This window comes from Mycobacterium sp. (assembly GCF_035499775.1).
Classification (GTDB): Bacteria; Actinomycetota; Actinomycetes; order Mycobacteriales; family Mycobacteriaceae; genus Mycobacterium.
On record NZ_DATJYB010000410.1, the window covers coordinates 1 to 43,088 of the forward strand.

The 43,088-nt window shown below is 66.2% G+C and carries 45 protein-coding genes, 4 tRNA genes and 2 pseudogenes; 21 read left to right on the top strand and 30 right to left on the bottom strand.

The window, feature by feature from the left end; genetic code table 11:
* Positions 1-326, top strand: a pseudogene (locus VML93_RS25305) (NAD(P)-binding protein); the annotation flags it as partial.
* 259 nt (positions 327-585) lie between these two features.
* On the opposite strand, the gene VML93_RS25310 reads toward VML93_RS25305, so the two are convergent.
* Positions 586-2,070, bottom strand: a complete 1,485-nt coding sequence (locus VML93_RS25310; protein ID WP_325615018.1) for a class I adenylate-forming enzyme family protein — start codon at positions 2,068-2,070, stop codon at positions 586-588.
* Positions 2,071-2,162: 92 nt separating this feature from the next.
* Between VML93_RS25310 and VML93_RS25315 the strand changes: the two genes are divergently transcribed.
* The gene (locus VML93_RS25315; protein ID WP_325615019.1) at positions 2,163-3,563 is read left to right on the top strand and encodes a helix-turn-helix domain-containing protein; all 1,401 of its coding nucleotides are present in this window, start codon (positions 2,163-2,165) and stop codon (positions 3,561-3,563) included.
* An 86-nt stretch (positions 3,564-3,649) separates the two neighbouring features.
* Here VML93_RS25315 and VML93_RS25320 read toward each other — a convergent pair.
* The 3 genes from VML93_RS25320 to VML93_RS25330 all read right to left on the bottom strand — a co-directional run bounded on the left by VML93_RS25320 (position 3,650) and on the right by VML93_RS25330 (position 4,834).
* Positions 3,650-3,739 (bottom strand) — tRNA-Ser (locus VML93_RS25320).
* Positions 3,740-3,768: 29 nt separating this feature from the next.
* The gene (locus VML93_RS25325; protein WP_325615020.1) at positions 3,769-4,227 is read right to left on the bottom strand and encodes a nucleoside deaminase; all 459 of its coding nucleotides are present in this window, start codon (positions 4,225-4,227) and stop codon (positions 3,769-3,771) included.
* Positions 4,228-4,312: 85 nt separating this feature from the next.
* The gene (locus VML93_RS25330) at positions 4,313-4,834 is read right to left on the bottom strand and encodes a tRNA adenosine deaminase-associated protein (protein ID WP_325615021.1); all 522 of its coding nucleotides are present in this window, start codon (positions 4,832-4,834) and stop codon (positions 4,313-4,315) included.
* A gap of 129 nt (positions 4,835-4,963) precedes the next feature.
* On the opposite strand from VML93_RS25330, the gene VML93_RS25335 reads away from it, so the two are divergent.
* Entirely contained in the window at positions 4,964-5,908 is a 945-nt protein-coding gene (locus tag VML93_RS25335) for a prephenate dehydrogenase (protein WP_325615059.1), read from the top strand.
* On the opposite strand, the gene VML93_RS25340 is transcribed toward VML93_RS25335, so the two are convergent.
* The 5 genes from VML93_RS25340 to VML93_RS25360 are packed head-to-tail and all read right to left on the bottom strand — an operon-like array spanning position 5,871 to position 9,954.
* Complete coding sequence (locus tag VML93_RS25340) at positions 5,871-6,470, bottom strand: putative glycolipid-binding domain-containing protein (protein ID WP_325615022.1); 600 nt, start codon at positions 6,468-6,470, stop codon at positions 5,871-5,873. The two genes, VML93_RS25335 and VML93_RS25340, sit on opposite strands and share 38 nt — an antisense overlap.
* Before the next feature lie 4 nt (positions 6,471-6,474).
* Entirely contained in the window at positions 6,475-7,212 is a 738-nt protein-coding gene (locus VML93_RS25345) for an ABC transporter permease (RefSeq protein ID WP_325615023.1), read from the bottom strand.
* Positions 7,209-7,886, bottom strand: a complete 678-nt coding sequence (locus VML93_RS25350) for an ABC transporter permease (RefSeq protein WP_325615024.1) — start codon at positions 7,884-7,886, stop codon at positions 7,209-7,211. The genes VML93_RS25345 and VML93_RS25350 overlap by 4 nt, the downstream gene beginning before the upstream one ends.
* 2 nt (positions 7,887-7,888) lie before the next feature.
* Positions 7,889-8,998, bottom strand: coding sequence for an ABC transporter ATP-binding protein (locus VML93_RS25355; RefSeq protein ID WP_325615025.1), 1,110 nt, complete (start codon positions 8,996-8,998; stop codon positions 7,889-7,891).
* Positions 8,999-9,006: 8 nt separating this feature from the next.
* A complete protein-coding gene (locus tag VML93_RS25360; protein WP_325615026.1) occupies positions 9,007-9,954 on the bottom strand; it encodes an ABC transporter substrate-binding protein in 948 nt (315 codons plus the stop codon).
* 114 nt (positions 9,955-10,068) lie between these two features.
* Between VML93_RS25360 and VML93_RS25365 the strand changes: the two genes are divergently transcribed.
* A complete protein-coding gene (locus VML93_RS25365; RefSeq protein WP_325615027.1) occupies positions 10,069-10,473 on the top strand; it encodes a DUF1049 domain-containing protein in 405 nt (134 codons plus the stop codon).
* On the opposite strand, the gene VML93_RS25370 is transcribed toward VML93_RS25365, so the two are convergent.
* Positions 10,429-11,475, bottom strand: a complete 1,047-nt coding sequence (locus VML93_RS25370) for a phosphotransferase family protein (protein ID WP_325615028.1) — start codon at positions 11,473-11,475, stop codon at positions 10,429-10,431. The genes VML93_RS25365 and VML93_RS25370 overlap by 45 nt on opposite strands.
* A 68-nt stretch (positions 11,476-11,543) precedes the next feature.
* Positions 11,544-12,152, bottom strand: coding sequence for a histidine phosphatase family protein (locus VML93_RS25375; protein WP_325615029.1), 609 nt, complete (start codon positions 12,150-12,152; stop codon positions 11,544-11,546).
* Positions 12,153-12,238: 86 nt separating this feature from the next.
* Here VML93_RS25375 and VML93_RS25380 point away from each other — a divergent pair, with 86 nt between their 5' ends.
* From VML93_RS25380 to VML93_RS25400, 5 genes are read left to right on the top strand one after another with little or no spacing between them, the layout of a single operon-like run.
* Positions 12,239-13,285, top strand: coding sequence for a phosphotransferase family protein (locus VML93_RS25380; protein WP_325615030.1), 1,047 nt, complete (start codon positions 12,239-12,241; stop codon positions 13,283-13,285).
* A 1-nt stretch (position 13,286) separates the two neighbouring features.
* A complete protein-coding gene (locus VML93_RS25385; RefSeq protein ID WP_325615031.1) occupies positions 13,287-14,051 on the top strand; it encodes an SDR family oxidoreductase in 765 nt (254 codons plus the stop codon).
* A gap of 17 nt (positions 14,052-14,068) precedes the next feature.
* Positions 14,069-15,361 carry an acyl-CoA dehydrogenase family protein gene (locus VML93_RS25390; protein WP_325615032.1) on the top strand — a complete coding sequence of 431 codons (1,293 nt, stop codon included), beginning with the start codon at positions 14,069-14,071 and terminating at the stop codon, positions 15,359-15,361.
* Positions 15,362-15,363: 2 nt separating this feature from the next.
* On the top strand, positions 15,364-15,975 hold the full coding sequence (locus VML93_RS25395) for a helix-turn-helix domain-containing protein (protein WP_325615033.1): 612 nt from the start codon (positions 15,364-15,366) through the stop codon (positions 15,973-15,975).
* Positions 15,975-16,946 (top strand): NADPH:quinone oxidoreductase family protein, encoded by a 972-nt coding sequence (locus VML93_RS25400; protein WP_325615034.1) that lies wholly within the window; start codon positions 15,975-15,977, stop codon positions 16,944-16,946. The genes VML93_RS25395 and VML93_RS25400 overlap by 1 nt, the downstream gene beginning before the upstream one ends.
* A 14-nt stretch (positions 16,947-16,960) precedes the next feature.
* Here VML93_RS25400 and VML93_RS25405 read toward each other — a convergent pair whose 3' ends face one another.
* Positions 16,961-18,835: an alkyl/aryl-sulfatase gene (locus tag VML93_RS25405; protein WP_414686442.1), complete on the bottom strand. Its 1,875-nt coding sequence runs from the start codon at positions 18,833-18,835 to the stop codon at positions 16,961-16,963.
* Positions 18,836-18,952: 117 nt separating this feature from the next.
* Between VML93_RS25405 and VML93_RS25410 the strand changes: the two genes are divergently transcribed.
* Positions 18,953-20,539, top strand: a complete 1,587-nt coding sequence (locus tag VML93_RS25410; protein ID WP_325615036.1) for a protein kinase domain-containing protein — start codon at positions 18,953-18,955, stop codon at positions 20,537-20,539.
* On the opposite strand, the gene VML93_RS25415 is transcribed toward VML93_RS25410, so the two are convergent.
* The 5 genes from VML93_RS25415 to VML93_RS25435 form a co-directional block, all read right to left on the bottom strand.
* Positions 20,536-22,029 (bottom strand): HAMP domain-containing sensor histidine kinase, encoded by a 1,494-nt coding sequence (locus VML93_RS25415; protein ID WP_325615037.1) that lies wholly within the window; start codon positions 22,027-22,029, stop codon positions 20,536-20,538. The two genes, VML93_RS25410 and VML93_RS25415, sit on opposite strands and share 4 nt — an antisense overlap.
* Positions 22,007-22,711, bottom strand: coding sequence for a response regulator transcription factor (locus VML93_RS25420; RefSeq protein ID WP_325615060.1), 705 nt, complete (start codon positions 22,709-22,711; stop codon positions 22,007-22,009). The genes VML93_RS25415 and VML93_RS25420 overlap by 23 nt, the downstream gene beginning before the upstream one ends.
* A gap of 171 nt (positions 22,712-22,882) precedes the next feature.
* On the bottom strand, positions 22,883-23,038 hold the full coding sequence (locus tag VML93_RS25425; RefSeq protein WP_325615038.1) for a DUF6131 family protein: 156 nt from the start codon (positions 23,036-23,038) through the stop codon (positions 22,883-22,885).
* 29 nt (positions 23,039-23,067) lie between these two features.
* Positions 23,068-23,277, bottom strand: a complete 210-nt coding sequence (locus VML93_RS25430) for a hypothetical protein (RefSeq protein WP_325615039.1) — start codon at positions 23,275-23,277, stop codon at positions 23,068-23,070.
* A 101-nt stretch (positions 23,278-23,378) separates the two neighbouring features.
* A complete protein-coding gene (locus VML93_RS25435; RefSeq protein ID WP_325615061.1) occupies positions 23,379-23,789 on the bottom strand; it encodes an MmcQ/YjbR family DNA-binding protein in 411 nt (136 codons plus the stop codon).
* A gap of 182 nt (positions 23,790-23,971) precedes the next feature.
* Here VML93_RS25435 and VML93_RS25440 point away from each other — a divergent pair, with 182 nt between their 5' ends.
* Positions 23,972-24,799 (top strand): hypothetical protein, encoded by an 828-nt coding sequence (locus VML93_RS25440; protein WP_325615040.1) that lies wholly within the window; start codon positions 23,972-23,974, stop codon positions 24,797-24,799.
* A 4-nt stretch (positions 24,800-24,803) separates the two neighbouring features.
* Here VML93_RS25440 and VML93_RS25445 read toward each other — a convergent pair whose 3' ends face one another.
* Both VML93_RS25445 and VML93_RS25450 read right to left on the bottom strand, forming a co-directional pair.
* Positions 24,804-25,382 carry a TetR/AcrR family transcriptional regulator gene (locus VML93_RS25445; protein ID WP_325615041.1) on the bottom strand — a complete coding sequence of 193 codons (579 nt, stop codon included), beginning with the start codon at positions 25,380-25,382 and terminating at the stop codon, positions 24,804-24,806.
* Positions 25,383-25,557: 175 nt separating this feature from the next.
* Positions 25,558-25,959 (bottom strand): MarR family transcriptional regulator, encoded by a 402-nt coding sequence (locus tag VML93_RS25450; RefSeq protein ID WP_325615042.1) that lies wholly within the window; start codon positions 25,957-25,959, stop codon positions 25,558-25,560.
* Between the two features lie 91 nt (positions 25,960-26,050).
* On the opposite strand from VML93_RS25450, the gene VML93_RS25455 reads away from it, so the two are divergent.
* Positions 26,051-26,989 (top strand): zinc-binding alcohol dehydrogenase family protein, encoded by a 939-nt coding sequence (locus tag VML93_RS25455; protein ID WP_325615043.1) that lies wholly within the window; start codon positions 26,051-26,053, stop codon positions 26,987-26,989.
* A gap of 10 nt (positions 26,990-26,999) precedes the next feature.
* Here the strand turns inward: VML93_RS25455 and VML93_RS25460 are convergent.
* Together VML93_RS25460 and VML93_RS25465 are read right to left on the bottom strand one after the other, a co-directional pair.
* Positions 27,000-28,681, bottom strand: a pseudogene (locus VML93_RS25460) (PE family protein).
* Between the two features lie 97 nt (positions 28,682-28,778).
* Positions 28,779-29,723 carry a class I SAM-dependent methyltransferase gene (locus tag VML93_RS25465; protein ID WP_325615044.1) on the bottom strand — a complete coding sequence of 315 codons (945 nt, stop codon included), beginning with the start codon at positions 29,721-29,723 and terminating at the stop codon, positions 28,779-28,781.
* A 133-nt stretch (positions 29,724-29,856) separates the two neighbouring features.
* Here VML93_RS25465 and VML93_RS25470 point away from each other — a divergent pair, with 133 nt between their 5' ends.
* The 3 genes from VML93_RS25470 to VML93_RS25480 all read left to right on the top strand — a co-directional run bounded on the left by VML93_RS25470 (position 29,857) and on the right by VML93_RS25480 (position 32,049).
* On the top strand, positions 29,857-30,204 hold the full coding sequence (locus VML93_RS25470) for a nuclear transport factor 2 family protein (RefSeq protein ID WP_325615045.1): 348 nt from the start codon (positions 29,857-29,859) through the stop codon (positions 30,202-30,204).
* Entirely contained in the window at positions 30,204-31,244 is a 1,041-nt protein-coding gene (locus VML93_RS25475; protein WP_325615046.1) for a phosphotransferase family protein, read from the top strand. Before VML93_RS25470 ends, VML93_RS25475 begins: the two co-directional genes overlap by 1 nt.
* A gap of 103 nt (positions 31,245-31,347) precedes the next feature.
* Positions 31,348-32,049 carry a hypothetical protein gene (locus VML93_RS25480; RefSeq protein WP_325615047.1) on the top strand — a complete coding sequence of 234 codons (702 nt, stop codon included), beginning with the start codon at positions 31,348-31,350 and terminating at the stop codon, positions 32,047-32,049.
* A 74-nt stretch (positions 32,050-32,123) separates the two neighbouring features.
* On the opposite strand, the gene VML93_RS25485 is transcribed toward VML93_RS25480, so the two are convergent.
* The 4 genes from VML93_RS25485 to VML93_RS25500 form a co-directional block, all read right to left on the bottom strand.
* Positions 32,124-32,330, bottom strand: coding sequence for a hypothetical protein (locus VML93_RS25485; RefSeq protein WP_325615048.1), 207 nt, complete (start codon positions 32,328-32,330; stop codon positions 32,124-32,126).
* A gap of 378 nt (positions 32,331-32,708) precedes the next feature.
* Entirely contained in the window at positions 32,709-33,371 is a 663-nt protein-coding gene (locus VML93_RS25490; protein ID WP_325615049.1) for a hypothetical protein, read from the bottom strand.
* Between the two features lie 198 nt (positions 33,372-33,569).
* Positions 33,570-33,642 (bottom strand) — tRNA-Arg (locus VML93_RS25495).
* An 18-nt stretch (positions 33,643-33,660) separates the two neighbouring features.
* Positions 33,661-33,752 (bottom strand) — tRNA-Ser (locus VML93_RS25500).
* A 90-nt stretch (positions 33,753-33,842) separates the two neighbouring features.
* Between VML93_RS25500 and hisC the strand changes: the two genes are divergently transcribed.
* Positions 33,843-34,910 (top strand): histidinol-phosphate transaminase, encoded by a 1,068-nt coding sequence (gene hisC, locus VML93_RS25505; protein ID WP_325615050.1) that lies wholly within the window; start codon positions 33,843-33,845, stop codon positions 34,908-34,910.
* A complete protein-coding gene (locus tag VML93_RS25510) occupies positions 34,907-35,362 on the top strand; it encodes a DUF4334 domain-containing protein (RefSeq protein ID WP_325615051.1) in 456 nt (151 codons plus the stop codon). Before hisC ends, VML93_RS25510 begins: the two co-directional genes overlap by 4 nt.
* On the opposite strand, the gene VML93_RS25515 is transcribed toward VML93_RS25510, so the two are convergent.
* Positions 35,359-35,964 carry a TIGR03086 family metal-binding protein gene (locus tag VML93_RS25515; protein ID WP_325615052.1) on the bottom strand — a complete coding sequence of 202 codons (606 nt, stop codon included), beginning with the start codon at positions 35,962-35,964 and terminating at the stop codon, positions 35,359-35,361. The two genes, VML93_RS25510 and VML93_RS25515, sit on opposite strands and share 4 nt — an antisense overlap.
* A 23-nt stretch (positions 35,965-35,987) precedes the next feature.
* Here VML93_RS25515 and VML93_RS25520 point away from each other — a divergent pair, with 23 nt between their 5' ends.
* Entirely contained in the window at positions 35,988-36,812 is an 825-nt protein-coding gene (locus tag VML93_RS25520; protein ID WP_325615053.1) for a crotonase/enoyl-CoA hydratase family protein, read from the top strand.
* Here VML93_RS25520 and VML93_RS25525 read toward each other — a convergent pair.
* A complete protein-coding gene (locus tag VML93_RS25525; protein ID WP_325615054.1) occupies positions 36,799-37,185 on the bottom strand; it encodes a hypothetical protein in 387 nt (128 codons plus the stop codon). The two genes, VML93_RS25520 and VML93_RS25525, sit on opposite strands and share 14 nt — an antisense overlap.
* 82 nt (positions 37,186-37,267) lie before the next feature.
* Here VML93_RS25525 and lipE point away from each other — a divergent pair, with 82 nt between their 5' ends.
* Complete coding sequence (lipE, locus tag VML93_RS25530; protein WP_325615062.1) at positions 37,268-38,479, top strand: lipase LipE; 1,212 nt, start codon at positions 37,268-37,270, stop codon at positions 38,477-38,479.
* A gap of 46 nt (positions 38,480-38,525) precedes the next feature.
* Positions 38,526-39,629 carry a hypothetical protein gene (locus VML93_RS25535; RefSeq protein ID WP_325615055.1) on the top strand — a complete coding sequence of 368 codons (1,104 nt, stop codon included), beginning with the start codon at positions 38,526-38,528 and terminating at the stop codon, positions 39,627-39,629.
* A gap of 8 nt (positions 39,630-39,637) precedes the next feature.
* Here VML93_RS25535 and VML93_RS25540 read toward each other — a convergent pair whose 3' ends face one another.
* Positions 39,638-40,612 (bottom strand): hypothetical protein, encoded by a 975-nt coding sequence (locus VML93_RS25540; protein ID WP_325615056.1) that lies wholly within the window; start codon positions 40,610-40,612, stop codon positions 39,638-39,640.
* Positions 40,602-41,789 carry a glycosyltransferase gene (locus tag VML93_RS25545; protein ID WP_325615057.1) on the bottom strand — a complete coding sequence of 396 codons (1,188 nt, stop codon included), beginning with the start codon at positions 41,787-41,789 and terminating at the stop codon, positions 40,602-40,604. Before VML93_RS25545 ends, VML93_RS25540 begins: the two co-directional genes overlap by 11 nt.
* Before the next feature lie 282 nt (positions 41,790-42,071).
* Here VML93_RS25545 and VML93_RS25550 point away from each other — a divergent pair, with 282 nt between their 5' ends.
* A complete protein-coding gene (locus tag VML93_RS25550; RefSeq protein WP_325615058.1) occupies positions 42,072-42,848 on the top strand; it encodes a class I SAM-dependent methyltransferase in 777 nt (258 codons plus the stop codon).
* Here the strand turns inward: VML93_RS25550 and VML93_RS25555 are convergent.
* Positions 42,830-42,916, bottom strand: a tRNA-Ser gene (locus VML93_RS25555). The two genes, VML93_RS25550 and VML93_RS25555, sit on opposite strands and share 19 nt — an antisense overlap.
* Positions 42,917-43,088: the final 172 nt, after the last annotated feature.

The window sequence follows — 43,088 nt, forward strand, 5'->3', positions numbered from 1 at the left end:
GGCCGAATGGCCTGGCAGCCGCCGTCGCGCTCGCCAAAGAGGGCGTGGACGTGACCGTGCTGGAAGCCGCGGACAAGGTCGGCGGCGGCGTCCGCTCGACCGACCTGACTCTGCCGGGGCTGATCCACGATGTGTGCTCGGCGATCCATCCCATGGCCGTCGGGTCGCCGTTCCTCAATGGGCTCGATCTCGAGCGCTACGGCCTGCGGTGGCTCTGGCCGCAGCTGGTCTTCGGTCCCCGCCCGACCGTCCACCCGTATCGACTCGGCGTTCCGGGCATGTACATCTGCTCGGCGGCCACCCCGCCAGGCCCGGGCGCGCACGGTATGTGCGGCGCCAACGCCGCCGCCGAGGCACTCACGTTTTTACGGCCCGAAATAGGCCTACCTCCGGCCGAGCGCGGTGTGCCGGACGTGGTACTCGATGTCGACCTGCTCGACGACGTCCCAAGCGGGAGCCACGGAGCCCGCGTCCTCCGGCAGCGAAAAGACCTGTAGGGCAGCTACGTGCATCGGGGTGTCCGACGTCTCGATGCGCAGAAAAGTCGAGTCGAGCAAGGGCACCCGGGATCGGGTGTCACTCATCTCAGGCCCTCTGCTTCGCCGGAGCGGAGATGCGGGGTGTGTTCCTGCGCAACGTCGGCTTGTCGACCTTGCCGACCGCGTTCGTGGGAAGCGCCTCAAGGATCGTGATGGCAACGGGCACCTTGATCTTGGTGAGGTGCTGCGCGCAGTGCTCGCGCAATGCCGCCTCGTCGGTTTTGGCGCCTGCATTGAGTTCGGCATAGGCGACGGGCACCTCGCCATACACGTCGTGCTGCGCGCCGACGACCGCAGCTGCCATCACATCCGGATGGGCCTGGAGGACAGTCTCGATCTCCTTGGGATAGATGTTCTCGCCGCCGCGGATGATCATGTCCTTGATCCGGTCGACGATCCGCAGATAGCCGTCCTCGTCGAGGATGCCGACATCGCCGGTGTGTAGCCAACCGTCACCGATCGTCGCCGCCGTAGCTTCGTCGTTGTTGAGGTAACCCACCATCACGTTGGGACCCTGGATGACGACCTCACCGCGCTCGCCGGCCGGCACGAGGCTGCCGTCGGGAGCCATGATCGCCACCGTCTGGCCGGGTAGCGCGATGCCGACCGTGCCGGGCTTGCGCAGCCCGATCGCCGGGTTGCACGTCGCAGCGCAGGTGCACTCCGACAACCCGTAACCCTCGACCATTGGGAATCCGAGAGTGCGCTCGACCGCGTCGAGCAGGTCCGCGGGGGCGGGCGCGGCGCCGCAGATGCCCAGTCGGATCGATGAGGTGTCCTTCGAGACTCCGGCCTGCACCGCCGCCAACAAGTGCGAGTAGATGGTCGGCACCGCCGAAAAATACGTCGCTCGGAGTTCTTCGATCGCCGCGAGGAAATTGACGGGGTGGAACCGGGCCTGGATGCTCACCTGGGCACCGACCGACATGGGTGTCAACACGCTGACGACAATCGCGTTCACGTGGAACAGCGGCAGCACGAGCAAGCAGTGGTCCACGGCGTCGATGGCGACCTGCTGCCCCATCATCGTGATCATCGCGTCCAGGTTGGCGTGGCTGAGCATCACCCCCTTGGGTTTGCCGGTCGATCCACTGGTGTAAATCAGCAACGCCAGGTCTCCCGGAGCGGTCTCGACGGGCGCCAGCTCGCCGGTAGGCGTCATGCGCATGTCCGAGACCGGAAGCGTCGCGGTGTCGTCGGGCACTTGGCTCGACTCGTCAACGATGACAAGCGCCGCGCCTGAGTCGCTGATCTGATGGGCCGCCTCGGTAGCGGTGAACACCGGGTTCATCGGAGTGGCGGCAGCGCCCAGCCGCCAGGCGGCGAACATCGCGACGAGCAGCTCGATCCGGTTAGAGAGCATGGTCGCCACCACCGATCCGCGGCGCACCCCCAGTTTGGCGAATTGTTCGGCTGCTGCATCCACCCGCTCGGCGAACTGCGCGTAACTCAGCGCTTGACGCTCGTCGCGCACGCACGGACGCTCGTCGTATATTGCCGGCCGCACCCAGGGCAGATAGTCCAGTGTCATCGCTTTGTCCTTCCTCGGACTGGTATGACACGACGCTAGGCTGACCGTGATGGGTGACACCATGTCCTGACGGGCCAAACCCAATAACGGGGATGGTTTCACTGGGCCAAACCATTGGTTGCCCTGGGTGGAACGAACGGGAGGCGGCCAAGCCGTTGGTCCGCAGTGGACAAGACTCCACTAGTCGAATCGATGTCGATGTCGACGCGGCGGTCCGTGTCCGCGTGGTTGAGGTCGCCGCGCTGATGGCCGATTCCATTGCCGAGCTGACCCAGAGCATGCAAGCCCATCAGGCCGCGGAGATCCCTGAGCTGCATGGCGACCCGTTGATCATCGACCTGCTCACCGCCAGCAACGAGAACAATCTGCAGACGATCATGCGCATCCTCCGGTACGACATGTCGCTTAGCGAAGCCACCGCCCCACCCGCCGCGGTCGAATACGCTCGCCGCCTCGCCCAGCGCGGGATCTCCGTCAACGCGCTCAACCGGGCCTACCGGCTGGGGCAGAAGATCGCCCTTGCCTGGACCGTCGAGCGGGTCTATGAAGCGGAACCGGATCCGCTGATCGCTTACCGCACCTCTCGGGTGTTTCTCGATGTCTCGTTCGAGTACGTCGACATCGTCTCCGAACAGGTCACCCACGAATACGAGGCCGAGCGGGCACGCTGGCATGCCAACCAAAACTCGGTGCGGTTCGCCACAATCGCCGAAATCCTGGCCGGCGAACCGCTGGACGTGCCGACGGCCGAAGCGATCCTTGGCTACCGGCTGCGCCAGCATCACCTTGGCGTGGTTTTATGGCGCTCCCGAGATCGCTCAGCTGCCGAGCTTCGAGACCTCGAGCGGTTCCTGGCTAAGTTGGCGAGTGCGCTTGGCTCCGCGTCGCAGCCACTCTTCGTGCCCCAAGACAAGTTGTCAGCCTGGGGCTGGATCTCCCTAGGCCGCAAGGCGGCCCCGCTCGCCGCCGGTGAACTCCAGAAGGTGCCTGACCTCGACGCTGCCGGCGTGTATATGGCATTGGGCGACTGTGGCGCAGGTGTTACGGGGTTCCGGACCACGCACATCGAGGCCCGCAGCGCATATGAACTGGCCCTTCTCGCGCAGGATGCGGCACCGCCGATCACCTCGTTCGCCGAGCCCGGTGTGCGTGCGGCCAGCCTCCTCGCTGGCGACTTGGACGCGACGCGGCGACTGGTCCGTACTGCTCTTGGGGCGCTGGCCGTCGATACCGAGCCGACCGCCCGTCTGCGTGAGACCTTGGCGACATTCCTTGGCGTGCAGGGCAGCTACGCGGCGACCGCAGAGCTGATGCACCTGCACAAGAACACGGTGAAATACCGCATTGCAAAGGCGGTCGAAGCACGCGGGCGACCCTTAGACGACGATCGCCTCAACCTCGAGCTCGCGCTGACCGCCTGTAAGTGGCTGCGCGACAGCGTGCTTCCCCAACCCAGTCCTGAACGAGCGGGGACGGTCAACACCACGAACTGATTGCTTTTTCGCTTTGAGGGCGGGCACGACCCATGACCAGGCGACATGAAAATGCCCTCTGAGCTGCATTAGCATTCAGAAGGATTTGGCGGTGGCGGAGGGATTTGAACCCTCGGACGGTGTTAGCCGTCACACGCTTTCGAGGCGTGCTCCTTAGGCCGCTCGGACACGCCACCGCTGAGCAGCTTACCGAACCGGCCCCCGGTCACCCCAATCGCTGGCGGGCGAAGAAGGCCTCCAGCGGCGCGGCACACTCCTGCGCCAGCACCCCGCCCCGCACGGCCGGGCGGTGGTTGAGCCGCCGGTCGCGGACCACGTCCCACAGCGATCCGACCGCTCCGGTCTTCGGCTCCCAGGCGCCGAACACCAGCCGCTCGACGCGGGCCAGCACCAGTGCGCCCGCGCACATCGTGCAGGGTTCGACGGTGACCGCCAGCGTGGTCCCCTGCAGCCGCCACCCCTCACCCAGCACTCCGGCCGCGGCCCGCATCGCCAGGATCTCCGCATGCGCGGTCGGATCCCCAAGGGCCTCACGGGCATTCACCGCGCGGGCGAGTTCGGTTCCGTCGGCGCCGAAAACCACCGCACCGATGGGCACGTCGCGGGGGCCTGCCGTCGCGGCAACCGCCAGCGCGGCACGGATCAGGTCTTCGTCAGCGATCACCGACCGGGTCTGATGGCGGCGACCCGCTGCGCCCGGCTCCGTCACTTGTGGCGACCCGCTGCGCCCAGCTCCGCCGCGCTTGCGATCACCGACCGAGACGGTCGATCACCGCCGACAGCTGGTCGGCGAAGCCCATCTCCCGGGCGATGCGGCCCAGTTGCTCGTCGGCGTACAGGTCGGTCTCGTCGAGAATGACGCCGAGCACCGACTCGGACAGCCCGATGTCGGACAGCAACCCCAGGTCGCCTTCCTCGAACGGATCGGCGTCTTCGAGATCCTCGGGATCGATGTCGGCGTCCAGGTTGTCCAGCACTTCGGCGGCGATGTCGTAATCCAGCGCGGCAGTGGCGTCCGAGAGCAGCAGCCGGGTACCCGACGGTGCCGGGCGCAGGATGACGAAGAACTCGTCGTCGACATCGAGGAGCCCAAAGACGGCGCCCGCACTGCGCAATTCGCGCAACTCGGTCTCGGCGGCCGACAGACTCGTCAACGACTTGGCCGCCATCGCAGAACAGCGCCATTGGCCCTCTTCACGCACGACAGCAACGCCGAAACCGTCCGGCGTGTCTGCCGACGGGCCCTGCGCCGAGGCCCGTTGTGCTCCCATGGGCGCCTACGCTAGTCGCTGACCAGGCCTGTGACCAGACGAGTGCAGGCGAGCACCCCGAGCAACCCACACCTGCAACCACCACCGGCACCGAACTGTGCCAACCTTGTGACTGTGGTGAAGCCACCGGTGTGCGTGCTCGGGCTTGGGTTGATCGGCGGTTCGATACTGCGGGCGACGGCAGCAGCCGGCCGTGAAGTCTTCGGCTACAACCGATCAGTGGAGGGCACCCACGGTGCGCGCTCCGACGGCTACGACGCCACGACCGAACTCGGCGAAGCGCTTGGCCGCGCGGCCGACACCGAGGCGTTGATCGTGCTGGCCGTCCCGATGCCGGCGGTGTCGAGCATGCTCGCCCACATCCGCGAGGCGGCCCCCAACTGTCCGCTGACCGATGTCACCAGCGTCAAGAGCGCGGTGCTCGACGAGGTCGCCGCGGCGGGGCTGCAGGAACGCTTCGTCGGTGGGCATCCGATGACGGGCACCGCGCACTCGGGGTGGGTGTCCGGTCACGGCGGGCTGTTCACCAGGGCTCCGTGGGTGGTCAGCGTGGACGATCATGTCGACCCCACAGTGTGGTCGATGGTCATGACGCTGGCGCTGGACTGCGGGGCTGTGGTGGTACCGGCCAGATCCGACGAGCACGACGCGGCAGCGGCCGCCATCTCGCATCTACCGCACCTGCTCGCCGAGGCGCTGGCCGTCACCGCCGCCGAGGTTCCGCTGGCCTTCGCGCTGGCCGCGGGATCTTTCCGCGACGCGACCCGGGTGGCAGGCACCGCCCCGGACCTGGTGCGCGCGATGTGCGAAGGCAACTCCGCCCAACTGTTGGTGTCTGCCGACCGGTGCATCGACCTGCTGGGCCGCGCCCGCGACTCACTGGCCGCCCAAAGCTCGGTCCAGGAACTCGTCGAAGCCGGCCACGCCGCGCGAACGCGCTACGACAGCTTCCCGCGCTTCGACATCATCGCCATCATCATCGGCGCGGAGAAGTGGCGCGAGGAACTCGCCGCCGCCGGCCGAGCGGGCGGGGTGATCAGATCCGCTCTGCCAAGCCTGGATAGTCCACAATGAACCCGTCGGCATCGACGCGCACCGTGGTGTCGGCGACCGGCGAACGCAACTTGATCCCGTCCAGGCGACCCTCGCTGGTGTAGCTCACGGTCGCCGCGCTGACAGACATCTCGGGCACGTTCACATAGACCATCGGCAAGACGATCGAGCCCGCCTCTTCGTGTAGGCCCAGTCGCCGGATCGGCAGCGCATTGAAGAACGGACTGAACACCACGTCGACGTCGAGGGCGCCGTTATATCCCGCCCGTCTCTGCCCCTGGTGGTCGGTGATCAACCACATGTTCTCCTCGTCGCGGGCAATGGCAAGCTGACGTTCCCGCTCGGCGAGGGTGACGGTAAGCCCGAATCGCTTGGTGGCGCCGCGATCGTCGGTCTGCACTTCGTAGAAGGCGCCGAACGCGGGGTTGGTTTCGGTGGCCGCGGCGACGATGCGGCCGTTGGCCCTGATTCGCTTGCCCGACAACTGCACTCGTACCGATTCCATGCGCGAAACGTCTTGTGCACGCCAGGTCAACATCGCCGGCCATACGCGCGGAGTCGAATCAGAAGAGGGTGCGTTCACTCGTCTACCGTAGAGCGTGTCCACCGACGGCGGCAGGTTTGTGTCCAACTCGCAGGCCCTCCCGGCGACCGAACATTTTGCCTAGCCGGCCGGTGCCCGGCACCGACAGCCACACCGCCAACGCCAGCAGGCCGTCGAGGATCAGCGCCAACGCGGCCACCATCAGCGCACCGACCAGCGCCAGGTGGAACTGGCGCACCTTGATCCCGTCGATCAAGTAGCCGCCCAGCCCACCGAGACTGGCATAGGCGGCCACCGTCGCCGTCGCGACCACCTGCAGGGTCGCGCTACGCAGCCCGCCCAAAATGAGCGGCATCGCGATAGGCAGCTCGACCCGCAGCAGCACCCGGGTCTCCGTCATGCCCATGGCGCGGGCGGCGTCGACCACCGTGCGGTCGACATTGGCGATGCCCGCGTAGGTGCCGGCCAGCAAGGACGGAACACCCAGCAGCATCAGGGCAACCAGCGGCGGCCCCAGGCCCAGCCCGAACAGCAGCACCCCCAGCAACAACACGCCCAGCGTCGGCAGTGCACGCAACCCGTTCACGGCGCCGACCACCAGCAGCTTCCCGCGACCGGTGTGCCCGATGAGCAGCCCGATCGGAACGGCGATCAGCGCCGACGCCCCTACCGCGATCGCGGTGTATTCCAGGTGCTCGGCGATCCGCGCCGCCAGCCCGACCGGACCGGTCCAGTTGTCGGCGGTCAACAGGTAGGACACCGCTTTCCCGACGAAGTTCATCGCGCGCCACCCACAATCGATCCCACCGCCGAGCGCCGCCGCGAGTGCCGTTCCCACGGCGTGGCCACTCGGCCCGCCACGTCGATCAGCATGTCGATCGCGATCGCGAGCACGAACAGCGCGATGATGCCGGCGACGATCTGATCGCTCTTGTTGGTCTGGTAGCCCTCGGTGAACCAGGTGCCCAGGCCGCCGATGCCGATCACCGAACCCACCGAGACCATCGCGATATTGGTCACCACAACCACCCGCAACCCGGCGACCAGTACCGGGATCGACAGCGGCAGCTCGACTTTCAGCATCCGCGCGATTGGCCCGTAGCCGACGGCGGTGGCCGCGTCACGCACCTGTGCCGGCACCGCGTCCAGCGCCTCGAGCACCGCCCGCACCAGCAGCGCGGTGGTGTACGCGGTCAGCGCGACCATGACGTTGGCCTCGTCGAGGATGCGGGTTCCGATGATCATCGGCAGGACCACGAACAATGCCAGTGACGGGATGGTGAACACCACGCTCGCGGTTGCCGTCGTGAGCCGTCGGGGAATCGGCGCCCGCTGCACCAGCAGACCCAGCGGCACCGCGATGGCCAGCCCGATCAGCACCGGCACCAACGCGAGCCGCAGGTGGATCACGGTCAGCGTCCAGGCGTCGTCGAGGTGGTTGAGCAGATAGTGCATGTTCAGGGCCCTTCGGGCCGGCGTCGGGCTTCGGCCTCGGCCAGCACATCGGCGGCCCAGACACCGCCGACCGCCTTGCCCGCGTTGTCGACGACGACACCGACCGACGACGGCGAAGACAGCGCCGCATCCAGCGCCTGGCTGAGATTTCCGCCCAGCCGGAACACCGAACCGACGCCGCTCATGCTGTCGACCAGCGACACGCCAGCGCGATGCCGGCGCACGCCGTCGGCGTCGATCCAGCCCAACGGCGCGCCTTCGGCGTCGACCACGACCGCCCAGCCGTCGGTCGGCTGCGCGGCGCCGTCGGCGAGTCGGTCCGCAGAGATCCGCTCGATGTCGTGCAGCGGCAACCCGGCCGCGTCGATGAGCTGCAGCCACCGGTAGCCGCGGCCCAGGCCGATGAACCTCGCCACGAAGTCGTTGGCCGGCCGGGACAGCAGCCGCGCGGGTTCGTCGTACTGCTGCAGCACTCCGCCTCGCCCGAACACCGCGACTCGGTCGGCGAGTATCAGCGCCTCGTCGATGTCGTGCGTGACGAAAACGATGGTCTTGTGCAATTCGCTTTGTAAGCGCAGTATTTCGCGCTGCAGCTCGTGACGGACCACCGGGTCGACGGCGGAAAACGGCTCGTCCATCAACAAGATCGGCGGATCGGCGGCCAGAGCGCGCGCCACCCCGATGCGTTGTTGCTCGCCGCCGGAAAGCTGTGCGGGATAGCGGGTGGCCAGATTGCCGTCCAGCCCTACCCGTTCGAGCACCTCGTAGGCCGCCTTGCGGGCGGCTTTGCGGGACTGGCCCTTCAGCACCGGCACCGTCGCGACGTTGTCGATCACCCGTTGGTGCGGCATCAGCCCCGCGTGCTGAATGACGTACCCCATTCCGAGGCGCAGCTTCACCGGGTCGACGGCGGATACGTCTTTGCCGTCGACGGTGATCGTGCCGCTGGTCGGCTCGATCATCCGGTTGATCATCCGCAGCGCCGTGGTCTTTCCGCTGCCGGAGGAGCCGACGAAAACCGTCAGCTTGCCGTTAGGAACTTCCAGGTTCAGATCGTCGACGGCGGTGGTCCCGTCGGCGAATACCTTGCTGACTTTCTCGAAAATGATCAACTGTCAGCCTATTTCCCGAGCGAATGATCGAAGCCGTTGTCGTGTACCCATTTTCGTGCAGCTTGGTCGGGATCCACGCCGGAGTTGCCCGCCACCGCGGCGTTGAGCCCAGCCAGGCCGGCGGTGGTCAGCTTGGCCGACACCGCGTCCAGCACATCCTTGAGACGGTCCGACTTCTTCTGCGAATTCACCAGCGGCACAATGTTGCCGGCCAGGAAGTTGTGCTCCGGATCCTCGAGCGCCACCAGGTGGTTCTGCGGGATAGCCGCTGACGTGCTGAAGATATTAGCGGCGGTCACCCTGCCCTCCACCAGCGCGCGCACGGTCACCGCGCCGCCGCCGTCGTTGATGGCGACGAAGTTGCCCGGGGCGATGTCGAGTCCGTACTTCTGCCGCAGCCCGGGTAGCCCGGCCGGCCGGGTCTGGAAAGCCGACGGCGCCCCGAATTTCACGTCCGCCGAGTGCGCCGCCAAGTCGGCGATCGTTTTCAGGTTCCACGCGGCGGCCGTCCCACTGGTGACGGTGACCGTGTCGGTGTCAGAGGCCGGCGACGGCGTCAGGATCGACAAGTCGCCGGGCAGCCGCTTGTAGAGCTCTAATTCGACCGCGTCGAGCATGGTCGCGGTGGAGTCGGGGGCAAAGTACAGCAGCAGGTTCCCGATGTATTCCGGCACCAGATCGATGGAATGATCTTTGAGCGCCGGGATATACGTCTCGCGACTGCCGATCCCCATCCGCCGCCCGACCTCGAAGCCGTTGGCCTGCAAGGCCTGTGCATAGATTTCGGCGACGACCTCGGATTCCGGGAAGTCGCCGGACCCGACCACGATGGATTTCATGCTGCGGGTCTCCGGCCCGAGCGGATCGGCGTTGCTGCATGCCGAAACCAGGCACAGGGTCGCCAGCCAGACTGCGAGGGGGAAAGCCGCGCCCAGCGCGCGCCGCGGCATTTTCATACGGTTGACAGTAATGTCAAATACGACGAGCCGCCGCCATGCGCGGTTCATGCGTTGCCATGTTTCCCGCGTGGTTTGGTTTCTTTCTGTGCCAGATGGGACAAAGATGAACTCATGAGCAGTGATACACCTGCCGCGTCAGAGCAGCCCCATGCGAAGGCCCCACACACGCCGGCCGCAACCCCGGCCCACGGCGCGGATCCGGGAGCCAAGCTGACCCGTGCCGGTGCCCTGTGGACATCGTTGATCCTCGGTTTCCTGGTCCTGATCCTGTTGCTGGTCTTCGTCACCCAGAACATCGAATCCGCCGATTTCCAGTTCTTGGGCTGGAAGTGGAGCCTGCCGAAAGGGGTGGCCATGCTGCTGGCGGCCATTGGTGGCGGGCTGATCACGGTGACCGTGGGCACCGCACGGATCCTGCAGTTGCGTCGAGTCGCCAAGAAGAGCCACGCGGTGGCCATCCAGGCCCGATCGCTAGCCGAGCAGCTTGGCGAGCTCGGCCAGACCTCGGGAGATTAACGGAGCCACGACTTCGGGCACCGAGTCGGACGTTTCACCGCGCGCCTGCTCCGACATGCGCCGGCGGAAATCTATGCCGGCGGCGATGATGGCCAGCTTGAAGTAGGCCAACGCCATATAAAACTCCCAATGCGCCAGCGACAGCCCGGAGACCAGCGAGTAACGATCCGCCAGCTCGTCGGCCGAGGGCAGCAGCGGCGACGTCCAGGCCGCTTGCGCACTGAGGATCAGGTCCAGCGCGGGATCGCGGTAGACACACATCAGGGCCGCGTCGCTGATCGGATCCCCCAGCGTCGAGAGCTCCCAGTCCACGACGGCGAGCACCCGGGTCGGGTCGTCGGCGTCCAGGATGGTGTTGTCGATCCGGTAGTCACCGTGCACGATCGAGGTGCGGCTCTGCTGCGGAATTGATTGCTGCAGACCGGAATGCAGCCGCTCGACGTCGGCGTCACGGTAGTCGTCAGGCAACCGCACCAGCTCCCACTGCGAACCCCATCGGCGCACCTGGCGCTCAAGATAGCCGCTGGGTTTGCCGAAATCGCTCAGCCCGACGGCATTCGGGTCGACGTTGTGCAGGTCGACGAGGACCCGGATCAGCGCGTCGACGCAGCCGTCGATGGCGCGCCGGCCGAGCGCCTCTAGCTGACTACGTCGGCGCACCACTTGTCCGGCAACGAATTCGACGATCTGGAACGGCGCGCCCAGCACCGAGTCGTCCTCGCACAACGCGATCGTGCGTGCCACCGGCACGGGTGTGTCCTGCAACGCGGCAACGACCTTGTACTCACGGGCCATGTCATGCGCCGACGGCGTCAGCCCGTGCAACGGCGGACGCCGCACCAGCCAGCTGGTCTTGTCGTCGTAGACCCGAAACGTCAGGTTGGAGCGGCCACCGGAGATGAACTTGCCCTGCAATTCGCCGTCGCGCTCGACGCCGAGCGAACGCAGATACCGGTCCAGCGCCGCCAGGTCGAGCCCGTCGAGTCGGTCAGCCGAAGTCACCTGACTTGTTTACCACCGCTGGATTGTTCGGCTCCTCCTCAGGCCGCTGCACGGCCCGCATCGTCGCCTCACCACCGCTGGTTTCTCGGCAGCAGATCCCACACGTGCTCGGTGCCGTTGACGCTGGCCACCGTCGCCTGACCGGTCCGGGAGTACAACAGCCGGGTGACCGACGCGTAGTCGATGGGAAACGACAGCACGCGGGCCGTCCCCAGAATTTCGTGCAGCAACACATTGATCACCCCGCCGTGGCTGAACGCCGCAACCGTGTCATCGGGCCCGGCTTTGGTGACGACGTCGTCGAGCGCCGCGCGCACCCGGGTCCGGAACGCGTCCTCGTCGACCGCACTGGGCAGCTGCCCCTGGGCCATGCGCGCCCACTCCTGCGGGTTTTCCTGGCGGATCTGCTCGATGGGGATGTACATCGGCAGGTCGCGGTCGTACTCGGCGAACCGGTCGTCGATCTCGACCGGTAGCTCACGCGCTGCGGCCACCGGTTGCGCCGTCTGGATGGCGCGGCGCTGCGGGCTGCTCACCACCCGCGAGATGGGGAACCTGGCAAGCGCCTCGGGCAGGCGCGCGACCTGCGCGAACCCGTCCTCCGACAGGTCCGGATCGGAGCCCTCACCGTGTTCGCTGCGCAGCGGCAGCGCGTGCCGGACCAGAAGCAGTTGCATGGGCCCAGCCTCGCACGGGAGATTTCGGGGGTTCCCAAGCCCGCGGAGAATGCTATTCTCTGCACAGAGAGCGGGGTGTGCAGGCAATGGTGACTGCGAGCGGAACTCAACTGAATGCCGGCGTCCTCGGTCGTTGGCTGGACGCGAACAACGCACCGGGCGGCGGTGAGCACCCGGTGCTGGGCCAGTTGAGCGGCGGCTCGCAGAACACCCTGTATCTGATCGAGCGCGGGCCCGAACGCATGGTGTTGCGGATGCCCGGCCCACGGGCCGATGCCGCCCGCATCGACGGTCTGCTGCGGGAGATCCGGCTGGTGCGCGCGCTGTCGGGAACCGATGTGCCGCATGCGGAGCTGATCGCGGCCGACGAAACCGGCACGGTGCTCGGCATGCCGTTCTACGTGATGCGCGCGATCGACGGATGGAGCCCGATGGACGGCGGCTGGCAACCGCCATTCGACACCGACCTACAGGCCCGGCGCGGCCTGGCCTTTCAACTGGTCGACGGGGCCGCCAAGCTGGGCCGGGTGGACTGGCGCGGTCAAGGACTCGACGGCTTCGGCCGTCCGGACGGATTCCACGAACGACAGGTCGATCGCTGGCTCAAGTTTCTCGACGCTTATAAGGTGCGCGAGCTACCCGGTTTGGACGAGGCCGCCGACTGGCTGCGCCGCAACCGGCCCGCGCATTACACCCCGGGCATCATGCACGGCGACTATCAGTTCGCCAACGTGATGTTCGCCCACGGCGAGCCGGCCCGTCTGGCCGCGATCGTGGACTGGGAAATGACCACAGTCGGTGATCCGCTGCTCGACGTCGCCTGGGCGCTGCTGGGCTACGACGATGAAAACCCCCGCGAAGACGGCTTTTATCTGGACATGCGCGGCATGCCGACGCGCAGCGAACTGCTGGCCCACTACGAGACCGTCAGCGGGCTCTCCACCGAGAACATCGACTACTACCTGGTGCTGGCCAACTGGAAACTCGGCATCGTGCTGGAGAAGACGTATGCGGCCGGTGTTCGGACAGGGAAGGTCGACGAGAAGATCAAGGATGCTTTCGGGGCGATGATCCCGCAGCTCATCGCGACCGCGGCCGGCCTGGCCCGGTCTTTGCCCGGTAAGGAGGACTGAAATGGGTTTTGCCGACCGGATTTTCGACCTCACCGGCCACGTGGTGCTGATCACCGGCGGCAGTCGTGGGTTGGGACGTGCAATGGCCTTCGGTGCCGCCCGCTGCGGCGCCGACGTGGTGATCGCCAGCCGCAACATGGACAACTGCGTGTCCGCCGCCAGGGACATCGAGGCCGAGACCGGCCGCTCCGCGATGCCTTACCAAGTCCACGTGGGACGCTGGGATCAGCTCGACGGCTTGGTTGACGCGGCCTATGACCGGTTCGGCAAGATCGACACGTTGATCAACAACGCGGGCATGTCGCCGGTGTACGACAAACTGACCGACGTCACCGAGAAGATGTTCGACGCGGTGATCAACCTGAATCTCAAGGGCCCCTTCCGGTTAGCGGCCCTAGTCGGCGAGCGGATGGTGGCGGCCGGGCGCGGGTCGATCATCAATGTGAGCTCCACCGGCTCGCTGCGTCCGGACGGCAGCATCATTCCGTATGCGGCCGCCAAGGCCGGACTCAACGCCATGACCGAAGGGCTGGCGCGGGCGCTGGGCCCCACCGTGCGGGTGAACACATTGATGGCCGGGCCGTTCTTGACCGACATCAGCAAGGCGTGGGGCCTGGAGCAAGACCAAATCAACAGGTTCGGCCATCTTTCGCTGCAGCGTGCCGGCCAGCCACCCGAAATCATCGGCGGCGCATTGTTTCTGGCTTCCGACGCAGCTAGCTTCACCACTGGTTCGATCTTGCGCGTCGACGGCGGCATCCCCTAGAAGTCAGGAGTAATCGAATGTCTTGGGATTTCTCTACCGAACCCGAGTTCGAGAAGAAACTGGACTGGATTCGCGAGTTTGTCCGTGAAGAGGTGGAACCGCTCGAGGTGCTGTTCCCGGGCTGCGAGTTCCTCCCGCTGACCGACGAGCGACGCCGCATTGTCGACCCACTCAAGCAGCAGGTTCGCGACCAAGGCTTGTGGGCACCACATTTGGGCCCCGAGCTGGGCGGGCAGGGCTTCGGCGCGGTCAAGCTGACGTTGATCAACGAGATTCTGGGTCGCAGCCCCTGGGCACCGATCGTATTCGGAACGCAGGCGCCTGACACCGGCAACGCGGAGATCATCGCGCGCTTCGGAACCCAGGACCAGAAGGACCGGTACCTGGACGGACTGCTGTCCGGGGAGATCTTCTCGTGTTTCTCGATGACCGAGCCGCAGGGTGGGGCCGACCCGCGAGTCTTCACCACACGTGCCGTGCGGGACGGCGACGACTGGGTGATCACCGGACGAAAGTTCTTCTCCTCCAACGCCGCTGTCGCGTCGTTCTTCATCGTCGTCGCCATCACCGACCCGGATGTGCCCGTCCACCGCGGCGCGTCGACCTTCCTGATCCCGGCGGGCACCGAAGGCCTCACCATCGAAGCCAACTACCACTTGGTCGGCGCCTCACCGAATGAGCCGGGGCACTCCCTGGTCCGCTACGACGGGGTTCGGGTGTCGTCCGACGCACTGCTCGGCGAAGCGGGTCTCGGCTTTTTGATCCTGCAGGCCCGGCTGGCCGGCGGGCGGTTGCACCACGCGATGCGGTCGATCGGGGTAGCGCAACGGGCTGTCGAGATGATGTCCCGGCGCGCGAAAAGTCGTTTCACGCAGGGTAGTTCGCTGGCCGATAAGCAGTTGGTGCAGCAGTTCATCGCAGACTCCTACACCGAGCTGATGCCGTTCCGGCTGGCGGTGCTGCACGCCGCCTGGCTGATCGACACCGCCGGCGAGCACGCGGCTCGCGCCGAGATCGGTGCCTGCAAGATCCTGGCGTCGCAAGTGCTCAAATCGATTGGGCTGCGCGCGATCCAGGTGCACGGCGCATTGGGCACCACGACCCAGCTGCCGTTGGTCAACGTGCTGCTCGGCGGGGTGGCGCTCGGGCTGGCCGACGGGCCCACCGAAGCGCACAAGGTCAACCTGGCCAAGCTGCTGCTCAAGAACTACGAGGGTGAGGATCCGGAGTGGCCCAGCGAATTGCGGGACATCCGCCTCGAGGCCGCCCGCGCCAAGTACGGGGATCTTGCTCCGGCGCTTGCTGATTAGCCGTGAATAGCCGAGTCACCGCGGCCGTCGAACGGGCACTCGACGACCGGCAGCGCGAGGCCACCGAGGAGGTCGAACGCATCCTGGCGGCGGCGGTCCGCGTGATGGAGCGGGCCGCACCCGAGCCGCCGCGGGTCAGCGATATCGTCGCCGAGGCCGGTTCGTCGAACAAGGCGTTCTACCGGTATTTCGCCGGCAAGGACGATCTCATCCTGGCCGTGCTGGAACGTGGGGTGGCGATCGTCGTGTCCTACCTTCAGCATCAGATGGCCAAGGAGTCCCAGCCGGAGGACAAGGTGGCGCGCTGGATCGAAGGCACGCTGGCACAGGTCGCCGACCCGCACCTGATCAGCATGAGCCGCGCGGCCGCCGGGCAGATGTCGGCCGGAACCAATTGGCGGGCAGCCGAACGGGAGATGATGCGGCCGATGCGGGATCTGCTGATTGAACCGGTCACCGAGCTGGGTAGCAGCGATATCGATCGTGACGTGGAGGCGGTGTTCAGCTGCACCGCCTCGACCATGCGGCGCTATGTCGGGGCCACCGACCGGCCTGACGCCGCCGACATAGCACACCTGGTGCGATTCTGCCTGAGCGGGTTGGGGGTTGGTTGATGCGCGCGGTCGTCTGCACTGCCTACGGCGCACCGGAGGATCTGGTCGTTACCGACGTCCCCGACCCGGTTCCGGCGCCCGGCCAAGCGTTGGTCCGGGTCCACGCGGCGGCGGTCAACTTCCCCGACGTGCTGTTCATCGCCGGCAAGTATCAGGTGCGAATTCCGCCGCCGTTCATACCGGGCAATGAGATCGCCGGTGAGGTCGTGGCTGTCGGCGACGGCGCAACGGTCGGTCTGGGCCAACGGGTGTTCGGTACCACGTTCGGAGCATTCGCCGAACTGGCGCTGCTGGACGGGACGACGGCGGAGCTGATACCCGACGGGGTCGACTTCGCTTCCGCTGCCGCATTCGGCGTGACTTATCGGACCGCCTATCACGCAGTCCGATCGGTGGCTCGAGTCGGGCCGGGTGACTGGGTCGTGGTGCTCGGCGCGGCGGGCGGCGTGGGTCTGGCGGCTGTCGACTTGGCGGTGGCGATGGGGGCGCGGGTGCTGGCGGCGGCGTCCAGCCCGGAGAAGCTCGAGCTGTGCCGGCAACGGGGTGCCGAGGCCACCGTCGACTACGACAACGAGGATCTCAAGCTGCGCATCCGTGAACTCACCGGTGACAGCGCGCGAGTCGTGCTCGACCCGGTCGGTGGGTCTTATGCGGAACCAGCGCTGCGCGGGCTGGCGCGCGGCGGCATCTTTGTCACCCTGGGCTACGCCGCTGGATCCATTCCGGCCATTCCCCTCAATCTCGTCATGCTCAAGGACGTCACCATCCGTGGCATGGAGATCCGGACGTTCATGGCCGACTACCCCGACGAGGGCGCACGCGACCTCGCCGAGCTGTCGCGGATGTTCGCCGATGGCAAGATCCGGCCGTTCATCGGCGCGCGCTTCCCGTTGTCCGAAACTGCTGCGGCTCTGCGGTATGTCGCGGACCGCAAGGTGCTGGGCAAGGTAATCGTCGAGGTGACGCGTTAGTAGCTCGAGCAGACTTAGGGCGTGACGATGTTGAAGCTCGGGTCCGGTTGATCGAGTACACCCAGCAACGTCTGCAGCGCCGCCGGGTCTCCGGACACTTCGAGCCCCGGCGAGGTGAAGTCCCCCATCGACACGGCCAGCAGCCGAAACTTGCTGTCCAGCTTGACCGTAACGGTTGCCGTCGAAGGGTCGGCCGCAACCTTGCGGTAGACCAGCACGCCGTTGCGCAGCGTCAGCCGGTAGTTGACGTTCAGGTCGGCGAAAGTGACATCGATGGCGATGTCGAGGTCCCAGCTGCGCGGTCCGTTCACGCTGATGGCGAGGCTGTCGAAGATCTGCTCCGGGGTCAGCTGGGAAAGTAATGTCGGCGAGGTGGCTGTCGTCGCGGTGCCGAAGTTGCCGTCGCGCAATTCGGTTGCCCCAGAGAGGAAGAAGTTGCGCCACGTCCCGTTCTCGGCGCCGTAGGCCAGCTGCTCCAGCGTGTCGGCGTAGAGGGCGCGGGCCGCATCGTGCTGATCGTCGGTGAAGATCGCGTGGTCCAGTAGCGTTGCCGCCCAGCGGAAGTCGCCGGAGTCGAACGCCGTCTGGGCGAGCTCGACCACCCGGTCGATGCCGCCCAGCGCTTCGACGTACCGCGGACCCAACGCCTCTGGGGGGTGGGGCCACAGGCGGCCGGGATTGCCATCGAACCAACCCATGTAACGCTGGTAGACCGCCTTCACGTTGTGGCTGACCGACCCGTAATAGCCCCGGGTATGCCAGGCCTGGTCCAGCGCCGGTGGCATCTGGAACATTTCGGCGATCTCCACGCCGGTATGTCCCTGGTTGAGCAGCCGCAGCGTCTGGTCGTGTAGGTAGGCGTACAAATCCCTTTGCAGCGAAAGGAATTCGATGATGCGCTCCCTGCCCCAGGTCGGCCAGTGGTGCGACGCGAACACCACGTCGGCGCGGTCGGCGAACGTGTCGATCGCCTCGGTGAGGTAGCCCGACCAGGCATGCGGGTCGCGCACCAGCGCGCCCCGCAGGGTCAGCAGGTTATGCAGGTTGTGAGTGGCATTTTCGGCCATGCACAGCGCGCGGAAACGCGGGAAATAGAAGTGCATCTCGGCTGGGGCCTCGGTGCCCGGTGCCATCTGGAACTCGATCTCCACACCGTCGATCGTGTGCTTCTCTCCGGTCCCCTGGATGTCGATGGTAGGCACGATGATGGCCACCTCACCGGTGGACGGGGTCTGGCCGAGCCCGCAGCCCACCTGCCCTTGCGGTCCACGCGCCAGCAGCGTGCCGTACATGTAGGTCGCCCGACGCGTCATTGCCGGACCCGCGTAGACGTTCTCCTGGACGGCATGCGTGGTGAAGCCTTCGGGCGCCAGCACCGCGACCGCGCCCGAATCCACGTCGGCTTGCGAAGTGACGCCGAGGACTCCGCCGAAATGGTCGACGTGGCTGTGGGTGTAGATCACCGCGACGACGGGACGGTCACCGCCGCGATGGGTGCGATACAACTCCAGCGCCGCGGCGGCCACCTCGGTGGACACCAACGGATCGATGACGATGAGTCCGGTGTCGCCCTCGACGAAGGTGATGTTCGAGAGGTCAAGGCCACGAACCTGATAGATGCCCGGCACTACCTCGTAGAGACCCTGTTTGGCGACCAGCGTCGACTGCCGCCACAGGCTGGGGTGCACCGACGTCGGCGCGGGGCCGCCCAGGAATGAGTACACGTCGTTGTCCCATACCACCCGTCCGTCGGCCGCTTTGACGACGCACGGAGACAAGGCGGCAATGAAGCCACGATCGGCAGCGTCGAAATCCGCCGTGTCGTGGAAGGGCAAAATGTGTTCGCTATAGGCCGACTCGATGACTGCGGTAGGGGGTTTGGAGTCCACCGCCACTACTTTGCCATCAGGCCGGCCCGCCGAGAAGGCCCGTTGTCGGTCAATCAGCTCACCAACGAAGTGGCCAGGTTAGCGTGATCCAGGGCCCTAGGACTTACTGTGTTAGGCATGTCGGGACCACCAGATCCTTCGCCCACCGACGGCGGTACGCCGTTTGGCCGGTATCGGTTGATCGAGTTGCTGGGCCGTGGAGGCATGGGTGAGGTGTGGCGGGCCCGCGACACGGAGGCCAACAACCGCACCGTGGCGATCAAGCTGCTTCCGGCCCATCTGGTCGGCGACAGCTCCTTTGTGCGGCGGTTCCGCCGGGAAGCTGACGCCGCCGCGCAGCTGAACAATCCGCACATCATTCCGATCCACAACTACGGCGAAATCGACGGCAAGCTGTATGTGGACATGCGGTTGGTGGAGGGCCGCGATCTGCAGCAGGTGTTGGCGGAGGGCCCGTTGGAGCCGGCGCGTGCGGTGCGGATCATCGAGCAGGTGGCGAAGGCGCTGCAGGCCGCCCACAAGGTCGGCTTGATCCACCGTGACGTCAAGCCGTCCAACATCCTGGTCGACGACGACGATTTCGCCTATCTGATTGATTTCGGCATCGCTCGCGGAGCCGACCAGACCGGCTTGACCGGCACCGGGAACATGATCGGCAGCCTGCATTACATGGCACCGGAGCGCTTGCAGGCGCAGGATGCCGATGCCCGCGCCGACATCTACGCGTTGGCGTGCGTGCTGTACGAGTGCCTGACCGGGGCCCGTCCTTTCCGCGGCGACTCGATGGAAAGCCAAGTGGCCGCACACCTTACGGAACCACCACCTCAACCATCAACCCATTCCAACGTGCCCCCGCAGTTGGACGCGGTGATCGCCAGGGGAATGGCCAAAAACCCGGGTGTGCGATATCCGACGACAATCGAATTGGCAACCGCCGCGCGAGATGCGATTACCGTCCCTCATCAACGACCCACACCGGCTGTCCCGCCGCCCCCGGACACTCGGCGAGCATCCACCCCGCCGCCAGAGCCGGCTTACGATCCGCTGGCTTTCCAGTCGAACACCGCTAAGCCGGAGACCTACGTCCCGGCGAACCCGGCAGCACCGCCGTGGGCCGCGCCCTATGGCCAGGCAAGCAGCGGTAAGGGCAGCCGGGGCGTAGCGATCGCAGTGATCATCGGCGCGATTGCACTTGCCATCGTGGCCGCAGTGGTCGGCGTCATCTTCTTCGTCGTCAACAACTTCGGCTCGTCAGAGCCCTCCCCGACAGCGGCGATGCCCTCGATCGCGATCCCATCCTTTGGCCCTCATAGCTTGCGCCCATCCGGGAACCCACCATCGGCTAACAGCGGCGCTGCCGGCAGCGCGAAGGTCCTCATCGACGGCGTAGACCAGAATGTGGGCGGGCGAGTCAGCTGCTCGGGCGGGAGCGGGAGCGGCAACTTCACCATCTCGATCATCGGTGGCTCGTCGACCGGCATCGCCGCCGTGCTCACCGACGCCGACCCTCCGGTGGTGACATCCGTTGCTCTGGGCAATGTTAACGGCGTGATACTCGGATATGCCGCGGGCGGGCAGGGCAACGCGTCGGCCATTAAGGACGGCAACAACTACAAGATCAGTGGGACTGCCACCGGGGTGGACATGTCCAACCCGATGGCGCCGGTGACCAAGCAGTTCGAAATCGACGCGACCTGTCCCTAAAGTGGCGACCCGTTGAGCGGCAACCGCACCGTGAACTCGGTGTGACCGGGTGAACTTTTCACCGCGATCGTCCCGTGGTGCGCCTTGACCACGGCGGACGCGATCGCCAGACCCAGCCCCGTGCTGCCGCCCTTGCGCGACCGCGAGGTGTCGCCGCGGGCGAACCTCTCGAACACCTCCGATTGCAGCGCCTTCGGAATTCCGGGGCCGTTGTCGATCACCTGCAGGACGCTATAGGTCGGCTCGGTGCTCAACCGCGTCGTCACGACGGTGCCGGCGCTGGTGTGGACGCGGGCGTTGGCAAGCAGGTTGGTCACCACCTGGTGCAGCCGCGCGGCGTCACCCGGCACCACCACCGGTTCTTCGGGCAGGTCAAGCTCCCACTGGTGATCCGGGCCGGCGACGTGCGCGTCGCTGACCGCGTCCACCGCCAGCCGGGAAAGGTCCACCTGCTCGCGTTCCAGCGGCCGGCCGGAATCCAGGCGGGCCAGCAACAGCAGGTCCTCGACCAGACGCGTGATCCGCTCGGTCTCCGACGCCACCCGACTCATCGCGTGCGCCACCGCGTCGGGATCGTCGCCCATCCGCTGCGTCAGTTCGGTGTAGCCGCGGATCGCCGCCAGGGGCGTGCGCAGCTCGTGGCTGGCGTCAGCGACGAACTGCCGCACCCGGGTCTCACTGGCCTGCCGCGCCGACAGCGCGGCGACGATGTGGTCAAGCATCCGGTTAAGTGCGGACCCGAGTTGGCCCACCTCGGTGTAGGGGTTTGCGTCGGATTCGGGGACCCGCACCGGCAGCTCGACTTCACCGCGGTCCAACGGCAAGTCGGCGACCTTGCTCGCCGTTTGCGCGACCCGCCTTAGCGGCGCCAGCGCCCGTCTGATGATGACGATGCCGGCCGTGGTGGCGGCAACCAGCGCGATGAGGGTGACGACGGCGAAGATCACCAGCATCCGGAACATCGTGGCGTCGACGTTGGACATCGACAGGCCGGTGACGATGACGTCGCCGCCACTTCGGCTGGGGGCGGCGACGACACGGTACCGGCCCAGCCCGTCGAGGTTCACCGTCACCGCTGCGCGGCTTTCGGCGATGTGTTCCAGCTGGTTCTGCGCGGTCGGGGTCAACGCGGCCCGAGAACCGCTGCTGGTGAGGTAGCCGGCGTCGATCGTCTTGCCATCGCTGACCACCGCCGCCACCATGCCCGCCGGCTGCCCCGGTGCGTCGAGGAACCGCGGCCCGGGTCCTGGCCGCGGATAGCTATGCGGCTCGTGTCGCCAGCCGGGTTTTTCCGGATACATCAACGCCGACCGGTAGGACGTCCCGCCGAGCTGCTGATCGAGCTGCTTCAGCAGGTGATGACGCAGGGCGAGTTCGGTCGCGGCAGTGATTCCGACGCACACCACGGCGAGCACGACGACCTGCCCGACCAAAAGCCGGAAACGAAGCGACCAGACTCGCGGAGTTCTAGCGGGCCGGCTTAAGGACATAGCCCGCGCCGCGCAGCGTGTGGATCATCGGTTCGCGACCGCTGTCGATCTTCTTGCGCAGGTAGGAGATGTACAACTCGACGATGTTCGACCGGCCGCCGAAGTCGTAGCTCCACACCCGGTCCAGGATCTGCGCCTTGCTCAGTACCCGCTTGGAGTTGCGCATCATGAACCGCAGCAATTCAAACTCGGTGGAGGTCAACGAGATCGGTTCGCCGGCGCGCGTCACCTCGTGGCTGTCCTCGTCCAGCACCAGGTCCCCCACCACCAGCTGCGCGCCGCTGTCCACCGTAGTCACCCCGGTGCGCCGCAGCAGGGCCCGCAACCGCAGCACCACCTCCTCGATGCTGAACGGTTTGGTGACGTAGTCGTCGCCACCTGCGGTCAACCCCGCGATGCGGTCTTCCACCGCGTCCTTGGCGGTCAACAGCAGCACCGGCAGCTGCGGAATCTCTTCACGCAGTTTGTGCAGCACGTCGAGGCCGCTCATATCGGGCAGCATCACGTCGAGCACGACAACGTCGGGGCGCTCCGCGCGGGCCGCCGCGATGGCCGACGACCCGTCTACGGCGGTGGCGATATTCCACCCCTCGTACCGCAACGCCATCGACACCATCTCGGCGAGAACGGGTTCGTCGTCGACTACCAGCACATGGATCGGGTTACCGTCGGCACGACACATCACGACGCGCTCTACCGCTGTTCGGGGATATGACACAACCTCAAGTATCCGCAACTGACTGGGCCAACGCTATGGCATTCCTTTGTGTGGCCTGTGAAAAAATAAGCCGCGTGGCCGCCGAAGCGGCCACGCGGCCTTTTCGTCGCTAGTGGCTGGTCGCCACCATCGGGGTTAGTACCAGTACCGCCTGCCGGCGACCGGACGGCCCATGGAGCCCAGGGCCCACATCACCACGCCAATCACGGTCAAAATGATGCCCAGCACCCACAACAAATGGATTCCGAACACAAACCCAAGGATCAGCAAAATAACGCCGACGACAATCATGACAACTTCCTTTGTTCGAAGGTAGGAGTTCACTGCTTGGGCTGCGGTACATGCGTATCGCAGTTGACTTGCGGGTTGAACTTGTAATTCAAGGGACCCGCAACCACTGTCGTCGCGATAGACGCCGCTGAGGCGCAGTTAGTGGGCCCACTCTTGAAGTAGTCCCGCTGGTACGCGGCGAAGACTCCGATCAGTAACCACACCACGACAATTGCGCCAAGAATTCCACGACCTCGCATCGTGACCTCCGTTGTGTCCGAGAAGGATTCCCGTGGAAGTAGCGATACCCGTTGCACCCACGTCTAAACATTGCGGGTCGTCGAATCGGCGCCGTTAAGCCTTACGGATGTTGGGCGAGCCAGGCAGCGGCGCGCCTTTTCGATGCCCGCGAGAGCCAGGCGTCCTGAATCAACTCGGCTAATTCCGTCGTGCTGATTTCCTTCAAGCGACCGGCCCGCACCAAGACCGACGGATGCCCGTCGAAATGGCCTGTGCTAAAGAACGGTGAAGCAGGATCCTGGACCAGCGCGAGCTTGTCGCTCTCTGACTCCACCCACAGCATGATCACGTCTGGATAGCGTTCACCGGTGACCGGATCGGTTGCGTCGGGCTGGGGAGTCCGGAAGAACACGAACGACTTTCCGCCTACTTGATAAATGAAGTTGCCCTTCGGCCCTTCCAGGCGGGTGACGTGGGGCATCGACGCGGCGATCCGGTGCACGTCGTCAACACGGGCGGCTCGATCAGCCATGGCGGCGACGATACCCGGCGGCGTGCGACGAAAACCATTGGTGGAACTGGACCTGAGCGCAAGCGGGCTCGGCGGATTCGATTTCGCCGGCGGCGCCATACGGTATGGTCCGCATCTGGGTCATGGTCGAAGACCGACAGGGCTGACAAACATCGAGATACGTCCCGCCAGGAAGTGCTGCGTTGACCGACACATTGTTCGCTGACGTCTCCGAATTTCAAGTGCCCGTCGACGACTCGTATCCGTACCAGGTGCTTTCGATTCGCGTTTGCGATGGCACCTATCACGATCACAACTTCGCGCAGAACTACGCGTGGATGCGCGACGCACTGGACAGCGGTCGACTGACGTTCGGAATCATCTACACCTATGTGCGACCCAACTGGGCGGCCAACGCCAACACGGTGCGCTCGATGATCGACGCCCAAGGTGGCCTGCATCCGCGGGTCGCCTTGATGCTCGACGTCGAATTGGGCGGCAATCCGCCGGGAGACGGGTCGAGCTGGATCAATTCGCTGTATTGGAACCTGGCCGACTACGCGGGATCTACGGCGCGAATCATCGGCTATGCCAATGCTTTTGACTTTTACAATATGTGGCGGGTACGCCCGGACGGCCTTCGCGTCATCGCGGCGGGTTACGGGTCCAATCCGAACCTTCCCGGGCAGGTGGCGCACCAGTACACCGACGGCAGCGGTTACAGCCCCAATCTGCCGCAGGGGGCGTCGCCGTTCGGCAATTGCGACATGAACTCCGCCGACGGGCTGACACCGCAAGAGTTTGCGGCCGCATGCGGGATCACAACGAACGGAGGATGGCTGATGGCGCTCACCGACCAGGAGCAGACCGAACTGTTGACCAAGGTCCGCGAGATCTGGGATCAGTTGCGCGGGCCCAACGGCACCGGCTGGCCGCAACTCGGACAGGACAGCCAGGGCCAGAACCTCACGCCCGTCGACGCCATCGCCGCGATCAAGAAGGACGTCGAAAGCAATCCGCCGTCGACGTAGCCAGTCAGCTCAGTGAACCCACGCCCCTGCAGTACTGCTTCGGGTCGATGTCGCCATCAGTGAATGCCGACTGCACAATGTAGCCGATCACCGCGCCGCCAATCGCGATCGCGGTGGCGGACGCGTCTTTTCGACCCGTCCACCGGGAAACGGCTTCGGCGAACGCGGCCCGCTGAAGCCCGAAGGCCGAGACGACCATCGCCTTGGTCTTGGGCTGCGTCTGAGCGTGCGCCCAACCCTGGACAGCCAACCGGAACAGGTCGACGCCTTCGGTGTGGTGGCGGAATTGCCGGAAGGTCTGCAGCAGTGCCAACAGATATGCGTTTGGGCCCGAGATGTCCTCGCGTTCGCCAACCTGGCCGATCAGCCCCGCAACTTCGATCAGCGACGTCTCGATCGCGGCGTGGATGAGGGCGTCCTTCGAAGGGAAGTAGCGGTACATCGCGCCGGCTGACACGCCGGCTTCGCTGCGGATGTCCTCCATCGAGGCGGGCGCCACCCCGATCCGGCTGACGCACCGTCGCGCCGCGTCCAGGTAGCGCTGCTCCTGGGCCTTCCACTGATCCTCCGTCACCTTCGGCATAGGAACATCATACGTGAACTAACATTCATGGAAAGGCCGTCGGCCATGGCGTTCACTCGCATCCGCTGCCTCAATTGCGCATCGATTCAAGGTATTTCACTACTGGGGCTCAAAAGGGTTGTGCGCGCGGAAGATATCGGCTCGATCTGCTCAAGGCACCCAGCCTCACTCAGTTTCAGTGCCCGAGCACTTTGTCCAGCAGGGCAGTGAGCCGGTGCTGTTCGCTCGTGCTGAGCCTGTCGGTCAGCGGCAGCACAAGGCCGTCGATTTCGGCAACGACCCGGGTCGCGAGGCGCCTCGCCTCGGTGGTCAGGCTTACCCGCACCGATCGCCCGTCGGCGGGATCGGTGGTCTTTCGGACCAGTCCGCGCTGGACCGCACGCTCGATGAGTCCGCTGACGGTCGAGCGCTCCAGCCCCAGATAGGTAGCAAGTTGGGCTATCGTCGGCTCCCGGTCACGCAGTATCCCCAGCACGCGTAGCTGAGTGAGAGACAAATCCTGTTCCGCAGCAACCCGGCTCAGCACCGCGGTGACCGCGAATGACACCTGCACGAGGTTGTCCCTGAGATCGTCCACGGCCCTACCATACCCTTGATTTAGTTCGTAGCACGATCTATTTTAGTTCGCAATACCATCTATTTTCCAGGGTATGTCTGAGGAGGATTCGATGCACGCAGCCGTTGTCACCGCGTTCGACAGCCCGCCGAGCTACCGTGAATTCCCCACGCCCAGTCCGCATCCGCCCGACGAGATGCTGGTCGACGTCATCGCCACCGGCTTGCATCCGCGGGTGCGGTCGCAGGCTGAAGGCTCGCACTACACCAGCACCGGCGAGCTACCACTGGTCCCCGGCATCGACGGAGTGGGGCGCGCTCCCGACGGCGGCCTGTGCTATTTCGTCCTACCCGATACGGCCATGGGCGCGATGGCCGAACAGACCGTCATCGACCGACGGCGCAGCGTGCCACTGCCGGATGGCGTCGACCCGATACTGGTGGCCGCCGCGGTGAACCCGGTGATGTCGTCGTGGATCGCGCTTCGCCGGCGTATCGACTTCGAACCGGGCCAGTCGGTTCTGGTTCTCGGCGCCACCGGAAATTCGGGTCGCATGGCGGTCCAGGTCGCCAAACACCTTGGCGCCGGCCATGTTATCGGCGCTGGACGTGACCCGCGGCGGCTCGCCGCGCTCACCGAACTCGGTGCCGACACCACCGTGGCACTCGGCGACGCCGAGGCACTCGCTCGCGCAGCAGACGTCGACGTCGTCATCGACTACCTCTGGGGATCGATCACGGTCGACGCGATGACCGCCATCGTCACCAATCGGCACGACCGCGCCAAACCACTGACCTGGATCGAGATCGGTTCGGTCGCAGGTGGTTTCGCCGCCATCCCGTCCGCGGCGCTGCGTGCCGCACGGCTGCAGATCATCGGCAGCGGACAAGGCTCCGTCCCGACCCGCGACATCGTGGCCGAACTGCCCGCCATCGCCGATCAAATCAGCAAGGGCGCCTTTCGAGTTGACGCCCGCGCCGTACCGCTGGCTGACGTCGAGGTCGCGTGGAACGACACCGACACCACGCAGCGGATCGTCGTCACGCCCTGACGCCGAGCGACTAAGAACCGAACCCGGGCCCGCCGAAGAGAAGCCCGCCGGCCCCGCCGTGGCCGGAGTGGCCGTTGGCCCCGACGCTGCCCGAGTCGGCAGGCCCGCCGGCGCCGCCGGTGCCGCCGTCCCCGCCATAACCGATGTCCCCGGCCGCGCCACCGCCGCCGCCGGTGCCGCCGTCGCAGCCATGGCCGACGAAGCCCCCGTGGCCACCGTCCGCCGGTTCCGCCGGTGCCGGCAATTCCGAGAAGGCCTAGGTCGTTGCCCTCCCCGCCGATGCCGCCCGGCCCGCCGTCACCGCCGGCGCCGACCAACCGCCAACTCCCCCAGCACCGCCCGTCCCGCCAGTTCCACCGATGGTCGCCCCGCTCACCCCGCCGGTACCGCCGACACCACCCCTGGCACCGGGACCGAACATCCCTGCGTCGCCGCCGGCGCCGCCTGCCCCACCGTCGCCGCCGGTCGCCCCACGTAGACGACATGGCCTGGTGGGCTGCTGAATGTCGCACTGCCGCCGGACCCACCGTGGCCGCCGGTCCCCGGGTCGCCGGAAATCCACCCGCCATTGCCACCGTGTCCGCCGCTGCCACCGGTTCCACCCGCAAAGGCGACAGGGGCGTTGACAAGCACGTTGCCGGTGGTGTTGACGGCGGTAATTCCTCCGAGGATGGGGGAGTTGATCCCAGAAATCCCACCGGAACCACCGAAACCACCCACCCCACCGGCACCGAACAGCCCAGCGTCACCGCCAGCACCGCCGTCGCCGCCGAGACCACCGGGTGCTTTCGAGATTTGAAGCTGGTGCGAGCCAGGCTCGTCCGCCCAGGAGAAGCCGTTCCCGCCAGCACCGCCTTGCCCTCCGTCGCCACCCTTGCCGAGCAGCATCCCGCCGTGACCGCCGGCGCCGCCCTTACCGCCGTTGCCGGCGATCGGATCAGTGACTGCTGGGCCGACGAAGTCGTTGAGCGCGCCGTCCCCGCCACCACCGCCGCCCCCGCCGACGCCGAGCAGCCCGGCCGCACCGCCGGCCCCGCCGACTCCACCATTGCCGGCGCCAAGGCCGTCGACGGCCGCCGCGCCGGCTCCGCCCTGCCCGCCGGCCCCGCCGCGGCCGTACAACCACCCGCCGTTGCCGCCCGCTCCACCGGCCGCGTTGGCCCCACCCTCGCCGCCCTTGCCGCCGGTGCCGATCAACCCCGCGCTGCCGCCGGCGCCGCCGACCACACCGGTATCCGTCTCCGAATAGCCATTGCCACCGTTGCCGATCAACAGCCCACCGTCTCCGCCGGTCGGGTTGCCCGACGTCCCGGGCGCACCGTCGCCGATCAGCGCGCGCCCAAACGCCGCTTCGGTGGGCGCATTGACGGCGTTGAGCAAGTCCTGCTCCACGGACTGCAACGGCTTGGCATTCGCGGCTTCGGCGGCCGCATACGAGCCGGCGTTCGAGTTCAACAACTGCGCAATCTGCTGGTGAAAGTCACCGATGCGCTCGCTGAGCGCCTGGTACTGCTGGGCGTGTCCGGAGAGAAACGACGCCACCGCCACCGATATGTCGTCCGCCGCGGAGGCCACCACTCCGGTGGTCGGAGCGGCCGCCGCCCCGTTCGCCGCACTCAACGCGGCGCGGATACGTTCCAAATTCGTTGCCGCAGAAGCCAACGCATCCGGGGCCGCCACCAGATCGGACATCGTCGTCCTCCAATCAGCGATCGTCGGACTGTCGGCGCGCATCAAAGAATATCGCTGCCCAACCTAATAATCTGGCGCTTTCCCACGTTCTCAGAAATCAGCCGTCCCACCGCTGCGCGGAGACAAAGAGGGTTGGCGGCATTGAATCCTCGGCACCGGGCTGGACACTGCGGCCATAGCGCGCCAGCAGCGCGACGAAATTCACCGCGGACGCGTCCCAGCCATGTTCACGCAGCCAGTCGGGGACGGAGGTGCGCTCCTCGGCGTACCAAAGGTCGTCGAAATCGGTGATCTCGGCGTCGACCAGCTTCTCGGCCGCGGCCCGCATGCGCTGGACCTCGTCGCGCTGGCGCTGCACGCGCTCGGGGTCGGTGAAGCCCTCGGCGGGAACATTGGAGGCCAGCCAACTGCCGACCGCGCTGAGGGCATGGATGCGTTCGAACAGCAGGTCCTGGGCCTGCGCCGGCAGGTACCGGACCAGTCCCTCGGCCGACCAGGCGCAGGGCCGTGATGGGTCAAATCCAGCTTCCTGCAACGCTTTTGGCCAGTCCTGGCGCAAGTCTATCGGCACGTTGACCAATTGCGCCGTCGGGTGCGCGCCGTGGTTTCGCAGGGTGGCGGATTTGAAGTCCAGCACCTTGGGCTGGTCCAGCTCGTAAACGACGGTCCCGTCCGGCCACGGTAGCCGCCAGGCCCGCGCGTCCAGGCCGGACGCCAGAATCACCACCTGGCGAACGCCGGTATCAGCCGCGCCCAGGAAGAACTCGTCGAAAAACGCGGTCCGCGTGGCCATGAAGTCGATCATCAGACGCAGTCGCGCCTGCACGTCCGGGTCGAGCTCGGAGGCCTTATGCAGCAACGCGGGGTTGGCGTACAGGCTCCACACCCCGTCGCCGGCGGCCTCGACGAACACCCGCGCGAACGGGTCGTTGATGAGCGGGTTGTCGCTCTCGGTCTCCGCGGCACGAGCCGCCGCGACGCCCAGCGCGGTGGCCCCCACGCTGTGAGTGATGTCCCAGGAATCGTTGTCGGTTCGCGGCATCTGCTTGCCTCCTGCGAGATAGTCAGTTTTGCAAACTATTCTTCCAGCCGCGGCCGCCCGTTTGGGGCCTCCGGCCTCCCGCCAAGCGTGCCCTACGCTTTTTCCCAGACGGTCGACAGGTTTGAGGAGTGCCATGACACGTACGTCACAGGAAGTATTCGCCCACCACGGCCAGGCGCTCGCCGCCGGCGACCTCGACGAGATCCTCGCCGACTATGCAGACGACTCGGTGCTGATCACGTCAGCCGGAGTGGCACGCGGCAAGGACGAGATCCGGCAGGTGTTCGTCAGGTTGCTCGACGATCTGCCCAACGCGGAGTGGGACTTGAAAAACATGATTCTCGACGGCGACCTGCTCTACCTCGAGTGGGCAGCCGACTCGGCGGCGAACCGGGTGGACGACGGCGTCGACACCTTCGTGTTCCGCGACGGCATGATCTGGGCTCAGACGGTGCGCTACACCCCGCAGGCCAAAGGCTGATGCCGGCCGACCCGGTGGATTTGAAAGCCGTCGCGGAGTGGATGTCCGAGCAGGGGCTGGGTGACGGCCCGCTGAACGACGTCTCGGCGGTCACCGGCGGAACGCAAAACGTCATGCTGCGCTTCACCCGGTCGGGCCGGCCCTATGTGCTGCGACGCGGCCCGCGCCACCTGCGTCCCCGCAGCAACAGCGTGATCCTGCGGGAAACCAAGGTGCTGGCCGCGCTGGCCGGCTCCGATGTGCCGCACCCGCATCTGATCGCCAGCTGTGACGACCCCGGCGTGCTCGGCGACGCGGTGTTCTACCTGATGGAGCCGATCGACGGATTCAACGCCGGCGAAGGGCTGCCGCCGCTGCACGCCGGTGATCCCAAGGTGCAGTTCGGCATGGGGCTGTCGATGGCCGACGCGCTGGCCAAGCTCGGGGCTGTCGACCACGTCGCCGTCGGGCTCGCCGATTTCGGCAAGCCGGAGGGCTTCCTGGAACGCCAAGTGCCGCGCTGGCTTTCGGAGCTGGAGTCCTACCGGGAGTACGACGGCTACCCAGGGCCGCAGATCCCGGGCGTCGAGCAGGTGGCCGCCTGGTTGGAGAGCCACCGGCCGACGACCTGGAAACCCGGCATCCTGCACGGCGACTACCACGCCGCCAACGTGATGTTCTCCCGCACCGGGCCGGAAGTAGTGGCCATCTGCGACTGGGAGATGAGCACGATCGGCGACCCGCTGCTGGATCTGGGTTGGCTGTTGGCCACCTGGCGCCAGGACGACGGGTCAGCCGTGTTCAGCCACGCGCTGGGCGCGCAGGAGGGGTTGGCCAGCCCCGACGACCTGCTGCAGCGCTACGCCGCCAACACCACCCGCGACCTGTCGCAGATGACCTGGTACACCGTGCTGGCCTGCTTCAAGCTCGGCATCGTGATCGAAGGCACGCTGGCCCGCGCCTGTGCGGGCAAGGCCGAGAAGGAGGTCGGCGACCAGCTGCACGCCGCCACGGTGCACCTGTTCGAACGAGCCCTGGGGCATATCGAGACGCGGGCCTAAAGCGGCAGGCAGGGCGAACCCGGGCTCGGCTGGGACGACACACCTGTGCGCCGAAAGGGCAACTCCCGACGACGCGGTCGGTTCAACCGTTAGCCTCACACGTGTGATTGTGGCGGATGCGGTCAAGCGCTCACTGGACCACTGGGAAGCCAAACAGTGGGACGCAGCCATGCAGCACGCCGGCAACGCCGTCGATGGAACCGGCAACAAACGTTATCCACAGCTCGGGGTCGCAGGCCGGTTCAAGCACACCGTTCGGGATTCGCTGGACATCTTCCGCGTGATGACACAGCCGGGCATCGACTTCGATCAGACCCGATTCCCGGTAGCGGTTAAGTCGGATCTGCCCGACGGGCGTCCGGACATCGCCGACGTCCTATACGCCATTCACCGCTGCAGCCGCGGCCACACCGACGAGCTGCCCAAGGGATTCGAGCTGACTCCGGCCGGGCCCCGGCCCGCGGGGGTGCACATCTGGCGCACCGGGAAGATCCAGCTGCCGGCGGCGGCGGCGATCGGCCTGCTCTCGATCGCGGTGTTCGCGCCGGAGAACAAGGGCCAAGACATCCCCGACGGTTACACGCTGAGTTGGAACCAGCACGTCTTCCAGATCAACGGTTGGTGGGGTTGGCAAGACCACTTCCGCGAGATCATCAGCGTCGTGCAGTTCCCGCAAAACACGCTCGACTTCGGCGCCAGCTGGGACGAGTGGACACCGGTATCAGCGAAGGAGCCCGAGCCAACGCTCGAGTCCTCCGCCAAGCACACCCGAACAGATTCGAACTCCGAACCTTCCGATCCGTAGTCAGCCCAGGCTTGCAGGTTTCGGGCTGTTGCGGATGACACCCTCCGCCGGGACGGCGATCTTCATTTCGGCGATCACGTATCTCTCGGGCCGCCGTACTCCCAATACATGATGTGACCGCTGTCGGGGAGGTGGGTGCAGGTCATCATCCGCCCGTTGCTGTCCTGCATAGTGGCGTGCCAGTTAAAGCACTGGTCGCCCGCGGAAGGCCCCTGCATGTAGGGCGTGAGCGGGGCAAGCACCACCGCGGCGGCGATGGCCGCCATTTGCGCGACGAACATTTGTGCTCCTCCTTCTTCAGTTGCCGTTGGTTATCGGCACGACGGTCCTGTCGCTGATGTCAGCGTGGGCCGCTCGCACAGGCAGGTTGCGGCGGTCGTCTTGCAGAATTCTTGGAGCGGATTTTTTCGCAAATCGTTGCGGCTGGGGGCCATCCGGCGCGCAAGCCAGTTGCTCGACGATGTGTGCGGGCGGGGTTACCGCGCACCCGGTCGTCGCAATTCAGCACGCAGTCCACCCCTGATGCCGTCGACGAATCGGCAGCACTCGATACATCGGCCATTAGCGGGCCTTCCCCGAACTCCTCACCTGGTCGGCAGCGTAGTGACCCCGCCCATTACCTACATCGGGAATAGTGAAAATTTGGGCGAATACATCGCTCAGTACATGACGTCCTGACTGGTCGAAAGGCCGTTGTCGCACGTCACCGTGACGTGGAAGGTCGAGCCCGTCGCGGGTCCGCCGCCGACACGGACCCTCGTCTCCTGTGAGCCGGTAACGGTGAAATTAACGGAGTGGTCGTAGTGAATCATGGTGGCCTGCCCGGCCACCGCGACCGACCTGTACACGCACCCCACCGCAGGATTGTTTGCGTTGTTGGTAATCGACACTATGGCCGTCAACGGCTCGTGCCGGAACAGTAGCTCCGATGCTGGAGACGGCGGCGGTGCCACCGCTCTGGGTGGTGCCGTGCGGGGTGCCGCCGCCGGGGGTTCGATCTGGTGCTCCGCCGCCGGGGGTGCCGTGGGATCCGATGTCCACCACCCGGTCGAAATGAGCGAGAAGCTCGCACCGGTGGTGCCGCCAGGCGCGGTACCCGGGTCGCCTGGTCCCGCCAAGGTAATTCCGACCTCCACGATTAGCGCGGCAAACGCAGCCGCGAGGAAAATGCCGCGGCGCCGGTACCACGGCGGCGGCAGCACCTGACCCGGACCGAGCTCGTGGTCTTGACGGTGTGGTGTCCAGCCTTGACCGTCCCAGTCACGCACCGGGTTTGAGTCATCTGGATTGTCGTAGCTGCCGGGTTGGCGGGGTGTCGTCATGGGAATCCTCCCGGTTCGACCCTAACTGCACTCCCTGGAAGGCAGGATTAACCTCGGTGCGGTACGCCGAACTGATAGCTCACGGCATTCCGCGAAGGTCCGCATATGTACGGCAATATGCGGGCCTCGGGCGTACATCTGCGGGCGCTCGCGACCGGCCCAGCTGCGCGCGAGTGAGCTGTTCCCACCAGTAGTAAGCGCGCCCGAAGAGATTCGAACTCCCAACCTTCTGATCCGTAGTCAGATGCTCTATCCGTTGAGCTACGGGCGCCTGTCTTCAGTTGTGTCCTGGCGGAGGCGAGAGGATTTGAACCTCCGGTTCCCTTTGAGGGGAACAACTCATTAGCAGTGAGCCCCATTCGGCCGCTCTGGCACGCCTCCGTTTGGACTTCCTGAGGGTACCCGACTTGGTCGAGGCATCCCTGAACCGCCGGAGGCATAGCGTACACAGCCGCAACATATGCTGTCGAAGTGAGCGCCCGCCTGCGTCCCGAGCTGGACGGGCTTCCGGTTTACGTTCCTGGCAAGACGGTGCCGGGGGCCGTCAAACTAGCCAGCAACGAAACCGTGTTCGGCCCGCTGCCCAGCGTCCGCGCGGCCATCGAGCGGGCCACCGACTGCATCAACCGCTACCCGGACAACGGCTGCGTGGAGCTCAAGGCCGCGCTCGCCAAGCATCTGGATTTCGACCCCGAAAACATCGCCGTCGGTTGCGGTTCGGTCAGCCTGTGCCAGCAGCTGGTGCAGATCACCGCCTCGGCGGGCGACGAGGTGATCTTCGGCTGGCGCAGCTTCGAGCTCTATCCACCGCAGGTGCAGGTCGCCGGCGCGATCCCGATCCAGGTGCCGTTGACCGACCACACTTTCGACCTCTACGCGATGCTGGCCGCGGTCACCGAACGCACCCGGCTGATCTTCGTCTGCAACCCCAACAACCCGACGTCCACCGTCGTCGACCCGGACGCACTGGTCCGCTTCGTCGAGGCGGTGCCGCCGGACATCCTGATCGCGATCGACGAGGCGTATGTCGAATACATCCGCGACGGCATGCTGCCCGACAGCCTGGGGCTGGTCCGCTCCCGCAGCAATGTCGTTGTGCTGCGGACGTTTTCGAAGGCGTACGGGCTGGCGGGCTTGCGCGTCGGCTATGCGGTCGGGCATCCCGACGTGATCACCGCGCTGGACAAAGTCTACGTGCCGTTCACCGCGACGAGCGTGTCGCAGGCCGCCGCGATCGCCTCGCTGGACGCCGCCGATGAGCTGTTGGCCCGCACCGACGCCGTCGTCGCCGAACGCACCCGGGTCAGCGCCGCGCTGCGCGAAGCCGGGTTCACCCTGCCGTCGTCGCAGGCCAACTTCGTCTGGCTGCCGCTCGGGCCCCGAACGCGGGACTTCGTGGAGCAGGCCGCCGACGCACGCATCGTGGTTCGCCCGTACGGCACCGACGGCGTCCGGGTCACGATTGGCGCACCGGCGGAGAACGATGCCATGCTCGAGTTTGCCCGGGGCTGGATCAGACATCAAAGGAGCAGCCAATGAGCTTGGCCCGCAAGAAGTTCACTGACTTCAGGGAACGCACCGTCTCCGACGCCGAGCTCGACGATTTCTGGGCGACGCTGGAGCCCGCGACCATCGACGGGATGATCGGCGAGTGGAAGGGCGGCGAATTCGCGACCGGCCACCGCATGAACGGCAAGCTGGAAAAGAACGGCTGGTTCGGCAAGACCTTCAAGTCCGCCGACGACGTACAGCCGCTGGTGTGCCTGGACGCCGACGGCAACAAGTTCTCCAACGTCGAATGGGGCAAGGGCGAGGCCAGCCTCTGGCTGGAAGACTTCCGCGGCGAAATCACCGCCACGATGGTGTATGACGGCCAGCCGGTGCATGACCATTTCAAGAAGATCGACGACGACGCCGTGATGGGCATCATGAACGGCAAAGGCGTCCTCGACAACGGCCGGTACTACTACTTCTATTTAGAGCGGGTCTAATCCAGAACGGTCTGGGAGCCCTGCCAGGCCGGGTCGCGGCCGGTGAAGGCGATCAGCCGGTGCAGCGAGCCGGCATCTTCCGGCACGTCGACGGCATCGGCGAATCCGGCGTGGGCGCGCTGCTCGGGGATGAGCTGCTGCGCCAGCTCGTGCACGTACTCGACCAGCGGATCCGGCGCCTTGACCTGATGTCCCACCGCCGCGGCGTAATCCCAGGCGTGGACCAGAAACTCGATCGAGAAGATGGCGGCGGCCACCTTGGCGGGCATCTCGCTGTCTTCCCACAGGATCGTGCCTTCCAAGCCGCGCCGGTGCCAGGCATCCAAGGCCATCCGCGCCGCGCTGACGACTTGGTCCTCCACCCCGTCGCTGTATTCGCCGGGTGAATAGTTCACGCCGACCATGACACCGAGAGACATCGTGGAGTTCAGCAGGTGGTAGGTCAGCTGCGTCAGGTCGTACTCCTCGCACGGGGTTTGCCGCCACATGTCGTCGCTGGCGATGTCGTGCAGGACTTGCTGCAACACCGAGAGCGCGGCCTCGGCGCCGGCCAGCTCATCGGTCGGTGGCGAATCTGGTCCGGGGCGCAAATCAGCGGGCATATCCGCCACGCTACGGTCTGGGCATGGGCGAAAGATACGAATCCGTCACTGTCGAAACCAAGGACCAGATTGCGCAGGTGACGTTGATCGGCCCAGGCAAGGGTAACGCGATGGGGCCGGCCTTCTGGTCGGAGCTGCCAGACGTGTTCGCGGAGTTGGACGCCGACCGCGACGTGCGGGCCATCGTGATCACCGGATCGGGCAAGAACTTCAGCTACGGCCTGGACCTGCCCGCGATGGGCGGGACATTCGCCCCGTTGATGGCCGAGGGTGCGCTGGCGCGCCCCCGGCTCGACTTCCACGCCGAGTTGCTGCGGATGCAGAAGGCGACCAACGCCGTCGCCGACTGCCGCACCCCCACGATCGCGTCGGTGCACGGCTGGTGCATCGGCGGCGGCGTCGACCTGATCTCCGCGGTCGACATCCGCTACGCCAGCGCCGATGCCAAGTTCTCGGTGCGGGAAGTCAAGCTGGCCATCGTCGCCGACATGGGCAGCCTCGCCCGCCTACCGCTCATCCTGAGCGACGGGCACCTACGCGAACTCGCGCTGACGGGCAAAGACATCGACGCGGCCCGCGCCGAGAAGATCGGCCTGGTCAACGACGTCTACGAGGACGCCGACGCCTGCCTGGTCGCCGCGCACGCGACCGCCGCCGAGATCGCCGCGAACTCGCCGCTGGCGGTCTACGGCGCCAAGGACGTCCTCGACCAGCAACGCGCTTCGGTGGTGTCGGAGAACCTGCGCTACGTCGCAGCCTGGAACGCGGCCTTCCTGCCCTCGAAGGACCTGAGCGAAGGTATTCAAGCGACCTTCGCCAAGCGCCCGCCACAATTCACCGGCGAGTAGCGCTCAACCACAGGGCGACCGCCAGCCAGCCGGTGGAGATCGTCAGCCCGGCGAATTCCAGCCACCCGACCGTCGCCCCGGCACGGTGGTTGGTGTCGACCAGGTGGCTGAGCGCGTGCAGCGCCCAGTGCGCCGTGGCGAAGGCCAGCGCAGGCACCCGCCAGGTCGGCCACCGCAGCGCGGCCAGCAGCAGCAGACCGAGCGGCAACTCGAAGGACGCGTTGTCGAAGATGTAGTGGTCGTTGCGGACGCCGAACGCGCCGAGGGTGTCGAAGAAGACATCCGGCGCCGCGATCATGAACAACCCGAGTGCCACCGAGTAGAACCCGAAAACAACCAGGATGACCTCGACGTAGCGCGCGCGTATGGGCATAGGACCACGCTAAATGCACCGCTGTGACGAGGCACGTACCCTCTCGGAGGTGGCAGCAGCGACACCCGACGGAAAGATCCGCATGCCGGCCGACCTGGACTCCGTGACGGCGATCGGCGAAGAAGACCACTCCGAAGTCGACAGCTTGGCCGTCGAACGGATCTGGCAGGCCGCGCGCCACTGGTACCGCGCCGGCATGCACCCCGCGATCCAGCTGTGCATCCGGCGGAACGGCCGGGTCGTGCTCAACCGCGCGATCGGCCACGGCTGGGGCAACGCGCCCACCGACGCACCCGACGACGAGAAGATCCCCGTCACGACCGCCACACCGTTCTGCGTGTACTCGGCGGCCAAGGGCATCACGGCGACCGTCGTGCACATGCTCGTCGAGCAGGGACACTTCTCGCTCGACGACCGCGTCTGCCAATACCTGCCCAGCTACACCAGCCACGGCAAGGACCGCACCACGATCCGGCACGTGCTGACCCACAGTGCGGGCGTGCCGTTCCCCACCGGGCCCCGGCCGGACCTGAAGCGGTCAGACGACCACGAGTACGCGCAAGAACAGCTGGCCAAGCTGAGGCCGCTGTACCGGCCGGGATTGTTGCACATCTACCACGCGCTGACCTGGGGTCCGCTGATGCGCGAAATCGTCTACGCCAGCACCGGCAAGGACATTCGCGACATCCTGGCCACCGAGATCCTCGATCCGCTGGGGTTCCGGTGGACCAACTTCGGCGTCGCCAAGCAGGACATCCCACTGGTCGCACCGAGCCACGCCACCGGACGGCCGTTGCCGCCGGTGGTCGCGGGGATCTTCCGCAGGGCGATCGGCGGCACCGTGCACGAGATCATCCCCTACTCGAACAGCCCGGCCTTCCTGTCCACCGTGGTCCCGTCGTCGAATACCGTGTCGACCGCCGATGAAATGTCGCGGTTCGCCGAGATCTGGCGCCGGGGTGGCGAACTCGATGGTGTGCGCATCATCAGCCCGGAAAGGATGTACCGCGCGGTGCAGGAATGCCGACGGCTGCGGCCCGACTTTGCCGTGGGTCTGATGCCGGCTCGCTGGGGCACCGGATACATGCTGGGCACCAACCGGTTCGGGCCGTTCGGGCGCAATGCCCCGGCGGCGTTCGGGAACCTCGGCCTGTCCAACATCGCGATATGGGCCGACCCGGCGCGCGGCCTGGCCGCGGGCGTGATCAGCAGCGGCAAGCCGGGCAGGGATCCTGAGGTCAAGTGCTACACGGCGCTGATGGATACCATCGCCGCCGCGATCCCGTCGATTTGATAAGAGTCACGTTTGCGTCCGCTCTGACGGGGCAATCCTTGGGGGCATGAAATCCGGCCGCTTCCGAGAGCTACTGGCTGCGCCCGGACCATTCGCATCGATCTACTTCGAGCACTCCCCCGACACGCAGGACGCCGGCACACCGCTCGACCTGAAGTGGCGGGCGCTGCGCGCGGAGCTCGACGAGCAGGGCGCCGACGAGTCGGTCACCGCTGAGATCGAGCAGGCCGTCCTGGACGTGCGCCCGCCGATCGGCCGCAGCGGACGCGCGGTGGTTGCCTGCGCGACGGGGGTCGTTCTCAGCGAGCACCTGTTGCGGCCCACCGCCGACACCGTCGTCCGGGTATCCGAGCTGCCCTACATCGTCCCCATCCTCGAACACGGCTTCGAGCAGCCCAATTACCTCTTGGCGGTCGTCGATCACACCGGCGCCGAAATCACCGCCCACGTCAACGGCACCCTGCGTTCGGAGACGGTCGACGGCGGCGGGTACCCCGTGCACAAGGCGGCCGGCGCCGCGACCGCCGGGTATGGCGACCCACAGTTACGCACCGACGAAGCCGCCCGCAAAAACGCTCGCGCCGTTGCCGACCGCGTCAGCGAACTCGTCGATGACACCGCGTTCGACACAGTCTTCGTGGTGGGCGAGGTGCGGTCGCGCTCGGATCTGCTCGCCGCGCTCCCCGACCGCGTGGGCGAGCGTGCGGTACCGCTGCAGGTCGGTGCCCGACATAGCGGACGTGGCTTCGGGGAGATCCAGCGTGCCATCGAGGCCTTGTTCAGCAGGCGGCGGCTCAGCGCGATCGACGCTGCCGCGGAGCGCTTTACCGTCGAGGTCGGGCGGGGCTCCGGGCTGGCCGCGGAGGGACTGGACGCCGTCTGCTCGGCGCTGCGCCAGGGTACTGTCGACACGCTGATCATCGGCGACATCGACGGCGCCACCGTGGTAGCCGACAAGGGACTCACGACCGTGGCCCCCACCGCCAGCCTCTTATCGGAGCAAGGCGCGGCGCCCGCGAAGAGGCTGCGGGCTGACGAGGCGCTGCCGCTGTTGGCCATTTCGGTGGGGGCGTCGCTGGTACGCACCGACGAGCGGATCGCTCCGGCCGACGGGATCGCAGCGGTGCTGCGCTACGCGCCGCCGGTGTGACACATCGGTCATTTCTTCGGCCTGGGAACTGCGGTCCATCGGTTGTAGAAATCCCGCGCCGAGCCTGGATCGTTCACTTCGAACGCGTAGCACAGGACGTCGAACGGCCCGGTGAAGTCGGTGTTGGTGTTCTTCTGGATCCCGAAATCCGCGGTGACCGGGGCCCCGTCGTCGCGGTCGAAAGGGAATCTTCGGTAGACCCAGCGGCAGGGTGTCCCTCGCCGCAGGGTTTCACCGAGGTAATAGGTGGCGCCATCGACGAAGTCGGCGTTGGCCGCGTCGTAGAAGTCGGCCATGGTGGGTGTGAGCCTGAACATCAGCGCGGTGAGGCGGTCGATGCTCTCGGCGGTGTGGTCCCAGCCGGCGCCGTAGCGGGCCGCCCACTGCGGAAAGTCTTCGTGTTGGCGAGCCAGCCAATCGTCAAGCACCGGCGACGGCGGCGGCGAGGAGATCACGCCATCGGCCAGGGTGTGCTGTTTGGTTGGCCCCCAGCCGGGGTGGGCGCGTTTGTGGGCATCCACCACCTGAGACCACCGCTGATAGGTGGCGACCCACACCCCGCCATTGGTGCTGTCTATTGCGTCCAGCAACAGATGCATCGGGGACAACGTGGGCAGCCCAGTGGCGGGATCCGGACGCACAATCGGCAGACCCACCGCGTCCGGCTCGTCGGCGCCGGAAACATGCCATGGGTGGCGGCGTAAGTCGTGCCCAGTGTTGGGTAACGCCTCGGTGGTCCACCCCCAGACGCCCCCACCCACCCGCATCAACGTCTCCCCCAAATACGCCACCACGCCGGCGTTGAAGGAATCGTCGCCGAGCGGATAGCGACCGCGGTACCGCTCGCTTACAAATTTTTCCAAAGCCGGCAGCGACGCCCGCGAGAAGTCCAGCTCCACCACGTCGCGAAGATAGGCACTTGCCATCGTCCCGATCAGGGCATTGATCCAGTCAAGCCACCAATCCAGCGATTCACGATCCACCACGACCTCCACCGTTGTGTATCGGCGCTGCGGCCTCTTCCAGGAGATCGGCTGCGGCGGCGGCGCTTTCGGCGGGTGTGGTCATCTGGGCGGCGACCTCGCGCGTTCGAGTGACGCACCGCGCAGTGAGGATGGAGCGCAGATCCGCGACCAGCGATTTCTGGGTCGCGTCGACGAAGCGCCGCCCACAGCCGACTTCCAGTTGGTTGACCGCAGCCGCCCACATCGGCTGATCGACCGACACGGAAAGGACCAACGTGGGAACTCCGGCGCGGATGCCCGCGAACGTGGTGCCGGGGCCCCCGTGGTGGACGACCGCGCGGCAAGCGGGAAAGACGGCCGAGTGGTTCACCGCGCTCACCACCTTTACGTGGTCGAATTGCGGTATCTCGGTGAAATCACTGGTGCCACCGCAAATCAACGCCCGTTCGCCCAACTCCGCGCAGGCCGCGCTGATCATCGCGAACGCCTCAGCGGGAAATGCGACTCGCGCGCTGCTGCCAAAGCCGAAGTAGATCGGCGGCGAGCCCTCGGCAATCCATGACGAGACCTCGTCGTCGGCATCCATCGGCAACTCCAGTGTCAGCCCGCCGACGAAAGGCCGGCGGACCCCGCATTTCGCCCATTCGGCCGCCAGCCCGGGAAAGAACAGCTCGTCGTAGCCCTGGATCTCCAGCGGTTGGCGCGTCGAGGGTTCCTCTGGCAGGCCCAGTGCCCGGCGTTGGACGTCTTCGGCCTCTTTGGTCGCGCGCGAACCCATACCACCGGGCGCGATCGGGTAGACGTGCACCGAAGCCAGCGGAATGTCGTAGTAATCCGCAACATTGGCGGCCAGCCCCTGCTCGCTCGGGTCCGTCATAAGCAGATCGGCCCCATCTGCCAGCGACGTCAGCGACGCACCCAGTTGCGGCCAGAGTTCGTTGATGTCCCGCAAAATTTCGAACGCCATGGTGATGGGGTTCGGCGTCGGCCCGAATTTGCGGGCCAACTCCTCGTTTTGCAGCGCCTGGTCCCGGCCGTGGGCGACCGCGGCAAGCCCGGCCGACTCGACGAAGTCAAGAAAGTTGGGCGGGACCGCCATGCGCACTTCGTGACCTCGGCGCTGCAACTCCCGACCGACCGTGGCGCACGGCTCGACATCGCCCCGAGTACCCAAGCTGGCCAGCGCGAATTTCATCGCCGATCCTTCGGCACGGAATCTCCCGGCAATCTCTGATGTACGAGTGGGTTCGCCCCACTTTAACGTAACGAGCTGGTGTCGGTGAAAGGCCCATCTGCGCAAAGGATTTGGCATTGCTGCCAGCGAGCTGCCTGGTGTCCGCCGAGCCGCCTAGTCTCAACTGGCTTGGCCCGCAACATTTTCAGGGGGTCCGGCTTACCCGTCGGGTACCGCTCACCCGATCAAACGCGAGTTGTACCCTTGCACCATGCACGACGCCGACAAAGGCATCTGATCTGAATGCCGAAGCTGGCGAATGCCGCACAATACGCGCGCGGTTGTGAACAGATTCCCGGCTTCTTCTACGTTGCGGACTTCCTCCTGTTCGATTTCATCCTGGGCGACCAGCTGGACAGCGGAGTCGCCGGAGACTTGCTGGAGATCGGGGTCTACCGGGGTAAATCGGCAATATTGATGGGCTGCGGCCTACGCCCTGACGAGCGCCTGATCGCGTGCGATCTGTTCGACGAGGTGCTGTCGCACGAAGACCTCGGTACAAAGCACCGGGAAATCTACGGCGGTCTGCAGGTCGCGGAGTTCCACCGCAACTGGGATCTCTATCACAGCCGACAACGACTCGACGTCCGAGTCTGCGACTCGGCGCAGTTAACCAACCTGCCGCCGTTGCGCTTCACCCACATCGACGGCTGCCACAACCAACAGTGCGTCAGCGGCGACATCAAATTGGCGGCCAAGCACACCGGCCCACGGGGCGTGATCAGCCTGGATGACTACGGGATAACCGAAGAACCAGGCGTCGCCGCGGCAATTTCGGAAGCTGTCGCCGCCGGTGAGCTTCTTCCATTCTGCGCGTCCGACATGAAGCTGTATGCCGCCACCAACACCGACGATCAAGCACATTGGGCTGCCGTTTTGAAGACGATCCCGGGAGTAGGCGTGGTTCCGTTTCCCGACTACGAGGTGGTCACGTTGTCGGCGCAGGTGAGCCCGGCGATCGTGCTCTCAAACCTGTTGTTTTGTATGGGCGCCCAGCGCGGCGGTGGCGGAGGGATTTGAACCCCCGGACGGTTTTGGCCGTCTCTCGCTTTCAAGGCGAGTGCATTAGGCCGCTCTGCCACGCCACCGCCGATAAGGGTAGCGGGGCCGCTGGCGTGCCACCCGTCCGAGTCTCCGGATCAGGAGGCTTGCCCACCTACGCGCGAGCGGCCCCAAATGCGCGCGGGTGCCGGCGTGTCGCGGTACAAATGCGCGCGCTCGTCAGCGGCCGTGGCATCCGTGACACCACCCGGTAGCGTG

Excerpts from the sequence above, each read along its gene's own strand:
- VML93_RS25310 (WP_325615018.1), bottom strand. The coding sequence starts at position 2,070 with ATGACACTGGACTATCTGCCCTGGGTGCGGCCGGCAATATACGACGAG.
- VML93_RS25315 (WP_325615019.1), top strand. The coding sequence starts at position 2,163 with ATGGTTTCACTGGGCCAAACCATTGGTTGCCCTGGGTGGAACGAACGG.
- VML93_RS25330 (WP_325615021.1), bottom strand. The coding sequence starts at position 4,834 with ATGGGAGCACAACGGGCCTCGGCGCAGGGCCCGTCGGCAGACACGCCG.
- VML93_RS25345 (WP_325615023.1), bottom strand. The coding sequence starts at position 7,212 with ATGAACTTCGTCGGGAAAGCGGTGTCCTACCTGTTGACCGCCGACAAC.
- VML93_RS25350 (WP_325615024.1), bottom strand. The coding sequence starts at position 7,886 with ATGCACTATCTGCTCAACCACCTCGACGACGCCTGGACGCTGACCGTG.
- VML93_RS25360 (WP_325615026.1), bottom strand. The coding sequence starts at position 9,954 with ATGAAAATGCCGCGGCGCGCGCTGGGCGCGGCTTTCCCCCTCGCAGTC.
- VML93_RS25365 (WP_325615027.1), top strand. The coding sequence starts at position 10,069 with ATGAGCAGTGATACACCTGCCGCGTCAGAGCAGCCCCATGCGAAGGCC.
- VML93_RS25375 (WP_325615029.1), bottom strand. The coding sequence starts at position 12,152 with ATGCAACTGCTTCTGGTCCGGCACGCGCTGCCGCTGCGCAGCGAACAC.
- VML93_RS25380 (WP_325615030.1), top strand. The coding sequence starts at position 12,239 with ATGGTGACTGCGAGCGGAACTCAACTGAATGCCGGCGTCCTCGGTCGT.
- VML93_RS25385 (WP_325615031.1), top strand. The coding sequence starts at position 13,287 with ATGGGTTTTGCCGACCGGATTTTCGACCTCACCGGCCACGTGGTGCTG.
- VML93_RS25390 (WP_325615032.1), top strand. The coding sequence starts at position 14,069 with ATGTCTTGGGATTTCTCTACCGAACCCGAGTTCGAGAAGAAACTGGAC.
- VML93_RS25400 (WP_325615034.1), top strand. The coding sequence starts at position 15,975 with ATGCGCGCGGTCGTCTGCACTGCCTACGGCGCACCGGAGGATCTGGTC.
- VML93_RS25410 (WP_325615036.1), top strand. The coding sequence starts at position 18,953 with ATGTCGGGACCACCAGATCCTTCGCCCACCGACGGCGGTACGCCGTTT.
- VML93_RS25415 (WP_325615037.1), bottom strand. The coding sequence starts at position 22,029 with ATGTCCTTAAGCCGGCCCGCTAGAACTCCGCGAGTCTGGTCGCTTCGT.
- VML93_RS25420 (WP_325615060.1), bottom strand. The coding sequence starts at position 22,711 with ATGTGTCGTGCCGACGGTAACCCGATCCATGTGCTGGTAGTCGACGAC.
- VML93_RS25425 (WP_325615038.1), bottom strand. The coding sequence starts at position 23,038 with ATGATTGTCGTCGGCGTTATTTTGCTGATCCTTGGGTTTGTGTTCGGA.
- VML93_RS25430 (WP_325615039.1), bottom strand. The coding sequence starts at position 23,277 with ATGCGAGGTCGTGGAATTCTTGGCGCAATTGTCGTGGTGTGGTTACTG.
- VML93_RS25435 (WP_325615061.1), bottom strand. The coding sequence starts at position 23,789 with ATGGCTGATCGAGCCGCCCGTGTTGACGACGTGCACCGGATCGCCGCG.
- VML93_RS25445 (WP_325615041.1), bottom strand. The coding sequence starts at position 25,382 with ATGCCGAAGGTGACGGAGGATCAGTGGAAGGCCCAGGAGCAGCGCTAC.
- VML93_RS25455 (WP_325615043.1), top strand. The coding sequence starts at position 26,051 with ATGCACGCAGCCGTTGTCACCGCGTTCGACAGCCCGCCGAGCTACCGT.
- VML93_RS25465 (WP_325615044.1), bottom strand. The coding sequence starts at position 29,723 with ATGCCGCGAACCGACAACGATTCCTGGGACATCACTCACAGCGTGGGG.
- VML93_RS25470 (WP_325615045.1), top strand. The coding sequence starts at position 29,857 with ATGACACGTACGTCACAGGAAGTATTCGCCCACCACGGCCAGGCGCTC.
- VML93_RS25475 (WP_325615046.1), top strand. The coding sequence starts at position 30,204 with ATGCCGGCCGACCCGGTGGATTTGAAAGCCGTCGCGGAGTGGATGTCC.
- VML93_RS25485 (WP_325615048.1), bottom strand. The coding sequence starts at position 32,330 with ATGTTCGTCGCGCAAATGGCGGCCATCGCCGCCGCGGTGGTGCTTGCC.
- VML93_RS25490 (WP_325615049.1), bottom strand. The coding sequence starts at position 33,371 with ATGACGACACCCCGCCAACCCGGCAGCTACGACAATCCAGATGACTCA.
- VML93_RS25510 (WP_325615051.1), top strand. The coding sequence starts at position 34,907 with ATGAGCTTGGCCCGCAAGAAGTTCACTGACTTCAGGGAACGCACCGTC.
- VML93_RS25515 (WP_325615052.1), bottom strand. The coding sequence starts at position 35,964 with ATGCCCGCTGATTTGCGCCCCGGACCAGATTCGCCACCGACCGATGAG.
- VML93_RS25520 (WP_325615053.1), top strand. The coding sequence starts at position 35,988 with ATGGGCGAAAGATACGAATCCGTCACTGTCGAAACCAAGGACCAGATT.
- VML93_RS25525 (WP_325615054.1), bottom strand. The coding sequence starts at position 37,185 with ATGCCCATACGCGCGCGCTACGTCGAGGTCATCCTGGTTGTTTTCGGG.
- lipE (WP_325615062.1), top strand. The coding sequence starts at position 37,268 with ATGCCGGCCGACCTGGACTCCGTGACGGCGATCGGCGAAGAAGACCAC.
- VML93_RS25535 (WP_325615055.1), top strand. The coding sequence starts at position 38,526 with ATGAAATCCGGCCGCTTCCGAGAGCTACTGGCTGCGCCCGGACCATTC.
- VML93_RS25545 (WP_325615057.1), bottom strand. The coding sequence starts at position 41,789 with ATGAAATTCGCGCTGGCCAGCTTGGGTACTCGGGGCGATGTCGAGCCG.
- VML93_RS25550 (WP_325615058.1), top strand. The coding sequence starts at position 42,072 with ATGCCGAAGCTGGCGAATGCCGCACAATACGCGCGCGGTTGTGAACAG.